The following is a 56110-nucleotide window of genomic DNA, read 5'->3' on the forward strand; positions in this document are numbered from 1 at the left end:
GCCACCACGGAACGACCGGCGGCGACGCCTGGGTCGCCCCGGTCACGTCCGGTGAGGACGGGATCCTCAGCGGCAACCAGCTGATCCCCGTGCTCAACGCGCCGGTCACCGTCACCGGCAACGCCGTCTCCGTCATCGGGGACAGCACCGTCATCGGCGGATCCGGATCAGGCCACCACGGCGCCACCGGCGGTGGCACGATCCTCTCGCCGGTCACCTCCGGCGAGGACGGGATCCTCAGCGGCAACCAGCTGATCCCGGTGATCAACCTGCCGATCACGATCGGCGGCAACGCCGTCTCCGTCATCGGTGACAGCACGGTGCTCAACCCCGGAACGCCGGGCACCCCCGGAACCCCGGGTACTCCGGGCACGCCTGGAACCCCGGGCACGCCCGGCACTCCCGGAACCCCCGGAACCCCCGGCACCCCGGGCACGCCCGGAACCCCCGGCACCCCGGGCACGCCCGGAACCCCCGGAACCCCGGGCACGCCTGGCACCCCCGGAACCCCCGGAACCTCGGGTCACCACCACACCATGGAGACGGTCGGCGCCACCGCGGCCACCGGCTCCGCACGCCTGGCCGCGACGGGTGGGGCAGACGGATTCGCCGCGCTGCTGATGGGCCTCGCGCTCATCGCGGTCGGTGGAGCCGCCGTCGCGCGCCGACGGGTCGCGTGAGGCGAGGGCGGACCGGGCGCCTGGCCCGGTCCGCCCCCTCCGCACCCGGAAAAGGCGGATGCCGCAGACCGGAACCCCTCAGGGGCCGGGCTGCGGCATCCGTCGTGCCGTTCGCGCCTTACTTGGCGGCGACGACCACGAGGGTGATCACGGCGGTGAGATCGTCACGCAGGCGAACGGTCGCCTCGTGCTCGCCCACCGACTTGATCGCCGACGTGATGTGGATCTTGCGCTTGTCCAGGTCGCCGAGGCCTGCGGCCTTCACGGCGTCCGCGACGTCACCGGTCTTGACCGAGCCGAACAGGCGGCCTTCGGCGCCGGCCTTGACGGTCAGCTTGACCTTGTTGGACTCGAGGGCATCCTTGAGGGCCACGGCCTCTTCGTGGTCGTGGATCGCGCGCGCCTCGCGGCCGGCGCGGATCGCGGCGACCTGCTTCTCGCCACCGCGGCTCCACGCCACGGCGAATCCCTGGGGGATGAGGTAGTTGCGGGCGTACCCGTTCTTGACCTCGACCACGTCACCGGCGCTACCGAGCCCGGCGACCTCGTTCGTGAGAATCAGCTTCGACATATCAGCCCCTACCTGCCGGCGCCGGCGTAGGGCAGCAGTGCCATCTCACGCGCGTTCTTGATCGCGCGAGCGATGAGGCGCTGCTCCTGCACGGAGACACCGGTGATGCGACGGGCGCGGATCTTTCCACGCTCCGAGATGAACTTGCGCAGCGTGGCGACGTCCTTGTAGTCGATCACGCCGACGCGGGTCGGCTTCGCGGGGGCTGCGTTCTTCGCGCCCTTCCGCGGCTTGCGGCGGTCGCCGCTTGACTTTCCAGCCATGTTTCTTCCTTACGGTTCGAGATCGGATGCCGTACTCGGCGCTGCGCGCGAGGCGCGGCATCCGGAATCAGTGTTTAGAACGGGGTGTCGTCGCCGTAGGCGCCGGGGGCTGCCCACGAGTCGCCACCGGACGAGGCCGCCGGAGCGGACTGCGTGCCGGGCGTCGACCAGGGCTCGTCCGAGACCTGGCCGCGCGACTGACCGCCGCCGCCGGCCGCGCGCGTCACCTGAGCGGTGGCGTAACGCAGCGACGGGCCGATCTCGTCGACCTCGAGCTCGATCGCGGTGCGCTTCTCGCCCTCGCGCGTCTCGTAGGAGCGCTGCTTCAGGCGACCGGTAGCGATGACGCGGGAGCCCTTCGTCAGCGAGCCGGCCACGTGCTCGGCGAATTCACGCCACACGCTCGCGCGGAGGAACAGCGCTTCGCCGTCCTTCCACTCGTTGGCCTGACGGTCGAAGTTGCGCGGCGTCGACGCGATCGTGAAGTTCGCGACGGGGAGACCGTTCTGCGTGTAGCGCAGCTCGGGATCGGCCGTGAGGTTTCCCACGACGGTGATGATCGTCTCGCCGGCCATCGTCGTTACGCGTCCTGCTTGATCTTCGCCGGGCGGGCAGCCTTGCGGGCGGCCTTCTCCTCGGCACGGACGCGCTCGGACTCGATCAGGGCGATCGCCTCTTCGGCACGCAGCACCTTGGTGCGCATGATCTGCTCGCTCAGCTTGAGCTGACGGTCCAGCTCCTGCGTCGCGGTGCTGGTGGCGGTGAAGGCGACGACGGCGTAGATGCCCTCGTTCTTCTTCTGGATCTCGTACGCAAGACGGCGCTTGCCCCAGACGTCGACGTTGTCGATCGTGCCGCCGTCGGTCGTGATGACCTTCAGGAACTTGTCGAGGATCGTCGGAACCTGGCGCTCATCGATCTCGGGGTTGAGGATCACCATGAGTTCGTACTGGTGTGTGTGCGTCACTAACCCACCTCCTTCGGACTAGAACGGCTGCCGGGCATTTCCCGGTAGCAGGAGGGTGTGTGCACGCTGTCCGCGAGAGGCGCGCAGGTGCGCGCATGCGGACAACCCTCCTATGCTACCGGATCCGGCGCGCGTGTCCGAACCCGAGGTTCACCGGGCTCCTTCCCGCGCCGACATCTGCTGGAGCACCCGGCTCAGTCCGTCCACCCCGGACGACGCGCGGAGCTCGGCCGAGAGGGCCTCCGCGCGTGCCCGGAACGACGACTCGGAGAGCACCCGCGAGACCGCCGCCCCGACCGCCGCCGCCGCCGGGCGGTTCGTCTTCAGGTTGATGCCCGCTCCCGACCAACCGACCCGCGCGCACACCTCGACCTTGTCCTCGGTCTGACCGGCCACGACGAGGGGGACCGCGTGAGCGAGGGCCTGCTGCACCCCGCCGTAGCCGCCGTTGGTGACCATGACGTCCACGAGCGGGAGGAAGCGGTCGTACGGCAGGTACTCGGCGACGCGGACGTTCGCCGGAAGCTCCGCCGGCAGGCTCTCGCGGGCACGACCACCCGTGGAGACCACGACGAGGCACTCGGATGCCGCCATCGCGGCGACCGTCGGCAGCACCAGCTGGCCGAAGTCCGAGTTCGCGATCGTGCCCTGGGTCACATGGACCACCGGCCGCGTCCCGTCCAGGTCGTCCCACCACTCCGGCACGACGGTATCGGGTGCAGGCGCCGTGAGCGGACCGGCGAAATGCACGGTGTCAGGCAGATCGCTGCGCGGGTACTCGAAGCCGGGCACCGTGAACTGCACGAGGGCATCGGCGGCACTGGCCCAGTCCAGGATGAAGCCCGCAAGACCGGTCCCCGTCTCGCGCCGGCAGACGGCATCGGCCTCACGCTGCACGCCGCCGAAGATCACGTTCTCGGCCAGGACGGAGAGCGCCGCGTTGCGCACACGCCCGATCGCTCCACCCAGCGGCGGGATCCCCAGTCCGAACGGCGCGGTGTCGCGGCTCTTCACCCCGAGCGGGAAGATACCGAGTGCGACCACCGCGGGCCGCTCCTCCCGGGGAAGCCGCGCGAGCAGCGCCGCACCGAAGAACAAGGGTTCGGCCAGCACCGCATCGACCTCGGAGCCGGCGAGCTCGGCACGGAGCGCGGCGAACTGACTCGCCGCCGGACGGATGAAGAGGTTCGACATGTCGAACCGGATCGCGGCCGGCCCGCGAAGACCGACGCGCTCGGGGAACTCGGCGTCCGCATCGTCGAGGTTGACGTCTGCGTCCGCGGGGAGCGGTACGAAGCGCGCCCCCGCGGCCCGCACGCGCTCGGCGTAGCGCGCGCTCGTGAGAACCGACACCTCGTGACCCCGTGCGAGGAGGTCGCGGGCGATGCGCACCAGCGGGACGACGTGGCCATGTGCGGGCGTGCAGGCGATCAGGTAGGTGGACATGCTCGGATCCTTCGCGTAGTTTGAATGTACTAACGAAGTATTCATCCCACCGAAAGGCAAGTCAATAGTGGATTCCGCATCGGCTGCCGCGCCGCCACGCGTCTACCGCTCCGCATTGCGCGCCCAGCAGGCCGCCGAGACCCGCCGCCGGATCGTGGAAGCGGCGGCGCAGCTGTTCTCTTCCGAGGGGTATCAGGCCGCGACTCTGGCGGCGATCGGGCGGGCGGCGGGCGTGTCGACCGAGACCGTGAAGACCGCCGCCTCGAAGGCGGAGCTGCTGATCGCCGCGTTCGAGGTGACGTTCGCCGGTGTGGAGGCTGCGGCGACGCTCACGGAGACCGAGGTGGCCGCGGATGTCTTCTCGGTGCCTGACGCCGCGTTCCTCGATGTGGTGATCAGACAGATCGGCGATGCCAATGCGCGCGGCCACGCCCTGTGGACCGTGCTCGTCGGAGCCGCGGCATCCGATCCGGTGGTGGATGCCGCCCTCCGCGGGATCCTCGAACGACGGGCCGCGGACTACCGCCGCCTCGTCGATGAGCTTCTCGCGCGCGGCTACACCGCACGTGTCACCGATCCCGAGGCCACCGCCGCCGCCCTGTCGTTCCTGCTCTCGCCGGAGGGATATCAGCAGCTGGTCACGCAGTCGGGATGGAGCACCGAGCGCTACGCCGCCTGGGTGCGCGCGGCGATCCTGGCCGAGCTCACTCGCTGAGCAGCGCCTCCACCCACGCCCGGTCGGCGTCGGGGGTGGGCGGTGCGAGGGGGTACGCCGCGGGCGTGGACGAGAGCGTGATCGGATGCCGCACCCCCGGCATCCGATCGACCCCGGCTTCGGCGATCGGGTCGAGCCCGAGATCGGCCGCCCAGGCGAACGCCTCGGCGATGTCGAGGATCGGCGCGCAGGGGACGCCGGCTGCGGACAGCCGGGCGTACCACTCGTGCGCGGACGCGCCGGCGAGCGCCCGGTGCAGCACGGGGCGCAGCTCGTCGCGCCGGGCCGTGCGCTCGCGCGCCGTCGCGAACCGGTCGTCGGGCTCGAGGCCGAGTGCTGTGGCGAGGCGTGCGTACTGGACGTCGTTGCCGACCGCGATCACGATGTGCCCGTCTGCCGTGGGGAAGGGGCCGTACGGGTAGATGCTCGGGTGGTCGTTGCCCAGCCGCCGCGGCACAACGCCGGCGAGCGCGAACGCGCCGGACTGGTTGGCGAGTGCGGACAGTGCGGAGGACAGCAGATTCACCTCGACGTGCTGGCCCTCTCCGGTCGCCTCGCGATGCCGCAGGGCGGCGAGGATGCCGACCGCCGCGTGCAGGCCCGTCACGACGTCCACGATCGCGACGCCCGCCTTCGCGGGCTCGCCCTCCGGTGTCCCGGTGACACTCATCAGGCCCGAGAGCGCCTGTGCGAGGACGTCGTAACCGGGCAGCTCGGAATCCGCGCCGAAGCCCGTGATCGAGGCGTAGACGACCCCGGGGTTGTCCCGGCGCACCGCGGCGTGGTCCAGGCCGAACCGCGCGAGCCCGCCGGGCTTGAAGTTCTCGACCACGACATCGGCCCGGCGAGCGAGACGGCGCGCGGTCGCAAGGTCGTCGGCATCCTCGAGGTCGAGGGTGATGGTCCGCTTGTTGCGGTTCACCGACAGGTAATAGGTCGCTTCGCCGTCGCGCGCGGGCGGCAGCCACTGCCGGGTCTCATCGCCCGACGGGCCCTCGACCTTGACGACGGTCGCGCCGAGGTCGCCGAGCAGCATCGTGCAGTACGGCCCCGCGAGCACCCGGGTGAAGTCCGCGACGACGAGCCCGGTGAGCGGGCCGTGCGTCACCGGAACGCCCCGAGCCCGGTCAGGTGCTCCCCGAGGATCAGCGTGTGCACCTCATCAGTGCCCTCGTACGTCCGCACCGACTCGAGGTTCGCGGCGTGCCGGATCGGGGAGTGCTCCAGCAGCACGCCGTTGCCGCCGAGGATCGTGCGCGCCTCGCGGGCGATCTTCAGAGACTCGCGCACGTTGTTGAGCTTGCCGACCGAGATCTGCACGGGCTGCAGGGTGCCGGCATCCTTCAACCGGCCCAGGTGGAGCGCGAGCAGCGCGCCCTTCTGCAGCTCTAGCACCATATCGACGAGCTTCTGCTGCGTGAGCTGGAAGCCCGCGATCGGACGGTCGAACTGCTCGCGGCGCAGGGCGTAGCGCAGCGCCGCCTCGTAGCTGTCGCGCCCCGCACCGAGCGCGCCCCACACGATGCCGTAGCGGGCTTCGTTCAGCGCGGAGAACGGACCGCGGAGTCCTTTCGCGCCGGGGAGGAGCGCGGATGCGGGCAGCCGGATCTCATCGAAGTGCAGCTCGCACTGCACCGAGGCCCGCATCGAGCCCTTCGGCTCGAGCACGTGAGCGTGATACCCGGGGGCGTCGGTGGGGACGAGGAAGCCGCGGACCCCGTCGTCGGTCTGCGCCCACACCACCGTCAGCTGCGCCACGGTCGCAAGGCCGATCCAGCGCTTGGAGCCGGTGAGGATCCAGTCCTCGCCGTCGCGCCGGGCGAAGGTCTTCATGCTCGAGGGGTCGGATCCGGCACTGGGCTCGGTGAGGCCGAAACTGCCGATCACGTCGCCGGTCGCCATGCGCGGCAGCCACTCCTGCTTCTGCTCCTCGCTGCCCCAGCGATGGATCGAGCCCATCGCGAGCGAGCCCTGCACCGACACGAAGGTGCGCAGCCCCGAGTCGCCGGCCTCGAGCTCGAGCGCCGCGAGTCCGTACTCGACGGCGCTGCGGCCCGGGCATCCGTAGCCCTGGAGGCTCATGCCCAGCACGCCCAGCTCGCCGAACGCGCGGGCGAGCTCGACGGGGAAGTGCGCCCGGTCGTACCAGTCCGCGATGTGCGGTCGGATCTCGGCGTCCACGAACGCACGCACGCGGTCGCGGACGGCGAGTTCGTCGGCGCTCAGCAGCGCGTCGAGGCCGAGCACGTCGGAGGCCGCGCGCAGCGCCTCGAGGTCTTCCGGGTCTCTCGCGCCCATGCCGGCTCCTTCGATCGTGCTCGGGTACTTCGATCTTGCCGCCTCCGGCCGCGCATAACTCCTGCAAAACGCGACGCGAGAGGCTCCGTCGGCTCGTTTGCGGCGTCGGAGCCCACGGATCGCAGGAGTTATGCCCACACGGAGGCCCGGAGCAGACCGGATAGCGTGGCCGCATGGCGACTCCGAGCCCGACTCCGTTCGATCCCCGGTCTCTCACCGAGCCGGTCGACCGCAACTCCGTGCGCGAGTACACGCGACAGCATCGCACCGCGGGGACCGGATTCGGCTCGGCCGCCGCCGTGATCCCGATCATCATCGGCATCTTCGTCGTCGTCACGTTCGGCAGCGTCTTCGTATCGGTCGCCGCCTCGATCATCGGCGCTTTCGCGTCGTTCGGCAGCGGCGACGGTGGAGCGTCGGTCATCTTCAGCGTGATCGCCTCGTTCCTGCCGATACTCGTGATGGGCGGGGTCATCGCCGCGATCGCGATCGTGTTCACGCGCGGTGCGCTCGGGCGCAGCGAACGGCGCTACCGGCTGGACCGGTTCGCGGCAGCGAACGGCATGTCCTATGTCCCGGCGCTGCAGAATCCCGCCCTGCCCGGCATGATCTTCGGCACCGGCAGCTCCCGCGCCTCGACCGACCTTGTCCGCGGCACCCAGCCGCGCTTCGTCGAGTTCGCGAACTACCAGTACACGACCGGCTCCGGCAAGAACCGCACCACGCACCGGTGGGGCTACGTCGCGATCAAGCTCGACGTGCCGCTTCCGAACATCGTCCTGGACGCGACGAGCAACAACGGCCTGTTCGGCTCCAACCTGCCGACGACGTTCGACAAAGACCAGCGCCTGAGCCTGGAGGGCGACTTCGACCGGTACTTCGCGCTGTACTGCCCCGAGGGCTACGAGCAGGACGCGCTGTACCTGTTCACCCCCGACATCATGGCCCGCTTCATCGACCACGCCGCGGCCCTGGACGTCGAGATCGTGGACGACTGGCTCTTCCTCTACGGAAAGCGCGAGTTCTCCAGCCTCGACCCGGCGACGTGGGCGTGGCTGTTCTCCGTCGTCGGGGCGCTCCTGGACAAGTTCGCGCAGTGGGCGCGGTGGCGCGACGAACGCCTCCACGCGGATGCCGCTCCCGCACTGGCGGCGAGCGCTCCGGCATCCGCCCCGGACGCACCCACGGCCGTCGCCTTCGCACCGCCGGCCGCTGCCCTGCGTCCGCCGCCCGGCGTCGCCCTCTCGGGCCGGCGCCTGAAGCGCGGCATCTCCTGGCCCGCGATCGTCGTCTTCGCCCTCGTCGTGCTGTTCTGGTTCGGCACGCAGTTCGGTGTGTTCGACCTGTTCTTCGGCAGCATCTTCCGCAACTGAGCGCCGGCGCGGCAGCGCCCGCCGGCTCAGTGGGCACCGGGCGCGGCATCCCGCCCCGCAAGCCCGCGGATCTCGTCCACCGAGGCGCGGCGCGGCCGGTTCGGTGGGCGAATCCCGTCACCTCATCAGCCGCGAGTCAGCGGATGCCGTCCACCGAGCGGCCGGGCCGTGACCGGCGCAGAGGCTCAGCTCCCGCGGGTGAGTCGCCACGCCTCCCGGCGCTCGGCCTGCTCGACCGGATCGGGCACGGGGAGCGAGACCAGGAGCCGCTTCGTGTAGTCGTCGGTCGGGTTCAGCAGCACCCGCACGGTCGTGCCCTGCTCGCGGATCTCGCCGTACCGCAGCACGATCACCCGGTCGGCGACCTCGTCGATCACCGCGAGATCGTGGCTGATGAACAGCGACGCGAAGCCGAACTCGCGCTGCAGCTCGGCGAACAGCTCGAGCACGCGCGCCTGCACCGAGACGTCCAAGGCGCTCGTCGGCTCGTCCGCGATCAGCAGCTTCGGGTTCAGGGCGAGGGCGCGCGCGAGCGACGCGCGCTGGCGCTGACCGCCCGACAGCTCGTGCGGGAACCGGTCCCCGAACGCGGTCGGCAGACGGACGGCATCCAGCAGCTCGTCCACCCGCGCGCGGGTATCGCGCGCCGACATGGACGAGCGGTGCACGACGAGGGGCTCGGCGATGCACTCCGCGATCGTCAGGAGCGGGTTGAAGCTCGTCGCCGGATCCTGGAAGACGAACCCGACGTCGGGCCGCAGCTTCACCAGGTGCCGGGTCTTCGCTCCGCGCAGCTCCTGACCGAGGACCTTCAGCGACCCGCCGAGGACATCCGTCAGACCGACCATCGCCCGCCCGATCGTGGTCTTGCCCGACCCGGACTCGCCGACGAGGCCCACGACCTCGCCGGGGGCGATCCAGAAGTCCACGCCCTTGACCGCGACGACACCGGGAGACCCGAGGCGTCCGGGGTAGCCGATCTGCACCCCGCGAGCGACGACCAGCGCGTCGGCGGGCGGCTCGGTCGGCGCGGCGACGGCCGGATCCTGCCGCGAGCTCTTTCCGCGCCCGACGTGCGGGACGGCGGCGAGGAGCTCGCGCGTGTACTCCTGCTGCGGGTTCGCGAACAGCTCGCGCACCGGCGCCTGCTCGACGATCTCGCCGCGGTACATCACGATCACCCGGTCCGCGAGATCGGCGACGACCCCCATGTTGTGGGTGATGAGCACGATCGTCGCGCCGAACTCGTCGCGACACGCGCGGAGCAGTTCGAGGATCTCGGCTTGCACGGTGACATCGAGCGCGGTCGTCGGCTCGTCTGCGATGATGAGCCGCGCGTCGAGCACGAGGGCCATCGCGATCACGACGCGCTGCTTCTGCCCGCCCGAGAACTGGTGCGGGTAGTCGTCGACGCGCTTCTCCGGCTCGGGGATGCCGACCTTGCGGAGGATTTCGATCGCCCGGTTCTTGGCCTCGGCGTTCGAGAGCTTCTCGTGCGCCTTCAGGCCCTCGGCGATCTGGAATCCGACGGTGAACACCGGATTCAGGGCGGTGGAGGGCTCCTGGAACACCATCGCGGCATCCCGGCCCCGCATCTGCTGCAGCTGCGCATGCGAGGCGTGCACGATGTCGGTCTCTTCGCCGTCGCGCCCGCGCACGATCACGGCGCCCGAGAGCGTCGCGGTCTCGGGGAGGAGCCCGAGGAGCGTGTTCGCGGTCACGGTCTTTCCCGAGCCCGACTCGCCGACGATCGCGAGCACTTCGCCCGCGCGCGCCTCGAGGGAGATGCCGGTGATCGCGGCGACGGGCTCGCCGTCGGTCGCGAACGTGACCTTCAGGTCGCTGATCGAGGCGACGTCCTGGATCGCGGTATCCCTCATGCGGCACCTCCGGCGCGGCGACGGCGGCGCAGCCGCGGGTCGCTCAGATCGTTCAGGCTCTCGCCGACCAGCGTGATGCCGAGCACCACGAGCACGATCGCGACGCCCGGGGGGATCGCGGTCCACCAGATGCCGCTGGAGACATCGGCGACCGAGCGGTTGAGGTCGTAGCCCCACTCGGCCGCGGCGGTCGCCTCGATGCCGAACCCGAGGAAGCCGAGGCCCGCGAGCGTCAGGAGCGCCTCCGAGGCGTTCAACGTCACGATCACCGGGATCGAGCGGGTCGCGTTGCGCAGCACGTGGCGCGTGAGGATGCGGTGCGTCGGCACTCCGATCACGCGGGCGGACTCGACGAAGGGCTCCGCCTTGATGCGGACGACCTCCGCGCGGACCACGCGGAAGTACTGCGGCACGAAGACCACGGTGATCGCGATGGCTGCGGACAGGATGCCGCCCCACAGCGTGGACTGCCCGCCGCTGACGACGATCGCGATCACGATCGCGAGCAGGAGCGAGGGGAACGAGTAGATCGCGTCGGCGAAGACGACGAGGATCCGGTCGAGCCAGCCGCCGAAGTAGCCGCTGACGAGGCCCAGGGCGATGCCGAGGAAGATCGAGAACAGGATCGCGCAGATGATCGCGAGGAGCGCGGTCTGCGCGCCCCAGATCACGCGGGAGAAGACGTCGAACCCGCTGACGGTCGTGCCGAGGATGTTCATCGAGTTCGGCGGCTGCTGCGTGCCGAACGAGACGCCGTCGACGCTGCGCTGAGCCCAGCCGTACGGAGCGATCCACGGCGCGAAGGCCGCGACGATCACGAAGACGCCGACGATCAGGAGTCCGAGGACGAGCATGAAGCGCTGCAGCCCCACGCTCTGGCGCAGCTGCGAGATGACGGGGATGCGGTCCAGCAGCGGACGCTTGCGCGTGGTCACGGCCGCGGGAGCGGCATCCGGGGTCTTCTCGAGATCGGGAGCGGACATCAGTACCTCACCCTCGGGTCGATGATCACCGCGACGATGTCGACGATGAAGTTCGTGACGGCGACCACGACGGCGATCATGATCACGATGCCCTGCACGGCGACGAAGTCGCGCGCCTTGATGTACTCGGAGAGCATGAAGCCGATGCCCTTCCACTCGAACGAGGTCTCGGTCAGGACCGCGCCCGAGAGCAGCACCGCGATCTGCAGGCCGATCACCGTCACGATCGGGATGAGCGCCGGGCGGTAGGCGTGCTTGGTGAGGAGGCGGTACTCGCCGACGCCGCGCGAGCGGGCGGAGGTGACGTACTGCGCGCCGAGCGTGCCGATCACGTTCGTGCGGACGAGGCGGAGGAAGATGCCCGCGGTGAGGAGTCCGAGGGCGAGACCCGGCAGCACCGCGTGCCACAGGACGTCGCCGACGGCGGCGGGGCTGCCGAGGCGGATCGCGTCGATCAGGTAGATGCCGGTCGGGCCGTCCAGGCCCTGCAGCCGCAGTTCGGTGCGGGTCGAGGCGCGGCCGGCGACCGGCAGCCAGTCGAGCCACACCGCGAAGACGAGCTTGAGCAGGATCGCGACGAAGAAGATCGGGGTGGCGTACGCGAGGATCGCACCGATGCGCAGGAAGGCGTCGGGCAGGCGGTCGCGGCGGGCGGCGGCGATGAGGCCGAACGGGATGCCGATGAGGAAAGCCACGATGAGGGCGTAGAACGCGAGCTCGATCGTCGCCGAGCCGTAGGTCAGCAGGATCTGCGTGACCGGGCGGTTGTCGGTGAGGGTCGTGCCGAAGTCGCCGCGGAAGACGCCGGCGATGTACTCGAAGTACTGGATCAGGAGCGGACGGTCATAGCCCGCCTGCGCGATGCGCTCGGCGAGGGCGTCCGGCGGGAGGCGGCCGCCGAGGGCCGCGGTGATGGGGTCGCCGGTGATCCGCATCAGGAAGAACACGACGGTGACCAGGATGATGACCGTCGGGAAGATCAGCAGGAACCTGATCAGGATGTAGCGCCAGAGACCGCCGCTGCGGGGGGAGACCAGCGGCGTCCCGACGTTGCCGGCTTCGACCGGTGTGACCATGAGTGAGCCTTCGAGAGCTGTGCGGGGAGAACGCGTCACGGGCCGGGGCCGCCCGGCGGCAGGTGCGATGACCTGCCGCCGGGACGACCTCCGGCCCGCGGGCGGTTACTTCGTCAGCGGTGCGTAGCGGAACTTGAACGAGCCGTCGAGCACGGCACCGTCCACGTCCGCGCCGACGATCGCGACCTGCGTGCCCTGGAGGAGCGGCAGGGTCGAGAGGTCGGCGGCCACGAGCGCCTGGATCTGCTCGATGTCGGCCTGGCGGGTGGCGGCATCCGTCTCCGACGCCTGGTCGGTGATCAGCTGCTGCACCTCCGCGTTGCTGTAGTGGTTCACGAGGAAGTTGTCCTCGGAGAAGAACGGCGTCAGGTAGTTGTCGGCGTCGGAGTAGTCCGGGAACCAGCCGAGCTGGTACGCCGGGTAGACGTCGGCCGTGCGGTCCTTGGAGTACTGCACCCACTCGGTCTGCGCGAGGTTGACGGTGAACAGGCCGCCTTCCTCGAGCTGCGACTTGACCGCGGCGTACTCGTCACCCGACGAGGGGCCGTAGTGGTCGCCGTTGTACTGCAGGTTCAGCGCGACCGGGATCTGGACCCCGGCCTCCTCGAGGCGGGCCTTGGCCGCGTCGACGTCCGGGCCGCCGTTGCCGTCGCCGTAGAGCTCCTTGAGGGGCTCGGTCGCGCCGGTCAGACCCTGCGGGACGTAGGAGTACAGCGGGGTGTAGGTGCCCTTGTACACGTCCTCGGCGATCGCGTCGCGGTCGATCAGGTCGGCCGCGGCCTGGCGGACGGCGAGCGCCTTGGCGGGGTCCGCCTCGGTCGTGGTCGCGCCGAAGGGCTGCGTGTCGAAGTTGAAGACGATGTAGCGGATCTCGCCGCCGGGGCCCTCGACGATCTTGACGGCGTCGTTGGTCGACAGGTCGTCGATGTCGGTGGCCGACAGGCTGCGGTACGCCACATCGATGTCGCCGCCCTCGATGTCGAGCTTGAGGTTCGACGGGTCGGCGTAGTACTTGACCGTGACACCGGCGTTCTCGGCCGCGGGGAGCGCGCCCTTGTAGTCGGCGAACGGGACGTAGGAGATGAGCTCGTTCACCTTGTACGAGTCGATCGTGTACTGGCCGGCGAAGGCTTCGCCCGCCACGATGTCGTCGTCCGAGGTGACGCTGTCGGCCGAGAAGACGTCCTCGTCGACGATCGGAGCCGCGGGGCTGGAGAGGATCTGCTCCCACGTCTGGTCGTTGGGGTTCTTCAGGGTGAACACGACCGTCAGGTCATCGGGCGCCTCGACGCTGTCGAGGTTGCCGAGCAGGTAGGACGGGCCGTTCTCGTCGGCGATCGTCAGCTGACGGTCGAACGTGAACTTCACGTCGGAGGAGGTCAGCTCGTTGCCGTTCGCGAAGGTCAGACCCTCCTTGAGCTTCACCGTGTACTCGGTCGGCGAGGTGAACTCGCCCGACTCGGCGATGTCGGGGGTGACATCGGCGGTGCCGTAGGCGCTGTTGAACAGGAAGGGGTAGATCTGGTTCATCACGGCGAACGAGCCGTTGTCGTACGAGCCCGCCGGGTCGATCGAGGTGATCTTGTCGGTGGTGCCGACCAGGATCGGCTCGCCGGATGCATCGCCGCCGTCGCTGGACGAGTCGCCCCCGCCACCGGCGCAGCCGGCGAGGAGGATTGCCGTCGCGCCGAAGGCGCCCAGGGCCAGGCCGAGACGGCCGCGCCCGCTGGAGTGCAGTGTCATTAGTGCTACCTCTGCTGTGAAGGAGTCGACCGCGCCGGGAGGGCGCGGTCCTCCGCATATCTAACGCCTGCCGGTGGCGTTCGGCAATCCGGTGAACGTTTCGTAACGGAACTGAGATCCGCGTGAAATGGCACCGGATGCCGCGCTACGCCGACCCTGCGGTCTTCAGCCCGAAGTGCGCCAGTTCGCGCTCGTCCAGCATCCGGGATCTGATGAGGAAGCGCATGCCCGTGGGTCCCTCGACGCTGAAGCCGGCGCCGCGGCCGGGGACGACGTCGATCGTGAGGTGCGTGTACTTCCAGTACTCGAACTGCGACTCGGACATGTAGACCTCGACGGGGTCGTCCAGGCCGACCTCGATCGAGCCGAGCAGCACGTCGCTCGGCCCCGTCAGGAACATGCCCACCGGGTAGCACATCGGTGCGCTGCCGTCGCAGCATCCGCCGGACTGGTGGAACATCAGCCTGCCGTGCTGCTTCGTCAGGTCGCGGATGAGGGATGCCGCGGCATCCGTCACCGCGACGCGTTCGGGTGTCTGCACCATCGCTGTCTGCTTCCTTCGCTCGTGTTTCCCGTGAAACGCCATCTGCACGTCGAGACCATGGGTATCGCCCACAGTCTCGACGCGCAGTTGGCGTCTCACGGGTCAGGTCCCGGGGGGGTGGAGGGCGCCCCGGGGGGACGGGCGCCCTCCGCTCGGCGGCTCAGAAGAAGCCCATCGCGCCTTCGGCGTACGAGACCAGCAGGTTCTTGGTCTGCTGGTAGTGGTCGAGCATCTTCAGGTGGTTCTCGCGACCGATCCCGGACTGCTTGTATCCGCCGAACGCCGCGTGCGCGGGGTACTGGTGGTACGTGTTGGTCCAGACGCGGCCGGCCTCGATCGCGCGGCCGGCTCGGTAGGCGGTGTCGCCGGAGCGGCTCCAGACGCCGGCGCCCAGACCGTAGAGCGTGTCGTTGGCGATGTCGATCGCGCCGCCGAAGTCATCGAACGACGTGACCGAGACGACGGGGCCGAAGATCTCCTCCTGGAAGATGCGCATGTCGTTCGTGCCTTCGAACACGGTCGGCTGCACGTAGAAGCCTTCGCTCAGGTCGCCGCCGAGGTCGACCCGCTCTCCGCCGGCGAGCAGCTTCGCGCCGCCCTGCTTGCCGATGTCGATGTAGGACAGGATCTTCTCGAGCTGGTCGTTCGAGGCCTGCGCGCCGATCATGGTCGCGGGATCCAGCGGGTTCCCCTGCACGATCTTGCCGACGCGCTCGAGTCCGTCCCCGAGGAACTGGTCGTAGATCGAGCGCTGGATGAGCGCGCGCGACGGACACGTGCAGACCTCGCCGCCGTTCAGGGCGAAGAACGTGAAGCCCTCGAGCGCCTTGTCGTAGTAGTCGTCCTTCGCGCGGGCGACGTCCTCGAAGAAGATGTTCGCGCTCTTGCCTCCGAGCTCGAGCGTGACGGGGATCAGGTTCTGCGAGGCGTACTGCATGATGAGACGCCCGGTCGTGGTCTCGCCGGTGAACGCGACCTTGCGGATGCGCTTGTGCTGCGCCAGGGGCGCACCCGCCTCGATGCCGAAGCCGTTGACGATGTTCACGACGCCGGCCGGAAGCAGGTCGCCGATGATCTCGAACAGGAACAGGATGCTGGCCGGGGTCTGTTCGGCGGGCTTGAGCACGACGCAGTTTCCGGCGGCGAGCGCGGGGGCGAGCTTCCAGGTCGCCATGAGGATCGGGAAGTTCCAGGGGATGATTTGCCCGACCACGCCCAGCGGCTCGTGGAAGTGGTACGCGACGGTGTCCTCGTCGATCTGGCTGAGCGAGCCCTCCTGGGCCCGCAGCACGCCCGCGAAGTAGCGGAAGTGGTCGACGACGAGCGGGATGTCGGCCGCGAGCGTCTCGCGCACCGGCTTGCCGTTGTCCCATGTCTCGGCGACCGCGATCTTCTCGAGGTTCGCCTCGATGCGGTCGGCGATCCTGTTCAGGATGTTGGCGCGCTCGGCGGGGGTCGTGCGCTTCCAGGACTCGAACGCCTGCCAGGCGACGTCGACGGCACGGTCGATGTCCTCGACCGTGCCGCGACCGACCTCCGTGAAGGGCTTGCCGTTCACGGGCGAGATGTTCTCGAAATACTGCCCCTTGATCGGCTCGACGAATTCGCCGCCGATGTAGTGGCCGTAGCGCGGGCGGTAATCGGCGACCGCGCCGCGGGTGCCGGGGTTGGCGTAGACGCTCGAGACGCCCTCTTCGACGATTGTCATTGTGTCTCCTTCGACGTGTCCGCGACGTCCGGTGTCGCGATGCGTCGACGGTAGGTCGGGCAAGGTTGCATCCCGTTGCATGGGTCGGTCCTCGTCCTCGCCGCCGTCCCCCGAGGCGGTGGTTCTCCCCTCGAGATGGTGGCTCTTCCCTCGAGGTGGTGGGTTTCCCCTCGAGATGGTGGCTCTTCCCTCGAGATGGTGGCTCTTCCCTCGAGATGGTGGGTTTCCCCTCGAGATGGTCGGTCCTTCGCTGAGATGGTGGCTCTTCCCTCGAGATGGTGGCTCTTCCCTCGAGACGGTGGGCACCATCTCGGACGAAAAGGGACCACCTCGGCGACAAAGGCACCATCTCGGACGAAAAGGGACCATCTCGGCGGGGAAGAGGGACGGAGCAGGAACCCGGGCGACGGAGCACGAACCGGGGCGACGGATCAGTCGGCGGACTGCAGCCGCTCGATCCGCGCGACGAGCGCGGCGCGCTTGGGCGAGCGCGCCGGCAGCATCCGCAGGCAGAGCGTGAGCAGCTCCTCGTCCTCCGCGCCGGCATCCGTCTCGGCGAACGCGAGCAGCACGTCCACGCTCGCCTCGGCGATGAGCGCTTCGCGCAGGGCCGTGCGCACGGTGTCGCGCAGTTCCTCCACGCCCGGCGAGGTCGAATCGGGCAGCACGTCGCCCCGATACGCCGCGAGCGCGACCCGGTGCGCGCCGCGATCCAGCAGCGACAGCACCTGCTGCGCATCGGTCTCCAGCTCGACGCCGAGCCGGTACGGCCGGGACTCCGGCACGAGCGCCGGCGCCTGCTTCTCGAGCACTCTGCGCAGGCGCACCATCTCGGCGCGCAGCGTGACGGTGACGGATGCCGAGGCCCCGGCATCCGCATCGCCGTAGACGAGCGCCCCCAACTGGTCGGCCGAGACCCCCTGCCGGTGGGTGGCGAGCATGAGGAGCAGTTCGGCATGGCGCTGACCGAGTTCGGAGACGGATTCCGCGCCCTCGCGCGCCACCTCCAGCAGCGCCCGATCGCGTCCGAGCACCCGGAGCGTGATGCGCTCCACCGGAGCCGCGGCCCGCCGCGGCGCCGCCGGCTGCTCCGCCCGCGCCCGCAGCCGGGCGACCAGCAGTTCACCCTCGATCGCCCGCGCCGTCGCGTCGACGAGGAGCTGCGCCTGCGGGGTGATGGTCTCATCCCGTCCGGTGACGTCGATCACCCCGAGTATGCGCCGCGACTCCGGGTCGTGCACCGGCACCGCCGTGCACGACCACGGCTGCACGAGCCGGTTGAAGTGCTCGGCCCCGCGGATCTGCACCGAGCGGTCCAGCGCCAGCGCGGTGCCCGGCGCGGAGGTGCCGACCGCCTGCTCGGACCAGTTCGCCCCGGCGACGAAGCCCATATCGCCGGTGAGCGCCCGGATGTGATGGTCTCCCTCGACCCACAGCAGTCGCCCCGCCGCGTCGCCGACCGCGACCACGACTCCGGATTCGCTCGCCTCTCCCGGCAGCAGCAGCGCCCGGATCATGTCCATCACGCTCGCGAGCGGGTGCGTGCGCCGGTACTCCTCGAGCTCGGCGCTCGCGAGGTCGAGCGGCGGAAGCGCCTCGGCGCCGACGAGACTCGCCAGCGCGCGGCGCCAGGAATCCTGCACGAGCGGCCGCACGTCGTGCAGGCGCGGGTCGGCGCCGTTCCCGGCGACGAGCTCTTCGTGGGCGCGCTCGATCAGCAGGCGCGAGTTCTGCGGTGAGACCTCGCGGCGCGGCGACCACGGCGATGGCATGGCAGCTCCGTTCGACGTCGGGGAGCACGATCAGTCTAGGCACGCGAGGGGCATCACAGGCCGAGCGTGGGACCAAGGCCCCTGACGCCCACCCGCGCACAGGCGCAGAGTGGAATCACACCCACCACAGGAGGAGGACGCCATGAAGGCCGTGCAGTATCGCGAGATCGGCAAGGGACCCGAGGTCGTCGAGATCGACACCCCCGAACCCGGACCGGGTCAGATCCGGCTGCGGGTGACCGCGGCGGGCCTCTGCCACTCGGACTGGTTCGTGATGGACCTTCCCGCCGACCAGTACATCTACGGCCTGCCCCTCACGCTCGGTCACGAAGGGGCCGGCGTCGTGGACAAGCTCGGCGATGGTGTCGAGGGCATCGAGGTCGGCGGCGCGTACGCCGTCTACGGCCCGTGGGGCTGCGGCCAGTGCCGGGCGTGCGCGGAGGGCCGGGAGAACTACTGCACGCGGGCCGCGGAGCTCGGCATCGCCCCTCCGGGCCTGGGCGCACCCGGCGCGATGGCCGAGTACCTGATCGTCGACGACGCCCGCCACCTCGTTCCGCTCGGCGATCTCGATCCCGTCCAGACGGTGTCGCTGACGGATGCCGGCCTCACGCCCTACCACGCGATCAAGGCCGCGCAGCAGAAGCTGTTCCCGGGTGCCGTGGCCGTCGTGATCGGCGCGGGCGGGCTCGGGCACGTCGGCATCCAGATCCTCCGTGCCACGACGGCGGCGACCGTGATCGCGGTCGACCTGAACGAGGAGAAGCTCGCCCTCGCCGCCGAGGTCGGTGCGCACCACACCGTGCTCGCCGGTCCTGAGGCGGCCGAGAAGATCCGCGAACTCACCGGCGGCTCCGGCGCGGAGGCCGTGTTCGACTTCGTCGGCGCGCAGCCCACGATCGACACCGCGCGGGCGGTCGTCGCCGTCGACGGGTACGTCAGCATCGTCGGCATCGGCGGCGGGCTGATGCCCACCGGCTTCTTCTCCACCCCGTTCGGCGTGTCCGTACGCGCGCCCTACTGGGGCAGCCGCAGCGAGCTGATCGAGGTGCTCGACCTCGCCCGCAGCGGCGCGATCACCGTGCACACCGAGCGGTTCGGCATCGACGACGCGGTCTCGGCGTACGAGAAGCTCCACGCGGGCACGGTGCGCGGCCGCGCGGTCGTCACTCCGTAGCTGCCGCAGCGCCCTGCGCGGCCCACCACGCGCGCAGGCGCGCCTCCGCGTCGGCCTCGTCGAGCACGCCTTCGTCGAGTCGCAGATCCAGCAGGTATCGGTAGGCCTTCCCGACCTCCGGGCCGGGCCGGATGCCGAGCACCTCCTGGATGCGGTTCCCGTCCAGCGCGGGACGCATCGCGCCGAGCTCCTCCGCCGCCGCGAGCTCGTCGATGCGGCGCTCGATGTCGTCGTACGCGGCCGCGAGCCGCGCAGCCTTGCGCTTGTTGCGCGTGGTCACGTCGGCGCGCGTGAGGATGTGCAGGCGGGACAGCTCGTCGCCGGCATCCCGCACGTAGCGCCGGACGGCGGAATCGGTCCACGCCCCCTCCGCATAGCCGAAGAAGCGCAGGTGCAGCTCGATGAGCGTCGTGACCGAGGCGATCGTGTCGGAGTCGAACCGGAGCGCCTGCAGGCGTTTGCGGGCGAGTCGGGCGCCCTTGACGTCGTGGTGGTGGAAGGTCACCCCGCCCCCGGGCTCCAGCTTGCGGGTCGCGGGCTTGCCGATGTCATGCAGGAGAGCGGCCAGGCGCAGCGGCACGTCGGGCGCTGTACCGGGGAAGCGCAGCTGCTCGAGATCGATCGCCTGCCGCAGCACCGTCAGCGAATGCTCGTAGACGTCCTTGTGGTGGTGGTGCTCATCCACCTCGAGGCGCAGCGCCGGCACTTCGGGCAGGAACCGGTCCAGCACTCCGGTCTCGACCAGCAGACGGATGCCGCGCACCGGGTCGTCGGTCTGGAGGAGCTTCACGAGCTCACCCTGGATGCGCTCCGGGCTCACGATCGACAGCGTGTCGCGGAGTTCGGTCATCGCCGCGACGGTCGCGGGATCGACGTCGAACCCGAGCTGTGCGCTGAAGCGCGCCGCGCGGAGCATACGGAGGGGGTCGTCACCGAAGCTCACCGCCGGGTCGGCGGGAGTCCGCAGGCGACGCGCGACGAGGTCCTCGACGCCGCCGCTCGGGTCGACGAGCGTGCGCCCGGGCACCCGGAGCGCCATGGCGTTCACCGTGAAATCGCGTCGGGCGAGGTCGCCCTCGAGCGAATCGCCGAACTCGACGGTGGGCTTGCGGGTCAGTCCGTCGTAGCTGTCGGCGCGGAACGTCGTGATCTCCACCTGCTGCGCCGCGCCGGTGTGCGGATCGCGGATGCGCGCGCCGATCGTGCCGAAGTCGCGGCCGACGTCCCACTGTGCCGTGCTGATCGGACGGACGATCCTCAGGATGTCGTCCGGCCGCGCGTCGGTCGTGAAGTCAAGGTCGTTCGCCGGGCGCGCCAGGAGCGCGTCACGCACCGGCCCGCCGACGATCGCGAGCTCGAACCCCGCCGCGGCGAACGCGTCGGCCACGGTCGACACGATCGGCGACGCGGCGAGCGCGCCCAGGCGCGCCACACCCTCGGCCATGTTGAGCATGGTTTCCAGCCTACCGACGCGCGTCTCGGCCACTTGGGGGGCCCGTCGGTGAAAGCGCGGGGTGGTTCCGGCCGATTCGCGCGTCCGAGGGGCGTCAGCGGTCGGTTTCTCCCCGCGCTTTCACACGCGATGCTCGAGCACGGCTCACGCGAACGCGAGGAACCCCGTGAACACCAGCTCCCGCACCTCGGGAAGCAGCGCCCGGCGCAGCTCGCGGCCGTCGACCTCCAGCAGCGTCGCGATCGCGTCGATGAGGACGCCGACGGCGAGGTCGCCGTCGCACGCGCCCACGAGGGCTGCCAGCCCCGGGTCCGCGGCCACCACGCGCGCGAAGCCGCCGCCCTGGTGCAGCTCGATCACGCTGGGGTCCTCGACCCCGGGCAGGTGATGGCGGGCTTCCGTGATGTCGGGGGCGACGATGAGCACCGCCGCGGCGAGCGCGTCGTCATCCAGCGCCGCCACCCGGTCGTGCGCCGCGAGGGCGCGCGCCAGATGCGCACCGAGGGCGTCCTGCCCCCCGAGCGACTGCCCGATCCGTTCGTACCGCGCAAGGCTCGGTGCCCCGGAGACGGGTCTGCGCAGCAGCACGTACCCGAAGCCGATGCCGGTCACTCCGCGCTCGTCGAAGTCGGTGAGCCAGGCGTCGATCAGCGCGGCGTACTGCGGCGTCCCGGGCACGGTGCCGCCGTCGCGCACCCACAGTTCGGCGTACGCGAGGGGGTCGAGGCTCTCGCGTTCGATGACCCACGCGTCCAGCGGCACGTCGGAGGACTCGACCCACTCGCGCACGCGATCCAGGCCCACGGTCCCGCCGCGGCTCTCCCAGTTGCCGAGCATCAGCGCGACGCCGCCGGGCTCGAGGTGCGTGCCGACCCCGCGGATGACCGAGGCGACCAGGTCGTCGCCCTGCATCCCGCCGTCGCGGTACTCGTACGCCGGAACCCCCGCAACCCGCGGCGTGATCACGAACGGCGGATTGGAGACCACCCGGTCGAACCGCTCGCCGCGCACGGGCTCGAAGAGCGACCCCCGCAGCGTCCGGATGCCGGTCATGCCGTTCAGCAGCGCATTCAGTCGGGTGAACCGGAGCGCTCGATCCGAGATGTCGGTCGCGACGACCTCGGCGACGTCGCGTCGGGCACGCAGGGATTGGATGCCGCACCCCGCGCCGAGATCGAGTGCTCGGCCCGCGGGGGTGGGCAACTGCAGTCCCGCGAGTGTGAGCGACGCGCCGCCGACGCCGAGCACGTGGTCTTCGGGGAGGGGTCCGCCGAGCGCCGCTTCGTCCAGGTCGCTCGCGATCCACCACTGCCCCGAGCCGCGGTCGTCCGTGAAGGACTGCGGACGGATGATCGCCTGCGGCACGACATCGCCGTCGATACGGCAGAGTCCGAGACGCTCCAGGCCCACCGCACCGAGTGTCGGCAGCGCCCGGTCGACCGCGGCGATCGGCTGCGGCATCCCGAGCACCAGCAGCCGACCGAGGACGGCGAGCGCATCGGCACGGTCGCCGAGCGCGCGCATCGCCGGCGAGCGCAGTCCGCGCGCGATCGCGTTGTCAGCCGTCTCTCCCCACGCCGAGCGCAGCGCCTCGGAGAAGAATCCGGCGTCGTGCAGGTCATCGGCGAGCGCCCGGCACAGCGCGGGATCGGGTTCGGGGAGCACGTCTCCATTCAAGCGCGAGACCGCACCGGCTCGGGCGCGGGTCGACACCGGCGGTACCGATGCTCGCGCCCGCGGAGCGGCTCTCGGGCGCGGCTCGGGATGCTCGGAGGGTCGGACCGTAGAATCGACCGGATCGTGCGGTCATGAATCGCACAGGAGCGAAATCCCACATGACCGTCAGTCACCCGCCCGCGGGAACCACCGCGCCACGCCCGCAGGCGCCGTCGCGCGCTCGCCGCACGGCGCCGGCGGCGCTCCTCGCGACGGTCCTGCTGCTGATCACGGGTCTGCTCGCGGTTCCCTCCGCCTCGGCATCCACGGCGACGCCTACCCCGACACCCACGTCCGCCGTCGCACCCGGCGAGGCCGTCTTCACGCTGTCGCCCATCGCGAACGGCATCGTCCGCCCCGGCGATGGACTCGCGGTCTCGGTCACGCTGCAGAACGGGACGGATGCCGCCACCCCCGCGACCGCCGTCACCCTGTCGCTCGGTTCGGAGGCGCTCACCGGCCGCGCCGCGCTCAACGCATGGCTGAACGGGGACGGGTCGTCCTCCGGACTCGCGGCGGTCGGCCAGGCGGCCCTCCCCGCCGTGGCCCCCGCCGGCACCGAGACCGCGGGGATCGTCGTCGCCCCGACCGATCCGTCTCTCGCCGCCCGTGCGCCCGGCGTGTACCCGCTGTCCGCCGCGTACGACCTCGGCGACGGACCGGTCATCTCCCGCAGCGTCATGATCGTCCCTCCGGATGCCGCAGCCGAAGTCGGTATCGGCGTGATCGTCCCGATCACCGCCGCAGCGACCGCCGAGGGCCTGCTCACCGCGACCGAGCTCGCCGCACTGACCGCGCCCGAGGGCTCGCTCACCGACCAGCTCGACGCCGTGGACGGAACGGCGGCGATCCTGGCGGTCGATCCGGCCATCCCGGCCGCCATCCAGGTGCTGGGCAGTGCCGCCCCCGCCACGGCGACGGCCTGGCTGGCCCGCCTGGACGCGCTCCCCAACTCCCGGTTCGCGCTGCAGTTCGGTGACGCGGACGTCGCCGCGCAGATGCAGGCGGGGCTCTCCAGGCCCTTGCGCCCCCTGTCGCTGCAGTCGTACATGGTGCCGGCGGACTTCACGGCGTCCACCGGGGCGACCCCGTCGCCGAGCCCCACGGCGGAGCCCGGCGAGCCGGTGTACCCGACCCTCCCCGAGCTGCTCGACATCGGCGGCGCGCGGGAGAGCGTGTTCTGGCCGGGCACCGGCACGACCACTCCCGCAGTCGTCCAGTCTCTCGGCGCGGTCACGATCGACGGCCGCGACTCGCTCACCCTCGTGCCGTCGACCGCGACGGTGGCGGGCGCCTCCGGCGGGACGGTTCCGGGCCGGGCGATCTCCGGCGACGCCGACCTGCTCGTCTACGACGCCGACGTGTCGCGCGAGCTGCGGGCCGCATCCGACGAGGAGGAGACGAGCCTGCGCGGCGCTCCGCTGACCGCGGCGGCCGCCTACCTCGCGTTCGCGACCGCGCAGAGTGGCGGCGAGCCCATCGTCGTGACGCTCGACCGCGGCGAAGACCGCTCCCGCGTGGCACTGCGGACCGCGATCACCTCTGCGTCGCAGGCGCCCGGGGTCACCCCGCTGACGCTGGGCGGTGTCGCGGCCCGTATCCCGGCATCCGTCGAGATCGCCGACGGGCCGGTCGACCAGGTGCGTGTCGACGCGGCCGCCGCGCTCGTGGCCGACGAGGCCCAGGTGAACCGGTTCTCCACGATCCTCGACGATCCCACGGTGCTCACCGGGCCGGAGCGGGCGGAGATCCTGCAGCTTCTCGGGCTCGCGTGGGTGCCCGAGCCGGAGGAGTGGACGACCGCGCTCGCCGGGCACCGCGCCGCGACGGCGACGACGCTGGACAGTGTCGGCATCCTTCCGCCGAGCGACATCAACCTCTTCAGCGCCGGCGCCCCGATCCCGATCTGGGTGCGCAACGACCTGGACTATCCGGTGAACGTGGTGCTGTTCGCAACCCCCGACGACCTGCGCCTGGACGTCACGCGTGCGAACGAGGTCACCGCCGGCGCGAACAGCAACACGCGTGTCCAGGTGCCGGTCCAGGCGCGCGTGGGCAACGGTGAGGTCTCCGTGCAGCTCCAGCTGCGCAGCCGCACGCTCGAGCCCATCGGCGATGCCCAGGTGGTCGACGTGAACGTCCGCGCCGACTGGGAGGGCATCGGCCTGGTCATCCTGTCGGTCCTCGTCGGAGGGTTCCTCCTCCTCGGCGTGGTGCGCACCGTCCTGCGGTTCCGGCGACGGTCCCGCCGGGCGGCGGAGACACCGGATGCCGCGTCCGCCGAGACCGACCACGACAAGGGCACCGGATGAGCGGCATCGGACGGGCCAGCGTCCTGATCGGAGCGGGGACGATCGTCTCGCGGCTCACAGGCCTCCTGCGCACGGTCGTGCTCGTCGCTGCGGTCGGCTCTGTCGGCAGTCGTGCCGGCGACGCGTTCGCCCTGGCCAACCAGCTGCCGAACAACATCTACGCGATCATCTCGGCCGGCATCCTCACCGCCGTGATCGTGCCGCAGATCGTCAAGGCCACCGCGCACGACGACGGCGGGCGGGCGTTCGTGTCGAAGCTGTTCACGCTCGGCACGGTCGTCCTGGTCGTGACGACCGCGACCGCGCTCCTCGTCGCGCCGTGGCTCGTGCAGCTGTACGCCCCGAGCGCCCCGGCGGATCAACTGGCGCTCGCCACGGCCTTCGCCTACTGGTGTCTGCCGCAGATCCTGTTCTACGGGCTGTACGCCCTCGTCGGCGAAGCGCTGAACGCCCGGCGGATCTACGGACCGTTCACGTGGGCGCCGATCGTGAACAACGTCGTCTCGATCGCCGGCTTCCTCGTGGTCATCGCGCTGTTCGGCTCGGATCTGACCGCCATCTCGGACTGGACGCCCGATTCGATCGCGCTCCTGGGCGGAACGGCCACGCTCGGGATCGTGGTGCAGACCGCCGTCCTGCTCGCCTTCTGGCGGCGCACAGGTCTGCGGGTGCGGCCGGACTTCCGCTGGCGGGGCGTGGGGCTCGGCCACATCGGCAAGCTCGCGGGCTGGACCTTCCTCATGGTGATCGCCGGTCAGCTCGCCGGGCTCGCGCAGACGCGCATCGTCTTCGAGGCGTCGGGCGAGGGAGCCTCGATCGCGGCGATGCAGAACGCCTGGCTCATCTTCATGCTCCCGTACTCGGTGATCGTGCTCTCGATCGGCACCCCCTACTTCACGCAGCTGAGCGAGCACGCCGCCGCCGGCCGCGACGACGAGGTCCGCGGTGACATCGGACGCAGCATCCGCACCCTCGGTCTGTTCATCGTGATCGCGACCGCCGCCCTGGCCGTGGCGGCCGTGCCGGCCTCCCGTATCTTCACGAACTCCCGCGATGCCGCCGTCGAGGCCTCCGTCGTCCTGCTGTGCTTCCTGGTGAGCCTCGTGCCGCTCGCCGTCCTGTTCGTGATCCAGCGCACGTTCTACGCGTACAACGACACCCGCACCCCGTTCTTCTTCACGCTCCTCCAGTGCGTCCTGGTCGTGGTGACCGCGGTCGTGGCGTCCGCGACGCTCCCGCTGCAGTACCTCGCCGCCGGTGTGGCGCTCGGTCAGTCGTTCGCGAGCATCGTCCAGGTGATCATCGCCACCTGGCTGCTGAATCGACGCCTCGGCGGACTCCGGGTGGGGGCATGGATGCTGTCGCTCGGACGCTTCGTCCTCGCCGCGGTCCCCGCCGCCGGAGCGGGCTGGCTGACCTTCCAGCTGCTCGGCGGCGTCGACGGGTGGACCGTCTCCGACAAGCTCCTCGGCGCGGTGGGCGCCGCGATCATCGGGATCGCGTCCCTCGTCGTCTACGGGGCCTTCCTCGCGCTGCTGCGCGCTCCTGAACTGAAGCCGGCACTCGAGATCGCGCGCCGCGTGCTGCCCGGCCGCCGCTGAGGCCGGGGCGGCGGAATGCCGCGCGACTACCATGTGTTGAAGCATCCGGAGCAACGAAAGAGAGGCGCTCGTGCGTCAGGTCATCATCATCGGATCGGGTCCGGCAGGCTTCACGGCCGCCATCTACGCGGCACGGGCGAACCTCGCCCCGCTCGTGGTGGCGAGCTCGGTGGAGGTCGGCGGCGAGCTCATGAACACGACGGATGTGGAGAACTTCCCGGGCTTCCCGGAGGGTATCCAGGGTCCGGAGCTCATGGCGAAGATGCAGGCGCAGGCCGAGCGCTTCGGCGCCGAGATCCTGTACGACGACGTGGTCTCGCTCGACCTCGAGGGCCCCGTCAAGACGGTCACCCTCGGCAGTGGCGCTGTGCACCAGGCGTCGTCGGTCATCTACGCGACCGGTTCGGCGTACCGCAAGCTGGGTCTGCCCGGCGAGGAGCGTCTCTCCGGTCGCGGCGTGTCGTGGTGCGCCACGTGCGACGGCTTCTTCTTCCGCGAGCAGACGATCGCCGTCGTCGGCGGCGGCGACTCGGCGATGGAGGAGGCGACCTTCCTGACCCGCTTCGCCTCGAAGGTCTACGTCATCCACCGCAAGGACTCGCTGCGCGCCTCGAAGATCATGCAGGAGCGCGCGTTCGCGAACGAGAAGATCGAGTTCCTGTGGAACACCGAGGTCGCCGACATCCTGGGCGACGAGGCTGTGAACGGCGTCCTGCTGCGCTCGACGGTCGACGGATCGACCCGCGAACTCGCCCTGAACGGGCTCTTCGTCGCGATCGGCAACGACCCGCGTACGCATCTCGTCCACGGCAAGCTCGAACTGACCCCCGAGGGCACGATCTGGGTCGACGGCCGGTCCTCCCGGACGTCCGTCGCCGGCGTCTTCGCCGCGGGTGACGTGATCGACCCCACCTACCGCCAGGCTGTCACGGCCGCCGGCAGCGGGACCGTGGCATCGCTGGATGCCGAGCACTTCCTCGCCGCACTCGAGCAGGCCGGCGGTGACCCGCAGGTGGCCGAGGACATCGAGGTCGCGACCGACATCCCCGACCCGGCGACCGACGAGCCCGAAACCGGCTCTGCGGCTGCCTGAGAGTCACCCGGGCACCGGAACAATCCGGCATGCCCCCGCGTTTTCCCCAATACCTACCTCAATCAAGGAGAAATGACATGACCGCCAAGGCGACGACATCCGCGACCTGGGAGCAGGACGTGCTGCAGGCTGAGGGCCCCGTCCTCGTGGACTTCTGGGCGGCCTGGTGCGGCCCCTGTCGCATGGTCGCCCCCGTGCTGGACGAGATCCAGGCCGAGAACGCGGGCAAGATCACCGTTCTCAAGCTCAACGTCGACGAGAACCCGGATCTGGCGATGAAGTACCAGATCACGTCGATCCCGGCGATGAAGGTCTTCAACAAGGGCGAGGTCGAGACCACGATCATCGGTGCGAAGCCGAAGTTCGCGATCGAGCAGGACCTCGCCGCCTACCTCGGCTGATCCTCGAATGTCGAAGCCCCGATGAGATCACGGTCTCATCGGGGCTTTTTCGTGCGATCGGATGCCGCTACGACGCGTCCGTGCGGGCGGCGTCCCAGCGCCGGTGGGTGGTCTCGTCGCCGATCAGGCGCCAGACCGCCTTCGTCAGCGGTGGGTAGTCCAATGCGATCTGCCGCAGCACCCGGTAGTGCCGGGACGAGTTCGGTCGCGCGCCGCCGTTCGCGGCGATGTTCTCCGCGCGGAGGATGAAGACGACCAACTCGTCGACGGTCGGCAGATCCTCCATGAAGTCCCATGGATCCTCACCCGCGCGCAGCCGCTCGTCGACGAGGACCGACAGCTCGTCCGCGGCTTCCGCGCGAAGGAGCTCGAGGCTCGCGCGTCTGCGCGGGTTCTCGTCGTGCGTCGCCATCAATCCAGCGTACGTCGGATTTCCGGTGCGCTGCCCGGGACGTGGACAGCCGGGCCTCAGAGTTGCGAGTAGCCGGACTCGCCGATCTCCTCGAGGATGCGGTTGAGGTCCTGGATGCTCGCGAAATCCACGATGATCTGGCCTTTTCTTGCGGTGAGCGAAATCTTCACGCGAGTGCTCAACCGATCACCAAGCCGTTCCGCGACCTCATCGAGGTGCGCTCGGCGGGCACCGGCCTGAGGTCTCGGTCGTGTCGGACCCGACTCCGGCGCCTTGGCCGCGGCCTCGGCCGCGCGCACCGAGAGGTCCTCGTTCACGATCTTGTCCGAGAGCCGCTGCATGCTGTCGGCGTCCTCGAGCGACAGGATCGCCCGCGCATGGCCGGCGCTCAACACGCCCGCCGCGACGCGTTGCTGCACCGGGATCGGCAGCTTGAGCAGCCGGATAGTGTTGCTGATCTGCGGTCGCGACCGCCCGATGCGGGTCGCGAGCTCTTCCTGGGTGATGCCGAAGTCCGACAGCAGCTGCTGGTAGGCCGACGCCTCCTCGAGCGGGTTCAGTTCGGAGCGGTGCAGGTTCTCGAGGAGCGCATCGCGCAGGAGATGCTCGTCGGCGGTGTCGCGGATGACCGCGGGGATCGACTCCAGTCCGGCCTCACGCGCGGCGCGCGTACGACGCTCACCCATGATCAGCTCATACGTGCCGTCGCCGACCTCGCGGACCACGACCGGCTGCAGAACGCCGAATTCCCGCACGCTGTGCACGAGCTCGGCGAGGTCATCCGGGTCGAAGTTCGTCCGCGGCTGGCGTGGGTTGGGCACGATCGCATGCGGATCGATCTGCTGCAGGCGCGCGCCGGGCACGGTGACGAGTTCCTCCGCGGCCGCCTCGACCTCAATGGCCTCTTCCTCGGGAGCACCCGGGAAGAAGACGTCGACGGGACGCGACTCCGAAGACGTCTCGCTCGTGGGGATCAGCGCGCCGATCCCCCGTCCCAGTCCGGTGCGTTTGGCCATCAGTTCTCTCCTTCGGCGGCTGCGCCGACGTTCTCGGGATGCCGCGCTGCGGCATCCGCGTGGGTTTCCTCGTTCGCGCCGTCCACTGCGCGGCCGTCCGTCGTATCGCGACGGATGATCTCCACCGCCGCCTCACGGTAGGCGACGGCACCGGCTGACGCCCCGTCGTACGCGATCACGGTCTGGCCGAAGCTCGGGGCCTCCGAGACGCGCACCGACCGCGGGATCACGGTCCCGAGGACTTCCTGCGGGAAGTGCGAGCGCACCTCTTCCGCGACCTGCTGCGCGAGACGGGTGCGCCCGTCGTACATCGTCAGCACGATCGTGGAGAGACGGAGGCGGGGGTTCAGGTGCTTCTGGATCATCCGCACGGTCCCGAGCAGCTGGCTGAGGCCCTCCAGCGCGTAGTACTCGCACTGGATCGGGATCAGCAGCTCGTCGGCGGCCGCGAAAGCGTTGATCGTGAGCAGACCGAGCGACGGCGGGCAGTCGATGAGGACGAAGTCCAGACGCTCGTCGAGATTCGCCAGATACTCGTCGAGCGCGGTCCGCAAGCGGTGCTCGCGCGCGACCTGCGAGACGAGTTCGATCTCGGCGCCGGCCAGATGGATCGTGCTCGGCGCGCACAGCAGATTCGTCGACTCCGGGCTCGTCTGGACGATGTCGGCGATCGGGAAATCGTCGATCAGGACGTCGTAGATGCTGGGGATGTCTGCGGTGTGGGGCACACCGAGCGCCGTGGAGGCGTTCCCCTGCGGATCCAGATCGATCACGAGAACGCGCGCACCGACCGATGCGAGCGCCGCGGCGATGTTCACGGTCGTGGTGGTCTTCCCGACCCCGCCCTTCTGGTTCGACACCGTGATCACACGCGTGCGGCCACTGAGCCGGACGGTCACGGAATCGAGGACGCGACGACGGGCGGTCAGATCAGCGAGTTCCCGGGCGATGGGGCTGTCGTCGAGCGAGAAGGATGCCGTCGAATCGGCGTTTTCAGGATGTTTCACGTGAAACAACCTCTCTTTCGCGCTTCTCCGGACATGGTCTTCCACTCTAGCCGCCGGTCCTGACGTGGCCCGAACGAGACGGTGCCGACGGGATGTTTCACGTGAAACGGGTGTCGGTCAGCGCACCGTCGCACGGACGACCCGTGTGGGTTCGGCAAGGAGGTCTTCACCCACCACCTCGACGCGCACGTTCGCGATGCGGTACTTGCGCAGCGCCTTCTCGGCTCCGGCTATCTCGAGTGCGGCGTTCGCCCCCTTGAGGAGGATCAGTTCGCCACCGTCGCGTACGAGGGGAGCGGTGAGGGGGACCAGTGTCTTGAGCGCGCTCACAGCGCGGGCCGTCACGGCATCCAGCACAGGACCACGCCTCCATTCCTCTGCTCGAGCCCGCACCACGTCGACGTTGTCCAGACCCAGCGCGTCCTTCTGCTCGGTGAGCCAGGCGACGCGTCGCTCCATCGGCTCGATGAGAACCCACTCCACGTCGGGACGGGCGATGGCGAGCACGAGTCCCGGCAGACCCGCTCCGGACCCGACATCACCGACACGGCCGGAGAACAGCGGCGCAGTGACCGCGCTGTTCAGCACGTGCCGGGTCCAGAGGCGCGGCGGCTCCAGGGGACCGATGAGGCCGCGCTCCTCGCCGTGCGCAGCCAGCGCGGCGGTGAAGGCGCGTGCGAGGTCGATGCGATCGCCGAAGATCCGCTCAGCGACCGCCGGTTCTTCCTCGACGCCCGCGGTCACTTCGGGATCCCGTGTTTCACGTGAAACATCAGCCACGGCTGATGACCGTGTGCCGGTCGGCGCCCTCACCGTAGGACTCGGACGTGAAGCCGCGGTCCGCGACGATGTCGTGCACGAGCTTGCGCTCGTAGCTGGACATCGCGGGAAGCGACGCCTGCGTCGAGCCACCCTCTTCGAGCCGGGCGATCGCGCGGTCGACGAGCGTCTCCAGTTCACGCTGGCGCTGATCACGCGATCCTCCGACATCGAGGATCAGGCGTGAGAAGCGCCCCGTCCGGTTCTGCACGGCGATACGTGTCAGCTCCTGCAGAGCCTGGACGGTATCCGGGTCGGAAAGGAGTGCGAGCGACCCCGGCTGGTCGGACTCGAGCGAGACGTACGCGCGACCCGACTTCACATCCAGGGCGAGGTCACCGTCGATGTCGGCGATGTCCAGCAGTTCTTCGAGGAAGTCGGCGGCGACGTCGCCCTCCTGCTCGAGCTGTTCGACCGTGGCGGCGACGCGCTCGGGAGTGGACGTGGGAGACGTGATGTCAGAAGTCATGGCTGTTCCTGGGTGACGGGAGTGACGGTGGGTCAGGTGGCGGTGCCGGTGGCGGGGTCTGTCGACCCACCGGGTTTCGTACCCGCATCACCCGACTTCTGCGCCTGCTTCTTGGCACGCTGCTTACCGACCGGCTGCTGACGCTTGGGGGCGGCGGCGCGCGCGCGTTCTGCCTCCTCGAACAGTCGCTGCTGCTCGGCCTGGTACTTCTCGAGCGGGATGATCTTGCCGGACGAGTCGATGGCCTTGCCCTTGCGCGCGAGGCGCTCCTCGCGCATCTTGGCCGCCTCAGAACCGGGCGTGGGCATGTTCCGGATCACGATGAACTGCTGCACCATCGTCCACACGTTGCTGGTGAACCAGTAGATGACGACACCGAGCGGGAAGAAGACGCCGGAGAAGACGAAGGCGAACGGCAGGACGTAGAGCATGATCTTCTGCATCTGGTACGCCTGGCCGGTCTTGGCCTCGGGGGAGAGGTTCTTCGAGATGATCTGCAGCTGCGTGAAGAACTGCGAGACGATCATCAAGACGACGAGCACGAGCAGGATGCCGACGGTGACCTGCCAGCCCTCGGCCTGGGTCTCCCACGCGCCCACGAGAGTGTCGTGGAGGGACGCGACGCCGAAGAGCTTCGCGTTGTAGAACTCGGTCATGAGCTCATTGGTGAGCAGGCCCACGCCGGTGTGGTTCGGATCGGTCTTGATCGTCTGCACGCCGTTGAGCACGCTGAACAGCGCGAAGAACACGGGCATCTGCACGAGGAGCGGCAAGCACGACGAGGCCGGGTTCGTGCCGTGCTTCTTGTACAGCGCCATCGTCTCGCGGCTCATGGCCTCGCGAGAGAGCTGGTCTTTCTTGCCCTTGTACTTTTCCTGAACTTTTCGCAGTTCAGGGGCGATTTCCATCATCTTCCGCTGGCTCTTGATCTGCTTGACGAAGAGCGGAATGAGGGCGGAGCGAACGACGAGGACCAGGCCCACGATCGCGAGGACCCACGTGATGCCCGCAGCCGCCGGCAGGCCCATCGCGGTGAACAGCCAGTGCCAGGAGACGAGCACGAGCTCGACCGCCCATTTGAGCGGCCAGAGGATGATTCCGATCAGATCCGGCACGGATCAGTCCTTTCTCAGGGGTACGACGAATCCTCGCGGAGTCAGGTCGTACCGGAAGTTCTTGTGGAGGGGCACGTCGTCGACGCCTCCCTCCGCCCAGGGATGACAGCGGGCGATCCGGGTCGCCGCCATGATCGAGCCGACGAGAGCACCGTGCTGCTGCACGGCGCCGACCGCGTAGGCCGAGCACGACGGGTAGTACTTGCAGACATCCCCATATGTATGGGAGATCGTCGCACGATAACCATGGAGCAAGCTCAACACGGAATTGCGCGGCAGGAGCGGAATCGCACGGATCCACGCGGACTGATCGAGGCGCGCCTCGCCGACGGAGGCCATCGGCAGCGTCTGCGTGCTCACGCGCCGCTCCGAGCGAGGCAACGCGTCACGTCGGCCCGCAACGCGGCGAAGTCGGCATCACGCCCTGACGGAAGGACGCGGATCACGACATCCGACCCCGGCCTGACATCCGTCAGCGCCTCGGCGCACACCGCCTTGAGCCGGCGACGAAGAGTGTTGCGCACGACGGCGGATCCCACCTGCCGACTCACGATGAAGCCGAAGCGCGGCGGACGGGATTCACCGGTTGCGCTGGTGTACACGACCGTGTTCGCGCTCGCGCACCGACGGCCCCGACGGACGACGGCCTTGTAATCCGCTCCGCGGGTGAGTCGGTTCGGCCTCGCGAGCACCGCTGCAGGTCAGGCGGAGAGCTCGGTGCGCCCCTTGGCGCGACGAGCGGAGAGGATGCTGCGGCCGGCGCGGGTGCGCATGCGGGCGCGGAAGCCGTGCTTCTTGGCGCGGCGGCGGTTGTTCGGCTGGTACGTGCGCTTGCTCATGAGATCACTTCCGGATCAGGTGTCTCCGGAACGCTCTGACCGGGGACGTGGGTATTCGGGACTGCCCTGAAGGCATAAGTCAACCGATTAAGGTTACGTTCCCGCGCGCGAGAACTCAAACCCGCCGGACCGGACAGGCCATTATGGCGAGGAATACCCGCAGTCCTGGCAATGACACGCGGTGCGGTCCTACAGTGGAGTTTGCTCCCGCGGCGGCCGCTGACTAGCGTGGCTCGGGCAGTTATCCACAGGTTCGGCGTGACGATCTCCGTCGGAAATCCTGGCCTGCGTCAATTCTCCCGGGGGGACCATGTCATCGCACGAGATTCCAGATGTTCCCGTCTGGTCCGCCGTGCTCGATGAACTCGCGGGCGATGACCGCGTCACCCCTCAGCTGCAGGGATTCCTGAGCCTCGCCGTCCCGCAGGGCGTCATGGGCGGAACGCTGTACCTGGACGTGCCGAACGACCTGACCGCGGCGCAGATCAACAAGCGGATGCGCGCCCCCATCATGGAAGCGCTCACCCGGGTCGACCAGGATCAGCAGCACGACCCCTCCGCCACGGCATTCCGCGTCGTGGTCAACCCGGAGTTGGCCTACTCGCGCTCCGCGCAGCCGGCGCCCGAGGCGGCCGAACCGCCCTCCGCGCCCACGCGCCCTCCTCTCGAGGAGCCTTTCGAACCGGCATCCGCCTCGCCCCGCAGCGACACACGGCTCAACCCGAAGTACACGTTCGACAACTTCGTCATCGGCCAGTCCAACCGCTTCGCCCACGCAGCCGCGGTCGCCGTCGCCGAAGCGCCGGCGAAGGCGTACAACCCGCTCTTCATCTACGGGGACTCCGGGCTCGGCAAGACGCACCTGCTGCACGCGATCGGCGATTACGCGCAGAGCCTGTATGCCGGCATCCGGGTCCGCTACGTCTCGAGCGAAGAGTTCACGAACGACTTCATCAACTCGATCGCGAACAACCGGGGATCGGCTTTCCAGGCGCGGTATCGCGACGTCGACATCCTCCTGATCGACGACATCCAGTTCCTGCAGGGTCGCGCCGAGACCCAGGAGGCCTTCTTCCACACGTTCAACACGCTGCACGACCACGACAAGCAGGTCGTGATCACGAGCGACGTGCCGCCCAAGCACCTCACCGGCTTCGAGGACCGCATGCGCAGCCGCTTCGAGTGGGGGCTCATCACCGACGTTCAGGCCCCCGACCTCGAGACGCGCATCGCCATCCTGCGCAAGAAGGCCCAGTCCGAACGTCTGCACATCCCGGACGAAGTGCTCGAGTACATCGCGACCGTCGTGTCCAAGAACATCCGCGAGCTCGAGGGAGCGCTCATCCGGGTGTCGGCGTTCGCCAGTCTGAACAGATCGACTCTCGACATCTCGCTCGCTCAGACCGTGCTGCGGGACATCGTCGACCAGGACGACGCGAACGTGATCTCGCCGACGGACATCATCACGGCGACGGCGGCGTACTTCAAGCTCACCGTCGACGACCTGTACGGCTCGAGCCGATCGCAGGCCGTCGCGACCGCCCGGCAGATCGCGATGTACCTCTGCCGTGAGCGCACGAGCCTGTCCCTGCCTAAGATCGGCCAGCTGTTCGGCAATCGAGATCACACGACCGTGATGTACGCGTACAAGAAGATCAGCGACCTCATGAAGGAGCGTCGCTCCATCTACAACCAGGTCTCGGAGATCACCGCACAGCTCGGCCGCAACTCGCGCTGACCCCCTCACGACGCCGATCCGACGCGTTCGTTCCCTCACCGCTCTCCCATGCCCGCTCAGGGATGTCGGTCGACCCTCCCGACGGGTTCTACACAGTGTGGAAAACCTGTGGATAACTCCGCAGAGCTGCGGAAACGTTGTGAGCGGACGACGCCGAGGCTGTGGATGGCGGATGCCGACCTGGTCGTCGCCTCCGCCCCGTGCACGAATCCATCCTCAGCGGTTCCACAACTCACACGCGTGTAGTTCCCGTGTCTCGCCAGGTGTCCACCGACTTATCCACAGTTCCCACAGGCGTTAAGAAGATGACAGAGAAATTGGTAAGGGGAAAGGGTTCGATCACCTTGACGATGTCGGCGGACGGTCTGCGACCGCCTTGAAGGCGCCGGCGCGCAGGGCACTAGCATGGGAGAGCCCAAGCCGATGTCAAGGGAGCGCCAGTGAGGTTCCACGTCAATCGCGATGTGTTCAGCGAAGCCGTGTCGTTCGTCGTCAAGCTCCTGCCGCAGCGCAACCCGCAGCCGATCCTGGCGGGCGTGCTGATCGAAGCATCCGATGCGGGGCTGTCTCTCGCCGCGTTCGACTACGAGGCATCCGCCCGCACCACGATCGAGGCGACGGTCGACGAGCCCGGCACGATCCTGGTCCACGGCCGGCTTCTCTCCGAGATCGCGAGCCGTCTGCCGAACGCGCCGATCCAGATCGAGGTCGACGACGACGGCGGGATCCTGCTGACCTGCGGCTCGGCCCGGTTCACGCTGGCTTCGATGCCCGTGCAGGAATACCCCGCCATCCCCGAGGTCTCCGGCGACACGGGTCTCGTTCCTTCCGAGGACTTCGCGACCGCGATCGCACAGGTCGCCTTCGCCGCGTCCCGCGATGACGTGACTCCGGTCCTCACCGGCGTTCAGCTCGAAGTGTCGGGAACCCAGCTGAGCCTGGTCGCGACCGACCGCTACCGCGTGGCTCTGCGCGAGATCCCCTGGGACGGCGGCACCAGCGCATCGGACGAACCGACGACCGCGCTCGTCCCGGCCCGCACCCTCACCGAAGTCGGCAAGACCTTCGCGCATGGCGGCGACATCTCGATCGCGTTCTCCGGATCGGGTGATCGCGAGATCATCGCCTTCACCGCGGGCAACAAGACCGTCACTTCGCTGCTGATCAAGGGCAACTTCCCGCCGGTTCGGCGCCTGTTCCCCGAGCAGACCGAGCACCACGCGGTTCTGAACACCGCCGAGCTCGCCGAGGCGGTCCGTCGCGTCGCCCTCGTGCTCGACCGGTCGGCGCCGCTCCGCTTCACGTTCACCACCGACAGCGTCTCGATGGACGCGTCCGGCACCGAGCAGGCCCGGGCGACCGAATCGGTCGACGCGCACCTCACGGGCGAGGACGTCACGCTGGGGCTCAACCCCCAGTACCTCCTCGAGTCGCTCAGCGCCGTGCGCAGCGAGTTCGTCCGCATCACGTTCACCTCGAGCGAGAACGCGAACAAGCTCAGCCCCGTGTTGATCACCCCGCAGACCTCGGTCGACAAGGCCGGCGGCGAGTCGTTCAAGTACCTCCTGCAGCCGAACCTGCTGCTGCGCTGACCGCAGCCTCCGCGATCGGCCGCGGGGGTGGGCGCGATTAGGGTCGTACCGTGATCGTCGAGCATCTGAACCTCGTGGACTTCCGCAATTACGCGGAAGCCGACGTTGCTCTGGATGCCGGTCCCAACGTGTTCGTCGGCCGCAACGGCCAGGGCAAGACGAATCTGGCCGAGGCGATCGGCTTCCTCGCGACGCTCGGCTCGCACCGGGTCTCGAACGATGCGCCGATGGTGCGGGATTCCGCGGATTACGCGATCATCCGCGCGCGTCTCGCGCACGGCGAACGCCGTGTCCTGCTCGAGGCGCAGGTCAACCGGCAGGGTGCGAACAAGGCCCGCGTGAACGGCGCGGCGGTGAAGCCCGCCGAGCTCCCGAGGTACGCGCAGGTCGTGCTGTTCGCCCCGGAGGACCTGCAGATCGTGCGCGGCGATCCGTCCGCGCGTCGACGGTTCATGGACCAGCTGCTCGTGCAACGCTCACCCCGCTTCGCAGGGGTGATCGGCGATTACGACCGCGTCCTCAAGCAGCGCTCCGCACTCCTGAAATCTGCGCGCGCCCGGGGGATCCGCGGGGATCAGCTCTCGACGCTCGACGTCTGGGACGACAAACTCGTCGCGCTCGGCAGTGAACTCATCCAGGCACGGCTGGCTCTCGCCGCCGATCTCTCCGCGCCGATGACGGCGGCGTACACCGCGATCGCCGGTGCCGATCACGAGCCGCAGCTCGAGTGGGCCCTGTCGGTGCGCGGTGAGGACCCCGAAGAGCAGGACGCACAGCCCGCGCACGCCGCGCCGGCCGGTGTGATCGCAGAGCAGTTCCGCGAGGCGCTGGCCCTCCGGCGTGCGGCAGAGCTCGAACGCGGACTGACCCTGGTCGGACCCCACCGCGACGACCTGGTGCTGCGGGTGCGCGGACTCCCGGTGAAGGGCTACGCCTCGCACGGGGAATCGTGGTCCGTCGCGCTCGGGCTGCGGCTGGCTTCGGCCGAACTGCTGCGTGCCGAGTCACGGCTCGGCGATCCCGTCCTGATCCTCGATGACGTGTTCGCCGAACTGGATGCCGACCGTCGAGCGCGACTCGCCGCGCTCGCGTCGGGATTCGAACAGGTGATCGTCACCGCCGCCGTGGGCGAGGACGTCCCGGCGGGTCTTCGGGCGCGCGTCGTCCGGGTGGAGTCCGGGCGCATCCTGGAGGATCCTCATGCCTGATCCCCCCGGCGAGGGCGCGGTGCCCGAGACGATCGCGACCTATCTGCGGCTGCGTGGTCTCGAGCCGTCCGCCCGGACGTACCGCAAGAAGCGACGCCGTACGGACGATGACGAGAACGTCCCGTTCACCGCGGGGCGCGACCCGCGCGGGGTGTCCGATGTCCTCGCCGCGCTCACGCGAGAGGCGGGGTGGGACTCGCAGCTCGCGCGAGAGGATGTCGTGCGCACGTGGGACGAGGTGGCCGGCGAGGAGACCGCCCGGCACACGAATCCCGTGGCTTTCGTGGACGGCACCCTCACGGTCCAGGCCGATTCCACCGCATGGGCGAAGCAGCTTCAGATCATGCGCTCGCAGATCCTCTCCGAGATCGTGCGTCGCTTCCCCGAAGCCGGTGTCGACGGCATCCGCTTCATCGGGCCCGACGTCCCCTCCTGGAAATGGGGTCCCAGAACGACTCCAGGGCGTGGTCCGCGCGATACCTACGGGTAGGACACGTCCCGTCCCCTCGACGCGGAAAAGAACGCGCCACAGAGGCGGAGAGGCTGGTCTGAGAGCGGTTCCTTGATAGACTGGAACCGCCCCGGAACACGATGTGGAGCGCACCGAGAAGATGACGTCCGATACTGCTGACAGCTTGCCCGAGCGACCCGAAGAGGATTCCACGGAACCACTGCCAGCCGAACGGACCCACGTCGAGTACGGCGCCGACGAGATCCAGGTCCTCGAGGGGCTCGAGGCCGTGCGCAAGCGCCCCGGCATGTACATCGGCTCCACGGGGCCGCGCGGTCTGCACCATCTGGTCTACGAGATCGTCGACAACTCCGTCGATGAGGCCCTCGCCGGCTATTGCGACACGATCCTGGTGACGATCCTTCCCGACGGCGCCGTCCGCGTCGTCGACAACGGACGCGGCATCCCCGTCGATATGCACAAGACCGAGGGCAAGTCCACGGTCGAAGTCGTGCTGACCGTCCTGCACGCCGGCGGCAAGTTCGGCGGCGGCGGATACGCCGTCTCCGGCGGCCTGCACGGTGTCGGTTCCTCCGTCGTGAACGCCCTGTCGAATCGGCTCGAAGTCGAGGTCCGTCGCCAGGGCTACGTGTGGCGTCAGTCCTATCGGGGCGGCGGTGTGCCGCAGGCCCCGCTCGAGCGCGCCGAGCCCAGTGACGAGACGGGCACGACGATCACGTTCTGGCCGGATGCCGAGATCTTCGAGACCGTCGAATTCGAGTACGAGGTGCTGCGCACCCGCTTCCAGCAGATGGCTTTCCTCAACAAGGGACTGCGGATCGACCTGCGCGACGAGCGCGCGGACTCGGCGTACGAAGAGGAGATCGAGCCGGGACAGGTCGTGCTGCAGCAGCGGAACGACAGCTTCCTGTACGAGCGCGGACTCGTGGATTACGTCGAGTACCTCAACAAAGTCCGCAAGGCCGAGCACGTGAACGACGAGGTCATCGACTTCGAGTCCGAAGACACCGAGCGCAAGATCGCCCTCGAGGTCGCGATGCAGTGGACGACGAGCTACACCGAGAACGTCTTCACGTATGCGAACACGATCAACACGCATGAGGGCGGCACGCACGAAGAGGGCTTCCGTGCCGCGCTCACCACTCTCGTGAACAAGTACGCGCGCGCGAACAACCTCCTCAAGGAGAAGGACGAGAACCTCTCCGGCGACGACGTGCGCGAGGGACTCACCGCGGTGATCTCGGTCAAGCTCTCCGAACCGCAGTTCGAGGGACAGACCAAGACGAAGCTCGGCAACACGGAGGCGAAGGCGTTCGTGCAGAAGGTCGTCGGTGATCGGCTCGGCGACTGGTTCGACCGCAACCCGGTCCAGGCGAAGAACATCATCCGCAAGGCGATCGACGCCGCCACCGCGCGGCTCGCCGCCCGCAAGGCCCGCGAGACCGCGCGTCGCAAGAGCGTGTTCGAGTCCGCGGCCATGCCCGACAAGCTCAAGGACTGCACCTCGAAGGATCCCTCCATCAGCGAGATCTTCCTCGTGGAGGGCGACTCGGCCGGCGGTTCCGCGGTGCAGGGACGCGACCCGCACACGCAGGCGATCCTTGCGCTGCGCGGAAAGATCCTCAACGTCGAGCGCGCGCGGCTGGACCGCGCCCTCGGCAACCGCGAAGTGCAGGCGATGATCCAGGCCTTCGGCACGGGCATCGGCGAGGACTTCGACATCACGAAGGCGCGGTATCACAAGATCGTGCTGATGGCCGATGCCGATGTCGACGGCCAGCACATCACGACGCTCCTGCTCACGCTGCTGTTCCGCTACATGCGCGGTCTCATCGAGGCGGGCTTCGTCTACCTCGCGCAGCCGCCGCTGTACCGGATCAAGTGGTCCAACGCGCCGCACGAATACGTGTACAGCGATCGCGAACGCGATGCGCTGCTGACCGAGGGCATCGCCTCGGGCAAGCGCATCCCGAAGGACAACAGCATCCAGCGCTACAAGGGTCTCGGCGAGATGAACGCGAAGGAGCTGTGGGAGACCACGATGGATCCCGAGACGCGCACGCTCCGCCAGGTCACGATCGACGACGCGGCCGCGGCCGATGAGATCTTCACGATCCTGATGGGCGAAGACGTGGAGTCCCGCCGTGGATTCATCCAGCGCAACGCGAAGGACGTCCGGTTCCTCGACATCTAGCGCCGATCGCGGCTCGCCCCGCACTCGGCCCGACCGGACACGACGAAGACGAGAGACATGACTGACGAAGAACGTCCCGCGCACAACCACGGTCACATCGACCAGGTCGACCTCCAGTCGGAGATGCAGCGCAGCTATCTCGACTATGCGATGAGCGTGATCATCGGGCGCGCGCTGCCCGATGTCCGCGACGGCATGAAGCCGGTGCACCGCCGAGTGATCTACGCGATGTACGACGGCGGGTTCCGACCCGACAAGTCGTTCTCCAAGTGCGCCCGCGTCGTCGGTGAGGTCATGGGGCACTACCACCCGCACGGCGACACGGCGATCTACGACGCCCTCGTCCGACTCGTGCAGCCGTGGTCGCTGCGCTACCCGCTCGCGCTCGGACAGGGCAACTTCGGCTCTCCCGGCAACCAGGGCGCGGCCGCCCCTCGTTACACCGAGACGAAGATGGCTCCCCTCGCGCTCGAAATGGTGCGCGACATCGAAGAGGAGACCGTCGACTTCCAGGACAACTACGACGGTCAGACCCAGGAGCCGGTCGTCCTGCCGGCGCGCTTCCCGAACCTGCTCGTGAACGGCTCGGTCGGCATCGCGGTCGGTATGGCCACGAACATCCCGCCGCACAACCTGCGCGAGGTCTCCGCCGGAGCCCTCTGGGCGCTCGAGAACCCCGACGCCACCCGTGACGAGCTGCTCGAGGCGCTCATGGAGCGCATCCCCGGGCCCGACTTCCCGACCCACGCGCAGATCCTCGGAACGCGCGGCATCCGCGACGCGTACCGCACCGGCCGCGGTTCGATCACGATGCGCGCCGTGGTCAACGTCGAAGAGATCCAGGGCCGTACGTGCCTGGTGATCACCGAGCTGCCGTACCAGGTCAATCCCGACAACGTCGCGGTCAAGATCAGCGACCTCGCGCGCGAGGGCAAGATCACCGGAATCGCCGACATCCGCGACGAGACCTCGGATCGCACGGGCCAGCGCCTCGTGATCGTCCTGAAGCGGGATGCCGTCGCCAAGGTCGTGCTGAACAACCTCTACAAGCACACCCAGCTCCAGGAGAACTTCGGCGCGAACATGCTCGCGATCGTCGACGGCGTGCCGCGCACGCTGCCGCTCGACGGCTTCATCACGCACTGGATCGACCACCAGATCGACGTGATCGTCCGCCGCACGCAGTTCCGGCTCCGCAAGGCCGAAGAGCGCATGCACATCCTGCGCGGCTACCTCAAGGCGCTCGACGCGCTGGACGAGGTCATCGCCCTCATCCGCCGGTCGGCGACGGTCGACGATGCGCGCGAGGGCCTGAAGACGCTCCTGGACATCGACGACATCCAGGCCGATGCGATCCTCACGATGCAGTTGCGGCGCCTCGCCGCGCTCGAGCGCCAGAAGATCATGGACGAGGCGGCCGAACTCGAGCTGCAGATCGCCGATTTCAAGGCGATCCTCGCCGACCCGATCCGCCAGCGCGGCATCATCCGCGAAGAGCTCACCACGATCGTGGACCGCTTCGGCGATGACCGTCGCACGCAGATCCTGCACGGATTCGACGGCGACATGTCGGTCGAGGACCTCATCCCCGAAGAGGAGATGGTCGTCACCGTCACGCGCGAGGGATACATCAAGCGCACCCGCAGCGACAATTACCGCCAGCAGCACCGCGGTGGGCGCGGAGTCAAGGGCGCGCAGCTGCGCGCCGACGACGTCGTCGAGCACTTCTTCGTCACGACGACCCATCATTGGCTGCTGTTCTTCACCACGAAGGGCCGCGTCTACCGGGCGAAGGCATACGAAGTGCCCGAAGCCGGTCGCGACGCGAAGGGGCAGCACGTCGCGAACCTGCTCGCGCTGCAGCCGGGCGAGGAGATCGCGCAGATCCTCGACATCCGCGACTACTCCGTCGCGACCTACCTCGTGCTCGCCACCCGCAGCGGGCTCGTGAAGAAGACGCGCCTGACCGAGTACGACACGAACCGTCAGGGCGGTGTCATCGCGATCAAGCTCCGCGGGCAGGACGAAGAGGACGGCGACGAACTCGTCAGCGCCCTGCTGGTCGATGAGGGTGACGACATCCTGCTCATCAGCCGCCTGGGCATGTCGCTCCGCTTCACCGCGAGCGATGACTCGCTGCGTCCGATGGGACGCTCGACGGAGGGCGTGAAGGGCATGTCCTTCCGCGCCGGCGACAGCCTGCTGTCGGCATCCGTCGCCAGAGAGGGTGCGTACGTGTTCGTCGTGACCGACGGCGGCTACGCCAAGCGCACCGACATCGCGCAGTACCGCGGCCAGAGCCGCGGCGGACTGGGCATCAAGGTCGCGCGTCTGAGCGATGACCGGGGCGTCCTCGCGGGTGGTCTCATGGTCGCGGAGGACGACGAGGTCTTGGTGGTTCTTGCCAGCGGCAAGGTGGTACGCTCTGCCGTGGCCGAGGTCCCTGCGAAGGGACGCGACACGATGGGTGTGGTCTTCGCCCGCACCGACGAGGCGGACCGCATCATCGCGATCGCCCGCAACAGCGAACGCGGCCTGACCGAAACTTCAGACGCAGCAGAATCAGACGCAGCGACAGCAGAGGCGCCCGACACCGAGCAGCAGGACGCCGGATCGGCCACAGCAGCGGCCTCGCCCGAGATCCCCGAAGAGAGTACTGACGCATGAGCACGGTAGCCGACAAGCTCGCAAAGAAGTCCAGTTCCAAGACCAGCGCCAAGCAGGTGCGCCTGCGCCTGGTCTACGTGGACTTCTGGTCCGCGGTCAAGCTGTCCTTCCTCGCCGCGGTCGCGCTCGCGATCGTCACCGTGGTCAGCTTCTTCCTGGTCTACCTGATCGTCCAGACCACCGGACTCATCGGCAAGGTCGACGAGTTCTTCCAGAGCTTCTCGGACGGCGGCGTGTCGATCGAGACGTTCATCGGTCTGCCGCAGGTCATGGGCTTCGCCGCGATCGTGGCGATCCTGAACCTCGTCGTCGTGACCGTCCTCGGCGCCGTGATCGCGGGGATCTACAACCTCGCCGTGAAGGTGACCGGCGGCCTGCTGGTCGGGTTCACCTCGAACTGACGGTCACACCATCCCGGTGGTCCCCAGCAGACTGCCGATCAACCAGGTCACGGCCAGGGCCAGCCCGCCGCCGACGACCAGACGCAGCGTCGCCCGCGCTTTACCACTTCCACCCAGGTGCGCCGAGACCGTTCCGGTGATCGCCAGGGCGACGAGCACGGCGACGAAGGTCAACGGGATCTTCAGCGCCGGTGGCAGCAGCAGGATCGTCAGCAGAGGCAGCAGCGCGCCGAGCGTGAACGCGACCGCGGAAGAAAGCGCCGCCTGCCACGGGCTCACGAGATCGTCCTGATCGATGTGGAGCTCGACCTCGAGGTGCGCCGCGAGGGCGTCGTGCGCGGTGAGTTCGACCGCGACCTGGTGTGCCGTCGCCTCACTCAATCCGCGCGCGCGGTAGAGCTCGGCGAGTTCGGCCAGCTCCTCGTCGGGCATCTCCCGCAGCTCCCGCGTCTCCTTCGCGATGAGTGCCCGCTCACTGTCGCGCTGGCTGCTCACCGAGACATACTCGCCGAGCGCCATCGAGATCGCGCCGCCGACGAGTCCGGCGATGCCCGCGATGAGGAGCGCGGGGGTGTCGGTCGTCGCGCCGGCGACGCCGACCACGAGAGAGGCGACCGAGACGATGCCGTCGTTCGCACCGAGCACCCCGGCGCGCAGCCAGTTCAGGCGCTGGCCGATTCCACCGGAGTGCGCTTCGCCGACGTGCGGTGCGGGTTCGGAACTCATGACCTCAGTCAACTCCCTCCGCCTTGTTCGCGCACCTCGGCCGGCCGTGAGTATGGATTCGTGAATTGCCGATCGTTCGGGTAAAGTCTTGGAGGTTGACGGCGCTCGCGCCGCACGTAATCGGGGGTATAGCTCAGGCGGTTAGAGCGCTTCACTGATAATGAAGAGGTCCCAGGTTCAAGTCCTGGTACCCCCACAACACCAGCCCCGGGGCCTTAGCTCAGTTGGTAGAGCGCCTGCTTTGCAAGCAGGATGTCAGGAGTTCGAATCTCCTAGGCTCCACGAAAGTGCAGACGAAGCGCCGGCCCTCGGGCCGGCGCTTCTCGCTTTCCGTTCAGCCGACGTTCTCGGGGTCGCCGCCCAGCGGTCCGATCGGGACGATCGGACCGCCGTCGTCGGCCCCCGTGCGTCGGGCCCGCGCGATCGCGTTGCCCACGTGATAGATCACGAGCGCCGCGACCGTGCCCAGCACGATCGCGCCGAAGCTCAGGGCGCCGAGGTTCATCGTGAACCCGGCGATCGCGATCACGAACGAGACCGCAACGGTGTACTGGTTCACCGGACGCGAGAAGTCGACCTGGTTGTCGACCCAGATCTTGATCCCGATCACGCCGATCAGCCCGTAGAGCGCCGTCGTCACACCACCCAGCACGCCGGCGGGCATGGCGAAGATCACCGCCCCCACTTTGGGTGAGAACGCCAGCAGCACCGCGAACGTGCCGGCCACCCAGTACGCCGCGGTCGAGTAGACGCGCGTCGCAGCCATCACGCCGATGTTCTCGCCGTACGTGGTCGTGCCGGAGCCGCCGAAGAAACCCGCGATCGTCGTCGCCAGCCCGTCCGCGAGCAGCGCCCGTCCGGTGCGCGCGTTCACCGACGGATCCGCGGTCATCGTCGCCACCCCGCGGACGTGCCCGACGTTCTCGGCCACGAGCACGAGGATCACCGGAAGGAACATCGGCAGGAAGCTCCACGCCACCGGGTCGCCGAACGCCGGCAGGTGGAATTCGGGCAGGCCGATCCACGCCGCGCTCTCCACTCCCGAGAAGTCGACGCGGCCGAGCACCGCCGCGACGACGTACCCGAACACGACCCCCACGAAGATGGAGATGCGTCCGAGGAATCCGCGGAACAGCACCGCGAACAGGATGCAGGCCGCGAGCGTGATCGTGCCGAGCAGCGCGTCCTGCTGGAAGTTCTGCCACGCTACCGGCGCCAGGTTCAGCCCGATGAGCGCGACGATGGCTCCGGAGACGACCGGCGGCATGAGCCGCTCGATCCACCGGGTTCCGGTGGCCTGCACGATGAATCCCACGCCGGCCAGGAGCACACCGGTGATGAACACGCCGAGCAGCGCCCGGCTGATCTGCTCGGGCGAGTCCAGGGGCGCCCCGTCGCCCGGACCGAGCGCGAGGATCGGTGCGATGAACGCGAACGACGATCCCAGATAGCTGGGCAGGCGGTTTCCGGTGAGCACGAGGAAGAGGATCGTCCCGAGACCCGAGAACAGCAGGGTCGTCGAGACCGGGAACCCGGTCAGCAGCGGCACGAGGAACGTCGCGCCGAACATCGCGACCACGTGCTGCGCCCCGATCGCGATCGTCGCGGGCCACGCGAGACGCTCGGCGGGCTTGACGACGGCGCCCGGTGCGACGGAGCGCCCGTCGCCATGAGTGGTCCAGATCGGCACGTGTCTCTCCTCGGCGCATCGCGAATGGGTCACGTCAGACTAACCGGGCACGACCCCTCGATAGAGTCGGGACATGGATCTGCGGGTGGCGGCCTACGCCGTCATCGTGGATGCCGATGATCGCATCCTCCTCGCACACTGGAACGAGGGTCGCCGCGCAGCATGGACCCTGCCGGGCGGGGGTCTGGAGGCCGGCGAAGATCCCGAGCACGCGGCGCGCCGCGAGGTGCGCGAGGAGACGGGCTATCGCGCGGCGATCGGCGAGCTGCTCGGCATCCATTCGCGGGTGATCCCCGCCACCCGACGACTCGCGACCGATGCGACCGGTCCCCTTCATGCGCTGCGGATCGTCTACCGGGCCAAGATCGTGGGCGGACGCCTGCGCCACGAGATCGGCGGCTCCACCGATCGGGCCGAGTGGTTCCCCCTGTCGGCCGTCGGAGGACTGCAGCGTGTGAAACTCGTGGACATCGCCCTCAAGATGTCCGCCGACGGATGACCGCGAGTCAGTCGATCGACTGGGAGATGTCGGCGACGACCGCCCCGTAGGCGGCGATGAGGTCATCGGCCTGCACGAACATGCTGTAGCCGTGGGCGCCGGCGCCCACGGCGATCCGCTCGCCGACGATGCGCTCATCGGCGAACACCGGCCAGTCCGTCGAGCTGCCGACGGGAACGATCGTCCCCCGCTCATAGCCTGTCGCGGCCAGCGCGCGAGCGGGATCAGGCAGTTGCAGCTTGTTGACGCCCACGACCGCGCGCAGCTTCGGCCACGAGATGGACCGGTCGCCGGGGATGAGGGCGAACAGATACGTGTCATCGCTGCGCTTCACGACGAGCGTCTTCACGATCGACGCGGGCGGGATGCCGAGCAGCGCCGCCGCCTCCACCAGGCTCTCGGCCGCCGGGCGCTCGCGCAGCTCCACGTCGAGTCCTCGCTCGGCGGCGGCATCGCGCACGCGCGCGACGGGATCGATCGCATCGGTCATCCCGCCAGGCTACCGACACGAAGACCCCCGCCGGCGGCGGGGGTCTTCGTCACGACATCGAGGTGCGCTCAGGCGTCGGGTGCACGCAGCGGGTCATCGGCCACCCACAGCTCGTCGTCCGCGCGGAGGGTCTGCCATGCGGCGTAGAGCACGCCGACCGCGGCTGCGACGCCGAGGACGATCGCGATCACGCCACCCGCACCGATCCCCTGCTTGGGCGGGTCGAGGACGGTGAGCTTCGAGGCGATCTTCTTCGTCGCCTTGGCGCCGTACTTGTCGGCCTTCTTCGCGTAGGCGGCGGCATCCGGCAGCTGGAAACCCTTACCGGCGGCCAGACGCGACCGGGTGTCGTTCGCCGCGTCCCAGACCGACAGCGCCGAACCGACGACGGCACCCGCGGTGGGCACGACCTTGTCGGAGAGCACCTGCTTGGAGAACTGCTTGCTCTTGTCGACGCCGGCCTGGACGCCCGGGATCAGCTGCTCGCGGTTGAAGTTGCCGAGCTGGCGGCCGGCTTCACGGGCGATGCCGGCTGCTTCGCTGACGAGGACCTGCTGCGACTCCCACAGGTTGTTCGCCTGCGCCTGGAGCTTGCGGAGTTCCTTCTTGCGCTTGCGGTTGAGGCTCACGATTGCCCTCCCAAAGGCCGGGGGTAGTAGTCGTCCTATCTTGCCAGACGGTCGCGCAGACGGCAGGTTCTCGCACAACTCTGAAAGAATGATTGACATGCCTCAGCACACTGCAGTAGCGACTTTGCACACCAACTACGGCGACATCGTCGTGAACCTCTTCGGCGACCACGCGCCCCAGACCGTCCAGAACTTCGTCGGCCTCGCCGACGGCTCGAAGGCGTGGACCGACCCCGCGACCGGAAAGCCGGGTGACGAACCGCTCTACAAGGACGTCGTCTTCCACCGCATCATCTCGGGCTTCATGATCCAGGGCGGAGACCCGCTCGGGCAGGGCACCGGCGGACCCGGGTACAACTTCAACGACGAGATCAACGGCGAGCTCACCTTCACCGCGCCCTACAAGCTCGCCATGGCCAACGCCGGCCTCCGCCGCAACGCGATCACCGGGCGGCCCGAGGGCACGAACGGCTCGCAGTTCTTCATCACGGTGCCCGGCCAGGGCGGTCGCGGTCCCGAGTGGCTGCAGGGCAAGCACACGATCTTCGGCGAGGTCGCCGACGACGCGTCCAAGGCCGTCGTCGACACGATCAGCGACGTGCCCACGGCGGCGGGCGACCGGCCGATCGAGCCGGTGGTCATCCAGTCCATCGACGTCGTCTCGGTCTAGGACCCCGCCCGCGTCCGTGACATCGCCCGACCTCAGCCGCAACAGCGACAACTTCTGCTACCGGCATCCCGACCGGCAGAGCTTCGTGCTGTGTCAGCGGTGCCTGCGCACGATCTGCCCCGAATGCCAGACGCAGGCCGCGGTCGGCGTGATCTGCCCGGAGTGCCTCGCCGACCAGCAGAAGGCCCAGACTCCTGCGCAGCGCAAGGCCGAGCGACGGTGGGCGCGCCCACGTGCGCTCACCGCGACGGACTCCCGTCCGCTGGTGACGTACGCGATCATCGCGATCACCGCCCTCGCCTTCCTCGTGGGTCTCATCCCCGGGGTCGGCGAGGGCGTCCGCGACACCCTCGCGTTCTGGGCGCCGTCACTGTACCCGGAGCTGACCGGCACGTTCGAGCCGTGGCGGCTGTTCACCGTCTCGCTCGTGCACGGGAGCTTCTGGCACATCGGGCTGAACATGCTCGCGCTCTGGATGATCGGGCGCAGTCTCGAACCGCTGCTCGGTCGATGGCGCTTCCTGACGCTCTACGTGCTCAGCACTCTCGGCGGGTCGGTCGCGGTCTCGCTGCTCTCGTTCACGACTCCGGTGGTCGGTGCATCCGGCGCGATCTTCGGACTGTTCGGTGCCCTCATCGTGATCGGCCGCCACATCGGGGCGAACATCGCCGGCATCGCGATCATCCTGGCGGTGAACCTCGCGATCGGCTTCATCCCCGGCTTCAACGTGTCGTGGCAGGCGCACGTGGGCGGGCTGGTGGTCGGGGCCCTCGTCGGCCTGATCTATGCGCGGACGCGTTCGATCCGGCGTCGACCCCTGCAGATCGGGCTCCTGATCGCTCTCGCGGTCGTGCTGCTCGCCCTCCTGCTCGTGCCGCCCGCGCTCTTCTTCTGACCGGAGTTATCCACAGGTTCATCCACACCTGGGGATGGAATGACACCGGTGTAATTCACAAGTGGACAGAGCTGGGGACAACCCCCGGAAATCGATGAAGCCCCGGCCGCGGCCGGGGCTTCATGGAAAGGGCGGAGGGCGGCTATCGCCAGCGGGTCGTCATGAGGAATCCGACGAACGCGATGCCGAACCCGATCACGAGGTTCCAGGCGCCGATACCCGGAATCGGGAAGTTCGAGCCGCTCAGGTAGAACACGAGCACCCAGACCAGCCCGATGAGCATGAGGCCGATCATGATCGGCTTGAACCACACCGGATTGGGTGCGAGTTCGCCTTCGCTGCGCTCCACGAGGGATTCGTCGTCTTTGCCGGGTCGTGCCATGCCGACCATCCTACCCTCCCGCCCTGCGGCGGCACCGCGGGCCGTTCTCTCGGCGAGGGGGTGCGCGCGGACTGACCTAGACTCGCCGTGTGGATGCGGCGACCGCGGTTGAGATGGGGGATCCGCCTCGCCCTCCCCGACGTCGCCGTCCCACGTTCTTCGGTGTCCTCGGCGAGATCCTGATCACCGCCGGCATCATCACGCTCCTGTACGTCGGTTGGCAGATGTGGATCGGCGACCTCATCTACGGCGCTCAGCGCAACGCCACCGGTCAGGAGCTCTCCGAAGAGTGGGCGCAGGCCGCGCCCGCGCCGACGTCGGAGCCGACCGCGTCATCGTCGGCGAGTCCCACCCCGGCTGCAGTCGAACCCGTCGTGCTCCCCGAGCCCGCGGACGGCGAGGTCTTCGGCATCATGCACATCCCGAGATTCGGCGCCGACTACCAGGTTCCGATGGCGGGCGGAGTGAGCCGACCGGTGACCCTCGATCCGATCGGCATCGGCCACTACCCGGGAACGAAGATGCCGGGGGAGGTCGGGAACTTCGCGCTCGCCGCGCACCGGACGACGTACGGCAAGCCGTTCAACCGGATCGCCGAGCTCCGCGTCGGTGACGCGATCGTCGTGGAGACGCCGGACGGGTGGTACACCTACCGGTTCCGCACCCTCGAGTACGTCACACCCACCGAGGTCGAGGTGCTCTCCCCCGTGCCCCAGGCACCGGACACCCCCGCCGGATCCCGCTACATCACGCTGACCAGCTGCAGCCCGATGTTCGCCATGACCGAGCGCATCGTGGCGTACGGCGTGTTCGATTCGTTCACCCCCCGTACGGCGGGGGCCCCGGCATCCCTCACGGAAGGCGCGACCGCCTGATGTACGCAGCCCTCTGGCACGTGCTCCCCGGACCCTGGTGGGTGCGGACGCTCATTCTGCTTCTCCTTGTCGCCGTCGTCCTGTACGGTTTGTTCTTCTTTGTCTTCCCCTGGATCAGCTCGATCGTGAACCCGCAGGAAGTGACCGTCGAATGAGCGCGACCGGTGCGTGAGCGCGGGCAGATCCTCGTCGTCGACAACCACGACAGCTTCGTGCACACCCTCGTCGGCTACTTGCGCGAACTGGGGGCGCAGACACGGTTCGTCGAGGCCGATGAGATCCCGCCGGATGCCGCCGCCACCGTGATCGCGCCCTACCGGGGGGTGCTCGTCTCGCCCGGACCCGGCACACCGGCCGATGCGGGCGCCTCGATCGCGGTCGTGCGCGCAGCGCACGACACCGGCACACCGCTCCTCGGCGTGTGCCTCGGACATCAGGCGATCGGGGCGGCGTTCGGCGCCGTCGTCGACGAGGCGCCCGACCTCATGCACGGCATGACTTCACGGGTGAGCCATGACGGCAGCGCCCTCTACGCGGGGGTGCCGAGTCCGTTCACCGTGGGACGCTATCACTCCCTCGCGATCCGGGAGGACACCCTGCCCCCGGAGCTCGCGGTCACCAGTCGCACCGAGGAGGGCGTCATCATGGGAGTCGCCCACCGCGTCGCCCCCATCGTCGGGGTGCAGTTCCACCCCGAGTCGGTGCTCACGGACGGCGGCTACCGGCTGCTCGGAAACTGGCTCGAATCGATCGGCTACGCGGATGCCGCCCGGCGGGGTTCCCGCTTGAACCCGCTTCGCCGGGCGGTCGGTCAGGTTCCGCTGCAGTAGCGCAGGGTCACTTCCGAATTCACCGGTGCCTCGCCCGGGGGGATCGACTGCGTCGTGACGATGGGCGGGTCCGTCGCCGCGCAGTTCGGGTCCGCCTCCGTGATGACGATGAGCTGGGCGTCCGGGCCCTCGAGCTCGCGGGTCGCCGCGTCGAGCGTGTAGCCGGTGACGTCGATGATCACGACGCGGCCGGTCGCGGCCACCACATTCACCGTGCTTCCCACCGGGAGCGTCGCTCCCGCCGGCTGATCGGACGAGATGATCGTGCCGGCCGCGAGCCCGGGGTCGTTGCGCGGCGTCACGGTGCCGAGCTTCAGCTTCACCGCTTCCAGGGCCGCGGCCGCGGCATCCTGCGACAGTCCTTCCAGCGTCGGAACGGTCGTCGTCTCCTGACCCGACGAGACGTACACCCGCACCTGCTGACCGGGGCTCACCGAAGAGCCCGCCACCGGATCGGTGCGGATGACGTTGCCGATCGCCACATCGGCGTTCGGCTCGTCCACACGGAACGCGGTCAGGTCGGCGTCGCCGATCTCTCCGCTCGCGCGTTCGTACGTCATGCCGGAGACGTCGGGGACGAGTCGGGCGCTGGAGGGGACCTCGCCCCCCGGGCGGATGGAGACGACCCAGAACAGCACCGAGATGAGCAGAACCGCGATGACGGCGACACCCGCCCAGATCCAGGCGACCGGGGGGCCGGCCTGCGTGCGCTTCATGGTCGTGTCGGTGCTGAGCTGACGCAACGACCTGGCGGTCTCGGCGGCCTGCTTCGGGTTCGGGCCGTACAGCTCGCTCGTGAGCGCCCCGACCGCGCGCTTGGAGGGGACCTTGCCGCCGATCGTCGCATCCAGCGCTTCACGGAACGCTGCGGCGTCCTGGTAGCGCTGGAACGGATCCTTCGCGAGCGCGCGGAGCACGACGGTGTCCATCGACCGCGGCACCGACTCGTTCGCCTCGGACGGTGCAAGAGGGGCTTCGCTCACGTGCTGATAGGCGACCGCGACGGGGGACTCGCCACGGAATGGCGGCCGTCCGACGAGGAGCTCGTACAGCACCACGCCGGCGGAGTACACGTCGGCGCGTGCGTCGACCGGCTCGCCCTTGGCCTGCTCGGGCGAGAAGTAAGCGGCCGTCCCCAGGATCGTGGTGGTCTCGGCCACCGTCGACGACGAATCGGACACCGCGCGCGCGATGCCGAAATCCATGACCTTCACCTGTCCGGAGTCGGTGACCATGACGTTGCCCGGCTTGATGTCGCGGTGCACGACGCCCGCGCGGTGGGAGTACTCCAGGGCTTCGAGGATGCCGTCGACGTAGCGCACCGCGTCGGCCACGGGCACCGCGCCCTCCGCGACGATGTCCTTGAGCAGCGCACCGTGGACGAGCTCCATCACGATGAACGGGACGGGGCGGACCGTGCCGTCGGGCGAGGTCTCGCTGTCTTCACCGGCGTCGTAGACGCGCACGATCGTCGGGTGGGCCATGCGCGAAGCGGCCTGCGCCTCGAGGCGGAACCGGGTGCGGAAGGAGTTGTCGTCGGCGAGGTCGCGGTTGAGCAGCTTGATCGCGACCGGGCGCCCGAGCGTGAGGTCGTAACCCCGGAACACGGTGGCCATGCCACCACGACCGATGAGTTCGTCGACGCGATAGCGCCCCGAAAGCACGCGCGGCTCAGTTGTCACGGTCACTCCCTGGGTATGGCTGACTCAGCCTAACCGACACGACCGGCCGCGCCCTGCGGCAGCGGCGGTCCTGCGGTGATGTGCTACGGGGTCGTCGTCGGGGCCGGTGTGGACGCGGCCTGGATCTGAGAGGTCGCCTCACCGGATGCACCCGAGTCGCGCTGACCCGCAGCGCCGCCGGAGCAGGTCACCGAGTAGGTCACGATGACGGTCGCTCCCGGATTGTTGTCGGCCAGCACCTCGCCCGCGCGCTCGTTCGGTCCGAAGGACGCCGTGGACTGGCCCGTGCTCGCGAACGTCGCGTTCGTGGCGGTGAAGTTGTAGGCGCTCACCGCTCCGGTTCCGGACGGGCACGTGTAGCCGCTCCACGACACCTGGGTGCTCGCGCCGGCCTCGACCGTCCCGGCGATCGACGGGGCGGAGGGCTGGGGCATCGCAGTCTGGTCACCGTAGAAGGTCAGGGTGAGCAGCTGGGAGGGCGGGATGTTGCCGGTCGGGCTGACGCGGTAGACCGTGTTGACCTGCTCGGCCGTGGGCGCGGGGTCTCCCGCGACGCAGTCGACGGCCTCGATTCCCGCGGCCTTCGCCTTCGCGGAGGCCTCCGTGCAGTCCATGCCCTCGAGGCCCAGACCGTCCACCGAGATCGTCGACGTCGTCGGGGTGGGCGTCGGGGTCGGCGTCGGGGTCGGTGTGCTCGAGGACGTCGTCGGATCCGGCGTCGGCTCCTGATTCGCCACGAATGCCCAGATCGTGCCGCCGAGGACGAGCAGAAGCAGGACGATGAGGGCGATGAGCGGCCAGGTCCACGGGCTGCGCTTCTTCTTCTCCTCGACACCCTCCTCCACGGCATCGGCTGCCGGGAGGATCCGGGTGGCGGCGCCGGTCGCGCCCGCCGGGGTGAGGAGCTGCGTCATGTCGTCGCCGACGGCGACGCCGGTCGCAATCGCGGGGACCGCGGCGGCCGCGGCCGCGAGATCGCCGCGACGGAGCGCCGTGGCCGCGCGGGCGACGGCGGCGGCCGATGCCGGACGGTCCTCGGGCTTCTTGGCGATCATCGCCATCACGAGGTTCTGCACCGGGACCGCGACGGTCGGCGGCAGCGGCGGAGGCTGTTCGTTGATCTGCGCCATCGCGATCGCGACCTGCGACTCGCCCGTGAAGGGCCGCTTGCCGGCGAGGCACTCGTACGCGACGATGCCGAGCGAATACGTGTCGGTGGCGGGGGATGCCGGGTGGCCGGAGGCCTGCTCCGGCGAGAGGTACTGCACCGTGCCCATCACCTGGCCGGTCGCCGTCAGCGGAACCTGGTCGGCGATGCGCGCGATCCCGAAGTCGGTGATCTTGACGCGCCCGTCGGGCGTGATGAGGAGATTGCCGGGCTTGATGTCCCGGTGCACGAGTCCCGCGGCGTGGGCGGCCTGCAGGGCGGCGGAGGTCTGCGCGACGATGTCGAGCGTCTTGTCCGTGGAGAGCGATCCGTCCCTCTCGAGGATGGTGGACAGCGCCTCGCCGGGCACGAGCTCCATCACGAGGAACGCGCTGCCCGCCTCCTCGCCGTAGTCGAAAACGCTCGCGATGCCCTCGTGGTTCACGAGTGCCGCGTGGCGGGCCTCGGCGCGGAAGCGCTCGAGGAAGCCCGGGTCGCCCATGTACTCGTCTTTGAGGATCTTGATCGCGACGGTGCGGCCGATGACGTGGTCGGTGGCCTCCCACACTTCGCCCATCCCGCCGATGGCGATCCGCGAGTCCAGCTCGTACCGGCCTCCGAAGGTCACTCCCTGCGTCGGTCTCATCGTCCCAGCACCGCCTCCATGACCTTCTTCGCGATCGGTGCCGCGATGGTGTTACCGCTGCCCGACTGACCCTGACCTCCGCCGTCTTCGACGACCACGGCCACGGCCACCTCCGGGTTCTCCGCGGGCGCGAAGCCGGTGAACCACAGCGTGTACGGTCTGCTCGCCCCGTTCTCCGCGGTGCCCGTCTTTCCGCCCACGTCGACCCCGTCTATTCTTGCACCCGAGGCTGCGCCGTCACTGACATTGGCGACCATCATCGCCGTCAGCTCGGCTGCGATGTCGGAGTCCAGGGCACGCCCGAACTCGGTGTCCTCGAAGCTCTGCTGGACCGAGAGATCCGGTCCGATCACCTGGTCGACCATCCGCGGATTCATGACGACTCCTTCGTTGGCGATTCCCGCAGAGACCATGGCCATCTGCAGGGGCGTCGCGGTGACCTGGCCTTGGCCGAATCCGGTGAGAGCGGTCTGGGGGTCATCGAGTCCCCGCGGATAGCTCGAGGCCGTCGAGGTGAGCGGCATCGAGAACTGTGCGTTGAAGCCGTACTTCTCGGCCTCCTCGCGGATCGCGGTGTCGCCGAGCAGCACCGCGAGCTCGGCGAACGGGATGTTGCAGCTCAGCCGCAGCGCGTCGGCGATCGTGACCGTGTCGCCGGGTCCGCACGCCCCGCCGCCCGCGTTGAAGACGACGCTGCTGGACTGCGGGAGCTGATACGAGCCCGGATTGGGCAGAGTGGAGGTGGGCGTGTAGTCGCCCGAGGCGAGCGCCGCCGAGGCGACCACGAGCTTGAAGGTCGACCCCGGTGGGTTGAGGTCGCCGCCGATCGCGCGGTTGAACAGCGGATGCGAGGGGTCGGCATCCAGTGCGTCGTAGGTCTCGTTCACCTCGCCGGTGTTGTGCGACGCGAGCAGGTTCGTGTCGAAGCTCGGGCTGGTGACCATCGCGAGCACGCGTCCGGTGGACGGTTCGATCGCGATGACCGCACCCTGCAGGTCGCCGAGCGCGTCGTACGCCGCACGCTGGACGGCGGCATCCAGGGTCAGCTCGACGTTGGATCCGCGCGGCGGCTGCCCGGTGAGGATGCGGTCGATGCGCGCGAGGAACTGCGAGCCGGCCGTACCGCTGAGCTCCTGGTTCATCGCCTGCTCGATGCCGGTCGCCGCGCCGAGTGCGGGATTGATGTATCCGGTCACCGGAGCCCACATGTCCCCGTCGACGTAGACGC

The 56110-nt window shown here is 69.0% G+C and carries 54 protein-coding genes and 2 tRNA genes (1 of these 56 cut by a window edge); 23 read left to right on the top strand and 33 right to left on the bottom strand.

Translation table 11 applies throughout. From position 1 onward, the window contains the following. Positions 1-680 (top strand): LPXTG cell wall anchor domain-containing protein (locus AB0P18_RS02030; RefSeq protein WP_363358676.1); only part of this gene is annotated, 680 nt, incomplete at its 5' end. 118 nt (positions 681-798) lie between these two features. Here the strand turns inward: AB0P18_RS02030 and rplI are convergent. The 5 genes from rplI to AB0P18_RS02055 all read right to left on the bottom strand — a co-directional run bounded on the left by rplI (position 799) and on the right by AB0P18_RS02055 (position 3927). Further along, positions 799-1251, bottom strand: coding sequence for a 50S ribosomal protein L9 (gene rplI / locus AB0P18_RS02035; RefSeq protein ID WP_363358677.1), 453 nt, complete (start codon positions 1249-1251; stop codon positions 799-801). 8 nt (positions 1252-1259) lie between these two features. Further along, positions 1260-1514, bottom strand: coding sequence for a 30S ribosomal protein S18 (gene rpsR / locus AB0P18_RS02040; RefSeq protein WP_091701232.1), 255 nt, complete (start codon positions 1512-1514; stop codon positions 1260-1262). Positions 1515-1588: 74 nt separating this feature from the next. Continuing rightward, a complete protein-coding gene (locus AB0P18_RS02045; protein WP_344050884.1) occupies positions 1589-2089 on the bottom strand; it encodes a single-stranded DNA-binding protein in 501 nt (166 codons plus the stop codon). Between the two features lie 5 nt (positions 2090-2094). Then, on the bottom strand, positions 2095-2454 hold the full coding sequence (rpsF, locus tag AB0P18_RS02050; protein WP_344055773.1) for a 30S ribosomal protein S6: 360 nt from the start codon (positions 2452-2454) through the stop codon (positions 2095-2097). 177 nt (positions 2455-2631) lie between these two features. Then, entirely contained in the window at positions 2632-3927 is a 1296-nt protein-coding gene (locus AB0P18_RS02055) for a nucleotide disphospho-sugar-binding domain-containing protein (RefSeq protein WP_363358678.1), read from the bottom strand. Positions 3928-3994: 67 nt separating this feature from the next. Between AB0P18_RS02055 and AB0P18_RS02060 the strand changes: the two genes are divergently transcribed. Next, entirely contained in the window at positions 3995-4642 is a 648-nt protein-coding gene (locus AB0P18_RS02060) for a TetR family transcriptional regulator (protein ID WP_363358679.1), read from the top strand. Here AB0P18_RS02060 and AB0P18_RS02065 read toward each other — a convergent pair. Together AB0P18_RS02065 and AB0P18_RS02070 are read right to left on the bottom strand one after the other, a co-directional pair. After that, positions 4632-5750: a CoA transferase gene (locus tag AB0P18_RS02065; protein WP_363358680.1), complete on the bottom strand. Its 1119-nt coding sequence runs from the start codon at positions 5748-5750 to the stop codon at positions 4632-4634. The two genes, AB0P18_RS02060 and AB0P18_RS02065, sit on opposite strands and share 11 nt — an antisense overlap. Continuing rightward, positions 5747-6940, bottom strand: coding sequence for an acyl-CoA dehydrogenase family protein (locus AB0P18_RS02070; RefSeq protein ID WP_363358681.1), 1194 nt, complete (start codon positions 6938-6940; stop codon positions 5747-5749). Before AB0P18_RS02070 ends, AB0P18_RS02065 begins: the two co-directional genes overlap by 4 nt. Before the next feature lie 173 nt (positions 6941-7113). On the opposite strand from AB0P18_RS02070, the gene AB0P18_RS02075 reads away from it, so the two are divergent. Next, complete coding sequence (locus AB0P18_RS02075) at positions 7114-8313, top strand: hypothetical protein (protein WP_363358682.1); 1200 nt, start codon at positions 7114-7116, stop codon at positions 8311-8313. A 185-nt stretch (positions 8314-8498) separates the two neighbouring features. Here the strand turns inward: AB0P18_RS02075 and AB0P18_RS02080 are convergent, their stop codons facing one another. The 7 genes from AB0P18_RS02080 to AB0P18_RS02110 form a co-directional block, all read right to left on the bottom strand. Next, a complete protein-coding gene (locus AB0P18_RS02080; protein ID WP_363358683.1) occupies positions 8499-10193 on the bottom strand; it encodes an ABC transporter ATP-binding protein in 1695 nt (564 codons plus the stop codon). Continuing rightward, positions 10190-11176: an ABC transporter permease gene (locus tag AB0P18_RS02085; protein ID WP_363358684.1), complete on the bottom strand. Its 987-nt coding sequence runs from the start codon at positions 11174-11176 to the stop codon at positions 10190-10192. Before AB0P18_RS02085 ends, AB0P18_RS02080 begins: the two co-directional genes overlap by 4 nt. Then, positions 11176-12252, bottom strand: a complete 1077-nt coding sequence (locus AB0P18_RS02090) for an ABC transporter permease (protein WP_344050897.1) — start codon at positions 12250-12252, stop codon at positions 11176-11178. Before AB0P18_RS02090 ends, AB0P18_RS02085 begins: the two co-directional genes overlap by 1 nt. A 105-nt stretch (positions 12253-12357) precedes the next feature. Then, positions 12358-13995, bottom strand: coding sequence for an ABC transporter substrate-binding protein (locus AB0P18_RS02095; protein ID WP_344050899.1), 1638 nt, complete (start codon positions 13993-13995; stop codon positions 12358-12360). Positions 13996-14140: 145 nt separating this feature from the next. After that, positions 14141-14539, bottom strand: a complete 399-nt coding sequence (locus AB0P18_RS02100) for a DUF779 domain-containing protein (protein WP_363358685.1) — start codon at positions 14537-14539, stop codon at positions 14141-14143. A gap of 160 nt (positions 14540-14699) precedes the next feature. Further along, complete coding sequence (locus AB0P18_RS02105) at positions 14700-16247, bottom strand: aldehyde dehydrogenase family protein (protein ID WP_344050905.1); 1548 nt, start codon at positions 16245-16247, stop codon at positions 14700-14702. Between the two features lie 431 nt (positions 16248-16678). Beyond that, a complete protein-coding gene (locus AB0P18_RS02110; RefSeq protein WP_344050907.1) occupies positions 16679-18019 on the bottom strand; it encodes a GAF domain-containing protein in 1341 nt (446 codons plus the stop codon). A gap of 142 nt (positions 18020-18161) precedes the next feature. On the opposite strand from AB0P18_RS02110, the gene AB0P18_RS02115 reads away from it, so the two are divergent. Beyond that, positions 18162-19196 (top strand): NAD(P)-dependent alcohol dehydrogenase, encoded by a 1035-nt coding sequence (locus tag AB0P18_RS02115; protein WP_363358686.1) that lies wholly within the window; start codon positions 18162-18164, stop codon positions 19194-19196. Here AB0P18_RS02115 and AB0P18_RS02120 read toward each other — a convergent pair. After that, a complete protein-coding gene (locus tag AB0P18_RS02120; RefSeq protein ID WP_363358687.1) occupies positions 19186-20649 on the bottom strand; it encodes a CCA tRNA nucleotidyltransferase in 1464 nt (487 codons plus the stop codon). The two genes, AB0P18_RS02115 and AB0P18_RS02120, sit on opposite strands and share 11 nt — an antisense overlap. Positions 20650-20793: 144 nt before the next feature. Beyond that, positions 20794-22314, bottom strand: coding sequence for a methyltransferase (locus AB0P18_RS02125; RefSeq protein WP_363358688.1), 1521 nt, complete (start codon positions 22312-22314; stop codon positions 20794-20796). Between the two features lie 170 nt (positions 22315-22484). On the opposite strand from AB0P18_RS02125, the gene AB0P18_RS02130 reads away from it, so the two are divergent. From AB0P18_RS02130 to trxA, 4 genes are all read left to right on the top strand, one after another. Then, positions 22485-24677, top strand: coding sequence for a DUF6049 family protein (locus AB0P18_RS02130; protein WP_363358689.1), 2193 nt, complete (start codon positions 22485-22487; stop codon positions 24675-24677). Beyond that, a complete protein-coding gene (gene murJ / locus AB0P18_RS02135; protein WP_363358690.1) occupies positions 24674-26278 on the top strand; it encodes a murein biosynthesis integral membrane protein MurJ in 1605 nt (534 codons plus the stop codon). The genes AB0P18_RS02130 and murJ overlap by 4 nt, the downstream gene beginning before the upstream one ends. A 70-nt stretch (positions 26279-26348) precedes the next feature. Continuing rightward, positions 26349-27371 carry a thioredoxin-disulfide reductase gene (trxB, locus tag AB0P18_RS02140; protein WP_344050920.1) on the top strand — a complete coding sequence of 341 codons (1023 nt, stop codon included), beginning with the start codon at positions 26349-26351 and terminating at the stop codon, positions 27369-27371. 77 nt (positions 27372-27448) lie between these two features. Next, positions 27449-27772, top strand: coding sequence for a thioredoxin (trxA, locus tag AB0P18_RS02145; RefSeq protein ID WP_344050922.1), 324 nt, complete (start codon positions 27449-27451; stop codon positions 27770-27772). A 67-nt stretch (positions 27773-27839) separates the two neighbouring features. Here trxA and AB0P18_RS02150 read toward each other — a convergent pair whose 3' ends face one another. From AB0P18_RS02150 to rpmH, 9 genes are all read right to left on the bottom strand, one after another. Further along, positions 27840-28184 carry a tryptophan synthase subunit alpha gene (locus AB0P18_RS02150; RefSeq protein WP_344050924.1) on the bottom strand — a complete coding sequence of 115 codons (345 nt, stop codon included), beginning with the start codon at positions 28182-28184 and terminating at the stop codon, positions 27840-27842. 56 nt (positions 28185-28240) lie between these two features. Next, complete coding sequence (locus tag AB0P18_RS02155; RefSeq protein ID WP_363358691.1) at positions 28241-29200, bottom strand: ParB/RepB/Spo0J family partition protein; 960 nt, start codon at positions 29198-29200, stop codon at positions 28241-28243. Continuing rightward, a complete protein-coding gene (locus tag AB0P18_RS02160) occupies positions 29200-30207 on the bottom strand; it encodes a ParA family protein (protein WP_344050929.1) in 1008 nt (335 codons plus the stop codon). The genes AB0P18_RS02155 and AB0P18_RS02160 overlap by 1 nt, the downstream gene beginning before the upstream one ends. A 117-nt stretch (positions 30208-30324) precedes the next feature. Further along, positions 30325-30951 (bottom strand): 16S rRNA (guanine(527)-N(7))-methyltransferase RsmG, encoded by a 627-nt coding sequence (gene rsmG, locus AB0P18_RS02165; RefSeq protein WP_363358692.1) that lies wholly within the window; start codon positions 30949-30951, stop codon positions 30325-30327. Positions 30952-30979: 28 nt separating this feature from the next. Continuing rightward, entirely contained in the window at positions 30980-31495 is a 516-nt protein-coding gene (locus AB0P18_RS02170) for a R3H domain-containing nucleic acid-binding protein (RefSeq protein WP_363358693.1), read from the bottom strand. Between the two features lie 32 nt (positions 31496-31527). Then, positions 31528-32610, bottom strand: a complete 1083-nt coding sequence (gene yidC / locus AB0P18_RS02175; protein WP_363358694.1) for a membrane protein insertase YidC — start codon at positions 32608-32610, stop codon at positions 31528-31530. A 3-nt stretch (positions 32611-32613) separates the two neighbouring features. Beyond that, entirely contained in the window at positions 32614-32949 is a 336-nt protein-coding gene (gene yidD, locus AB0P18_RS02180) for a membrane protein insertion efficiency factor YidD (RefSeq protein ID WP_344055774.1), read from the bottom strand. A gap of 17 nt (positions 32950-32966) precedes the next feature. Further along, positions 32967-33302, bottom strand: coding sequence for a ribonuclease P protein component (gene rnpA, locus AB0P18_RS02185; RefSeq protein ID WP_363358695.1), 336 nt, complete (start codon positions 33300-33302; stop codon positions 32967-32969). Between the two features lie 9 nt (positions 33303-33311). After that, the gene (gene rpmH, locus AB0P18_RS02190) at positions 33312-33449 is read right to left on the bottom strand and encodes a 50S ribosomal protein L34 (RefSeq protein WP_344050940.1); all 138 of its coding nucleotides are present in this window, start codon (positions 33447-33449) and stop codon (positions 33312-33314) included. Between the two features lie 310 nt (positions 33450-33759). Between rpmH and dnaA the strand changes: the two genes are divergently transcribed. From dnaA to AB0P18_RS02225, 7 genes are all read left to right on the top strand, one after another. Continuing rightward, the gene (gene dnaA / locus AB0P18_RS02195) at positions 33760-35187 is read left to right on the top strand and encodes a chromosomal replication initiator protein DnaA (protein ID WP_344050942.1); all 1428 of its coding nucleotides are present in this window, start codon (positions 33760-33762) and stop codon (positions 35185-35187) included. A gap of 440 nt (positions 35188-35627) precedes the next feature. After that, positions 35628-36779 carry a DNA polymerase III subunit beta gene (gene dnaN / locus AB0P18_RS02200; RefSeq protein ID WP_344050944.1) on the top strand — a complete coding sequence of 384 codons (1152 nt, stop codon included), beginning with the start codon at positions 35628-35630 and terminating at the stop codon, positions 36777-36779. Positions 36780-36829: 50 nt separating this feature from the next. Further along, positions 36830-37987: a DNA replication/repair protein RecF gene (gene recF / locus AB0P18_RS02205; protein WP_363358696.1), complete on the top strand. Its 1158-nt coding sequence runs from the start codon at positions 36830-36832 to the stop codon at positions 37985-37987. After that, positions 37980-38477 (top strand): DciA family protein, encoded by a 498-nt coding sequence (locus AB0P18_RS02210; protein WP_363358697.1) that lies wholly within the window; start codon positions 37980-37982, stop codon positions 38475-38477. Before recF ends, AB0P18_RS02210 begins: the two co-directional genes overlap by 8 nt. A gap of 121 nt (positions 38478-38598) precedes the next feature. Continuing rightward, the gene (gyrB, locus tag AB0P18_RS02215) at positions 38599-40653 is read left to right on the top strand and encodes a DNA topoisomerase (ATP-hydrolyzing) subunit B (protein WP_344055775.1); all 2055 of its coding nucleotides are present in this window, start codon (positions 38599-38601) and stop codon (positions 40651-40653) included. A gap of 57 nt (positions 40654-40710) precedes the next feature. Continuing rightward, positions 40711-43320 carry a DNA gyrase subunit A gene (gyrA, locus tag AB0P18_RS02220; RefSeq protein ID WP_344050950.1) on the top strand — a complete coding sequence of 870 codons (2610 nt, stop codon included), beginning with the start codon at positions 40711-40713 and terminating at the stop codon, positions 43318-43320. Next, on the top strand, positions 43317-43721 hold the full coding sequence (locus AB0P18_RS02225) for a DUF3566 domain-containing protein (protein WP_344050952.1): 405 nt from the start codon (positions 43317-43319) through the stop codon (positions 43719-43721). Before gyrA ends, AB0P18_RS02225 begins: the two co-directional genes overlap by 4 nt. A 3-nt stretch (positions 43722-43724) precedes the next feature. On the opposite strand, the gene AB0P18_RS02230 is transcribed toward AB0P18_RS02225, so the two are convergent. Continuing rightward, on the bottom strand, positions 43725-44447 hold the full coding sequence (locus AB0P18_RS02230) for a VIT family protein (RefSeq protein WP_363358698.1): 723 nt from the start codon (positions 44445-44447) through the stop codon (positions 43725-43727). A 122-nt stretch (positions 44448-44569) separates the two neighbouring features. Here AB0P18_RS02230 and AB0P18_RS02235 point away from each other — a divergent pair. After that, positions 44570-44643: transfer RNA gene (locus AB0P18_RS02235), tRNA-Ile, on the top strand. 13 nt (positions 44644-44656) lie between these two features. After that, positions 44657-44729 (top strand) — tRNA-Ala (locus tag AB0P18_RS02240). Positions 44730-44781: 52 nt separating this feature from the next. On the opposite strand, the gene AB0P18_RS02245 is transcribed toward AB0P18_RS02240, so the two are convergent. Further along, positions 44782-46137, bottom strand: coding sequence for a solute carrier family 23 protein (locus AB0P18_RS02245; protein ID WP_363358699.1), 1356 nt, complete (start codon positions 46135-46137; stop codon positions 44782-44784). 73 nt (positions 46138-46210) lie between these two features. Between AB0P18_RS02245 and AB0P18_RS02250 the strand changes: the two genes are divergently transcribed. Continuing rightward, positions 46211-46636, top strand: coding sequence for an NUDIX hydrolase (locus AB0P18_RS02250; RefSeq protein ID WP_344050958.1), 426 nt, complete (start codon positions 46211-46213; stop codon positions 46634-46636). 7 nt (positions 46637-46643) lie between these two features. Here the strand turns inward: AB0P18_RS02250 and AB0P18_RS02255 are convergent, their stop codons facing one another. Together AB0P18_RS02255 and AB0P18_RS02260 are read right to left on the bottom strand one after the other, a co-directional pair. Beyond that, positions 46644-47126, bottom strand: a complete 483-nt coding sequence (locus tag AB0P18_RS02255; RefSeq protein ID WP_363358700.1) for a YbaK/EbsC family protein — start codon at positions 47124-47126, stop codon at positions 46644-46646. 68 nt (positions 47127-47194) lie between these two features. Further along, positions 47195-47755: a DNA helicase gene (locus AB0P18_RS02260; protein WP_344050962.1), complete on the bottom strand. Its 561-nt coding sequence runs from the start codon at positions 47753-47755 to the stop codon at positions 47195-47197. Between the two features lie 97 nt (positions 47756-47852). Here AB0P18_RS02260 and AB0P18_RS02265 point away from each other — a divergent pair, with 97 nt between their 5' ends. Continuing rightward, complete coding sequence (locus AB0P18_RS02265; protein WP_363358701.1) at positions 47853-48425, top strand: peptidylprolyl isomerase; 573 nt, start codon at positions 47853-47855, stop codon at positions 48423-48425. A 16-nt stretch (positions 48426-48441) separates the two neighbouring features. Continuing rightward, the gene (locus AB0P18_RS02270) at positions 48442-49320 is read left to right on the top strand and encodes a rhomboid family intramembrane serine protease (RefSeq protein ID WP_363358702.1); all 879 of its coding nucleotides are present in this window, start codon (positions 48442-48444) and stop codon (positions 49318-49320) included. A 142-nt stretch (positions 49321-49462) separates the two neighbouring features. Here AB0P18_RS02270 and AB0P18_RS02275 read toward each other — a convergent pair whose 3' ends face one another. Continuing rightward, positions 49463-49702, bottom strand: coding sequence for a cell division protein CrgA (locus AB0P18_RS02275; protein WP_344050968.1), 240 nt, complete (start codon positions 49700-49702; stop codon positions 49463-49465). Between the two features lie 89 nt (positions 49703-49791). On the opposite strand from AB0P18_RS02275, the gene AB0P18_RS02280 reads away from it, so the two are divergent. From AB0P18_RS02280 to AB0P18_RS02290, 3 genes are read left to right on the top strand one after another with little or no spacing between them, the layout of a single operon-like run. Then, a complete protein-coding gene (locus AB0P18_RS02280) occupies positions 49792-50577 on the top strand; it encodes a class E sortase (protein WP_363358703.1) in 786 nt (261 codons plus the stop codon). Beyond that, the gene (locus tag AB0P18_RS02285) at positions 50577-50732 is read left to right on the top strand and encodes a hypothetical protein (RefSeq protein WP_363358704.1); all 156 of its coding nucleotides are present in this window, start codon (positions 50577-50579) and stop codon (positions 50730-50732) included. Before AB0P18_RS02280 ends, AB0P18_RS02285 begins: the two co-directional genes overlap by 1 nt. 9 nt (positions 50733-50741) lie before the next feature. Beyond that, entirely contained in the window at positions 50742-51407 is a 666-nt protein-coding gene (locus tag AB0P18_RS02290) for a gamma-glutamyl-gamma-aminobutyrate hydrolase family protein (protein WP_363358705.1), read from the top strand. Here AB0P18_RS02290 and pknB read toward each other — a convergent pair. The 3 genes from pknB to AB0P18_RS02305 all read right to left on the bottom strand — a co-directional run. Beyond that, positions 51389-53089 carry a Stk1 family PASTA domain-containing Ser/Thr kinase gene (pknB, locus tag AB0P18_RS02295; RefSeq protein WP_363358706.1) on the bottom strand — a complete coding sequence of 567 codons (1701 nt, stop codon included), beginning with the start codon at positions 53087-53089 and terminating at the stop codon, positions 51389-51391. The two genes, AB0P18_RS02290 and pknB, sit on opposite strands and share 19 nt — an antisense overlap. Positions 53090-53172: 83 nt before the next feature. Continuing rightward, positions 53173-54882: a serine/threonine-protein kinase gene (locus tag AB0P18_RS02300; protein ID WP_363358707.1), complete on the bottom strand. Its 1710-nt coding sequence runs from the start codon at positions 54880-54882 to the stop codon at positions 53173-53175. Further along, positions 54879-56110, bottom strand: the 3' portion of a protein-coding gene (locus AB0P18_RS02305; RefSeq protein ID WP_363358708.1) for a penicillin-binding transpeptidase domain-containing protein. 226 nt of this gene lie beyond the right edge of the window; only the last 1232 of its 1458 coding nucleotides appear in the window; its start codon lies beyond the right edge, outside the window; it ends in the stop codon at positions 54879-54881. The genes AB0P18_RS02300 and AB0P18_RS02305 overlap by 4 nt, the downstream gene beginning before the upstream one ends.

Origin of the sequence: Microbacterium sp. NPDC064584, assembly GCF_040687315.1 — a bacterium.
Taxonomy (GTDB): Bacteria; Actinomycetota; Actinomycetes; order Actinomycetales; family Microbacteriaceae; genus Microbacterium; species Microbacterium lacus.

Bases quoted from the DNA above. Each gene is read 5' to 3' on its own strand.
- rplI (WP_363358677.1), bottom strand. From the start codon at position 1,251: ATGTCGAAGCTGATTCTCACGAACGAGGTCGCCGGGCTCGGTAGCGCC.
- rpsR (WP_091701232.1), bottom strand. From the start codon at position 1,514: ATGGCTGGAAAGTCAAGCGGCGACCGCCGCAAGCCGCGGAAGGGCGCG.
- AB0P18_RS02045 (WP_344050884.1), bottom strand. From the start codon at position 2,089: ATGGCCGGCGAGACGATCATCACCGTCGTGGGAAACCTCACGGCCGAT.
- rpsF (WP_344055773.1), bottom strand. From the start codon at position 2,454: ATGGTGATCCTCAACCCCGAGATCGATGAGCGCCAGGTTCCGACGATC.
- AB0P18_RS02055 (WP_363358678.1), bottom strand. From the start codon at position 3,927: ATGTCCACCTACCTGATCGCCTGCACGCCCGCACATGGCCACGTCGTC.
- AB0P18_RS02070 (WP_363358681.1), bottom strand. From the start codon at position 6,940: ATGGGCGCGAGAGACCCGGAAGACCTCGAGGCGCTGCGCGCGGCCTCC.
- AB0P18_RS02075 (WP_363358682.1), top strand. From the start codon at position 7,114: ATGGCGACTCCGAGCCCGACTCCGTTCGATCCCCGGTCTCTCACCGAG.
- AB0P18_RS02080 (WP_363358683.1), bottom strand. From the start codon at position 10,193: ATGAGGGATACCGCGATCCAGGACGTCGCCTCGATCAGCGACCTGAAG.
- AB0P18_RS02085 (WP_363358684.1), bottom strand. From the start codon at position 11,176: ATGTCCGCTCCCGATCTCGAGAAGACCCCGGATGCCGCTCCCGCGGCC.
- AB0P18_RS02090 (WP_344050897.1), bottom strand. From the start codon at position 12,252: ATGGTCACACCGGTCGAAGCCGGCAACGTCGGGACGCCGCTGGTCTCC.
- AB0P18_RS02095 (WP_344050899.1), bottom strand. From the start codon at position 13,995: ATGACACTGCACTCCAGCGGGCGCGGCCGTCTCGGCCTGGCCCTGGGC.
- AB0P18_RS02100 (WP_363358685.1), bottom strand. From the start codon at position 14,539: ATGGTGCAGACACCCGAACGCGTCGCGGTGACGGATGCCGCGGCATCC.
- AB0P18_RS02105 (WP_344050905.1), bottom strand. From the start codon at position 16,247: ATGACAATCGTCGAAGAGGGCGTCTCGAGCGTCTACGCCAACCCCGGC.
- AB0P18_RS02110 (WP_344050907.1), bottom strand. From the start codon at position 18,019: ATGCCATCGCCGTGGTCGCCGCGCCGCGAGGTCTCACCGCAGAACTCG.
- AB0P18_RS02115 (WP_363358686.1), top strand. From the start codon at position 18,162: ATGAAGGCCGTGCAGTATCGCGAGATCGGCAAGGGACCCGAGGTCGTC.
- AB0P18_RS02120 (WP_363358687.1), bottom strand. From the start codon at position 20,649: ATGCTCAACATGGCCGAGGGTGTGGCGCGCCTGGGCGCGCTCGCCGCG.
- AB0P18_RS02130 (WP_363358689.1), top strand. From the start codon at position 22,485: ATGACCGTCAGTCACCCGCCCGCGGGAACCACCGCGCCACGCCCGCAG.
- murJ (WP_363358690.1), top strand. From the start codon at position 24,674: ATGAGCGGCATCGGACGGGCCAGCGTCCTGATCGGAGCGGGGACGATC.
- trxA (WP_344050922.1), top strand. From the start codon at position 27,449: ATGACCGCCAAGGCGACGACATCCGCGACCTGGGAGCAGGACGTGCTG.
- AB0P18_RS02150 (WP_344050924.1), bottom strand. From the start codon at position 28,184: ATGGCGACGCACGACGAGAACCCGCGCAGACGCGCGAGCCTCGAGCTC.
- AB0P18_RS02155 (WP_363358691.1), bottom strand. From the start codon at position 29,200: ATGGCCAAACGCACCGGACTGGGACGGGGGATCGGCGCGCTGATCCCC.
- AB0P18_RS02170 (WP_363358693.1), bottom strand. From the start codon at position 31,495: ATGACTTCTGACATCACGTCTCCCACGTCCACTCCCGAGCGCGTCGCC.
- yidD (WP_344055774.1), bottom strand. From the start codon at position 32,949: ATGGCCTCCGTCGGCGAGGCGCGCCTCGATCAGTCCGCGTGGATCCGT.
- rpmH (WP_344050940.1), bottom strand. From the start codon at position 33,449: ATGAGCAAGCGCACGTACCAGCCGAACAACCGCCGCCGCGCCAAGAAG.
- dnaA (WP_344050942.1), top strand. From the start codon at position 33,760: ATGTCATCGCACGAGATTCCAGATGTTCCCGTCTGGTCCGCCGTGCTC.
- AB0P18_RS02210 (WP_363358697.1), top strand. From the start codon at position 37,980: ATGCCTGATCCCCCCGGCGAGGGCGCGGTGCCCGAGACGATCGCGACC.
- gyrB (WP_344055775.1), top strand. From the start codon at position 38,599: ATGACGTCCGATACTGCTGACAGCTTGCCCGAGCGACCCGAAGAGGAT.
- gyrA (WP_344050950.1), top strand. From the start codon at position 40,711: ATGACTGACGAAGAACGTCCCGCGCACAACCACGGTCACATCGACCAG.
- AB0P18_RS02225 (WP_344050952.1), top strand. From the start codon at position 43,317: ATGAGCACGGTAGCCGACAAGCTCGCAAAGAAGTCCAGTTCCAAGACC.
- AB0P18_RS02230 (WP_363358698.1), bottom strand. From the start codon at position 44,447: ATGAGTTCCGAACCCGCACCGCACGTCGGCGAAGCGCACTCCGGTGGA.
- AB0P18_RS02250 (WP_344050958.1), top strand. From the start codon at position 46,211: ATGGATCTGCGGGTGGCGGCCTACGCCGTCATCGTGGATGCCGATGAT.
- AB0P18_RS02255 (WP_363358700.1), bottom strand. From the start codon at position 47,126: ATGACCGATGCGATCGATCCCGTCGCGCGCGTGCGCGATGCCGCCGCC.
- AB0P18_RS02265 (WP_363358701.1), top strand. From the start codon at position 47,853: ATGCCTCAGCACACTGCAGTAGCGACTTTGCACACCAACTACGGCGAC.
- AB0P18_RS02275 (WP_344050968.1), bottom strand. From the start codon at position 49,702: ATGGCACGACCCGGCAAAGACGACGAATCCCTCGTGGAGCGCAGCGAA.
- AB0P18_RS02285 (WP_363358704.1), top strand. From the start codon at position 50,577: ATGTACGCAGCCCTCTGGCACGTGCTCCCCGGACCCTGGTGGGTGCGG.
- AB0P18_RS02300 (WP_363358707.1), bottom strand. From the start codon at position 54,882: ATGAGACCGACGCAGGGAGTGACCTTCGGAGGCCGGTACGAGCTGGAC.